Annotated in this window: 42 protein-coding genes and 3 tRNA genes (1 of these 45 running past the window's edge); 28 read left to right on the top strand and 17 right to left on the bottom strand. The window is 65.2% G+C overall.

The window, feature by feature from the left end; genetic code table 11:
* The 3 genes in view from CXY76_RS03285 to CXY76_RS03275 are tightly spaced (at most 14 nt apart) and all read left to right on the top strand, a layout consistent with a single transcriptional unit that may run on beyond the window.
* On the top strand, positions 1 to 334 hold the 3' portion of the coding sequence (locus tag CXY76_RS03285) for a polyprenyl synthetase family protein (protein ID WP_104162836.1). The gene continues 737 nt to the left of window position 1, outside the view; only the last 334 of its 1,071 coding nucleotides appear in the window; the start codon falls outside the window, past its left edge; its stop codon occupies positions 332 to 334.
* A 10-nt stretch (positions 335 to 344) separates the two neighbouring features.
* Positions 345 to 1,742 carry an FAD-dependent oxidoreductase gene (locus CXY76_RS03280; RefSeq protein ID WP_104162835.1) on the top strand — a complete coding sequence of 466 codons (1,398 nt, stop codon included), beginning with the start codon at positions 345 to 347 and terminating at the stop codon, positions 1,740 to 1,742.
* 14 nt (positions 1,743 to 1,756) lie between these two features.
* Complete coding sequence (locus CXY76_RS03275; protein ID WP_104162834.1) at positions 1,757 to 2,800, top strand: alpha/beta hydrolase; 1,044 nt, start codon at positions 1,757 to 1,759, stop codon at positions 2,798 to 2,800.
* 84 nt (positions 2,801 to 2,884) lie between these two features.
* Here the strand turns inward: CXY76_RS03275 and CXY76_RS03270 are convergent, their stop codons facing one another.
* From CXY76_RS03270 to CXY76_RS03260, 3 genes are all read right to left on the bottom strand, one after another.
* Positions 2,885 to 3,373 carry a YajQ family cyclic di-GMP-binding protein gene (locus tag CXY76_RS03270; protein ID WP_104162833.1) on the bottom strand — a complete coding sequence of 163 codons (489 nt, stop codon included), beginning with the start codon at positions 3,371 to 3,373 and terminating at the stop codon, positions 2,885 to 2,887.
* 297 nt (positions 3,374 to 3,670) lie between these two features.
* Positions 3,671 to 4,009 carry a helix-turn-helix domain-containing protein gene (locus CXY76_RS03265; RefSeq protein WP_158253830.1) on the bottom strand — a complete coding sequence of 113 codons (339 nt, stop codon included), beginning with the start codon at positions 4,007 to 4,009 and terminating at the stop codon, positions 3,671 to 3,673.
* A 52-nt stretch (positions 4,010 to 4,061) separates the two neighbouring features.
* The gene (locus CXY76_RS03260) at positions 4,062 to 4,367 is read right to left on the bottom strand and encodes a hypothetical protein (RefSeq protein WP_104162831.1); all 306 of its coding nucleotides are present in this window, start codon (positions 4,365 to 4,367) and stop codon (positions 4,062 to 4,064) included.
* A 78-nt stretch (positions 4,368 to 4,445) separates the two neighbouring features.
* Between CXY76_RS03260 and CXY76_RS03255 the strand changes: the two genes are divergently transcribed.
* Positions 4,446 to 4,790, top strand: coding sequence for a hypothetical protein (locus CXY76_RS03255; protein WP_104162830.1), 345 nt, complete (start codon positions 4,446 to 4,448; stop codon positions 4,788 to 4,790).
* Positions 4,791 to 5,504: 714 nt separating this feature from the next.
* Here the strand turns inward: CXY76_RS03255 and CXY76_RS19170 are convergent.
* Both CXY76_RS19170 and CXY76_RS19165 read right to left on the bottom strand, forming a co-directional pair.
* A complete protein-coding gene (locus tag CXY76_RS19170; RefSeq protein WP_146073358.1) occupies positions 5,505 to 6,191 on the bottom strand; it encodes a hypothetical protein in 687 nt (228 codons plus the stop codon).
* A 328-nt stretch (positions 6,192 to 6,519) separates the two neighbouring features.
* Positions 6,520 to 7,074, bottom strand: a complete 555-nt coding sequence (locus CXY76_RS19165; RefSeq protein ID WP_146073357.1) for a hypothetical protein — start codon at positions 7,072 to 7,074, stop codon at positions 6,520 to 6,522.
* Between the two features lie 289 nt (positions 7,075 to 7,363).
* On the opposite strand from CXY76_RS19165, the gene CXY76_RS03250 reads away from it, so the two are divergent.
* The 7 genes from CXY76_RS03250 (at position 7,364) to CXY76_RS03220 (ending at position 22,493) form a co-directional block, all read left to right on the top strand.
* Positions 7,364 to 12,388 carry an NACHT domain-containing NTPase gene (locus CXY76_RS03250; protein WP_104162829.1) on the top strand — a complete coding sequence of 1,675 codons (5,025 nt, stop codon included), beginning with the start codon at positions 7,364 to 7,366 and terminating at the stop codon, positions 12,386 to 12,388.
* A gap of 233 nt (positions 12,389 to 12,621) precedes the next feature.
* The gene (locus CXY76_RS03245) at positions 12,622 to 14,448 is read left to right on the top strand and encodes a hypothetical protein (RefSeq protein WP_104162828.1); all 1,827 of its coding nucleotides are present in this window, start codon (positions 12,622 to 12,624) and stop codon (positions 14,446 to 14,448) included.
* Positions 14,449 to 15,238: 790 nt separating this feature from the next.
* A complete protein-coding gene (locus tag CXY76_RS03240) occupies positions 15,239 to 17,704 on the top strand; it encodes an ATP-binding protein (protein ID WP_146073356.1) in 2,466 nt (821 codons plus the stop codon).
* Complete coding sequence (locus tag CXY76_RS03235) at positions 17,701 to 19,170, top strand: DNA polymerase (RefSeq protein ID WP_104162826.1); 1,470 nt, start codon at positions 17,701 to 17,703, stop codon at positions 19,168 to 19,170. Before CXY76_RS03240 ends, CXY76_RS03235 begins: the two co-directional genes overlap by 4 nt.
* A gap of 220 nt (positions 19,171 to 19,390) precedes the next feature.
* Positions 19,391 to 20,269: a hypothetical protein gene (locus tag CXY76_RS03230; RefSeq protein WP_104162825.1), complete on the top strand. Its 879-nt coding sequence runs from the start codon at positions 19,391 to 19,393 to the stop codon at positions 20,267 to 20,269.
* Positions 20,270 to 20,332: 63 nt separating this feature from the next.
* A complete protein-coding gene (locus tag CXY76_RS03225) occupies positions 20,333 to 20,857 on the top strand; it encodes a hypothetical protein (protein ID WP_104162824.1) in 525 nt (174 codons plus the stop codon).
* Between the two features lie 148 nt (positions 20,858 to 21,005).
* Entirely contained in the window at positions 21,006 to 22,493 is a 1,488-nt protein-coding gene (locus CXY76_RS03220) for a hypothetical protein (protein WP_146073355.1), read from the top strand.
* A 357-nt stretch (positions 22,494 to 22,850) separates the two neighbouring features.
* On the opposite strand, the gene CXY76_RS03210 is transcribed toward CXY76_RS03220, so the two are convergent.
* From CXY76_RS03210 to CXY76_RS03195, 4 genes are all read right to left on the bottom strand, one after another.
* Positions 22,851 to 23,945, bottom strand: coding sequence for a DUF4062 domain-containing protein (locus tag CXY76_RS03210; RefSeq protein ID WP_104162822.1), 1,095 nt, complete (start codon positions 23,943 to 23,945; stop codon positions 22,851 to 22,853).
* Positions 23,946 to 24,239: 294 nt separating this feature from the next.
* A complete protein-coding gene (locus tag CXY76_RS03205; protein ID WP_146073354.1) occupies positions 24,240 to 25,595 on the bottom strand; it encodes a hypothetical protein in 1,356 nt (451 codons plus the stop codon).
* A complete protein-coding gene (locus tag CXY76_RS03200) occupies positions 25,592 to 25,816 on the bottom strand; it encodes a hypothetical protein (protein ID WP_146073353.1) in 225 nt (74 codons plus the stop codon). Before CXY76_RS03200 ends, CXY76_RS03205 begins: the two co-directional genes overlap by 4 nt.
* Before the next feature lie 2,150 nt (positions 25,817 to 27,966).
* Entirely contained in the window at positions 27,967 to 29,361 is a 1,395-nt protein-coding gene (locus CXY76_RS03195) for a hypothetical protein (RefSeq protein WP_146073352.1), read from the bottom strand.
* Between the two features lie 271 nt (positions 29,362 to 29,632).
* Between CXY76_RS03195 and CXY76_RS03190 the strand changes: the two genes are divergently transcribed.
* Complete coding sequence (locus CXY76_RS03190; RefSeq protein WP_104162818.1) at positions 29,633 to 31,579, top strand: hypothetical protein; 1,947 nt, start codon at positions 29,633 to 29,635, stop codon at positions 31,577 to 31,579.
* Positions 31,580 to 32,084: 505 nt separating this feature from the next.
* On the opposite strand, the gene CXY76_RS03185 is transcribed toward CXY76_RS03190, so the two are convergent.
* The 3 genes from CXY76_RS03185 to CXY76_RS03175 form a co-directional block, all read right to left on the bottom strand.
* A complete protein-coding gene (locus tag CXY76_RS03185; protein WP_158253829.1) occupies positions 32,085 to 33,269 on the bottom strand; it encodes a Fic family protein in 1,185 nt (394 codons plus the stop codon).
* A gap of 171 nt (positions 33,270 to 33,440) precedes the next feature.
* Positions 33,441 to 34,166 carry a hypothetical protein gene (locus CXY76_RS03180; RefSeq protein WP_104162816.1) on the bottom strand — a complete coding sequence of 242 codons (726 nt, stop codon included), beginning with the start codon at positions 34,164 to 34,166 and terminating at the stop codon, positions 33,441 to 33,443.
* 22 nt (positions 34,167 to 34,188) lie between these two features.
* On the bottom strand, positions 34,189 to 35,058 hold the full coding sequence (locus tag CXY76_RS03175; protein ID WP_104162815.1) for an AbiV family abortive infection protein: 870 nt from the start codon (positions 35,056 to 35,058) through the stop codon (positions 34,189 to 34,191).
* 93 nt (positions 35,059 to 35,151) lie between these two features.
* On the opposite strand from CXY76_RS03175, the gene CXY76_RS03170 reads away from it, so the two are divergent.
* From CXY76_RS03170 to CXY76_RS03160, 3 genes are all read left to right on the top strand, one after another.
* Positions 35,152 to 35,556, top strand: a complete 405-nt coding sequence (locus tag CXY76_RS03170; protein ID WP_104162814.1) for a hypothetical protein — start codon at positions 35,152 to 35,154, stop codon at positions 35,554 to 35,556.
* A gap of 57 nt (positions 35,557 to 35,613) precedes the next feature.
* Positions 35,614 to 35,952 carry a helix-turn-helix transcriptional regulator gene (locus tag CXY76_RS03165; protein ID WP_158253828.1) on the top strand — a complete coding sequence of 113 codons (339 nt, stop codon included), beginning with the start codon at positions 35,614 to 35,616 and terminating at the stop codon, positions 35,950 to 35,952.
* Between the two features lie 129 nt (positions 35,953 to 36,081).
* The gene (locus tag CXY76_RS03160) at positions 36,082 to 36,288 is read left to right on the top strand and encodes an AlpA family transcriptional regulator (protein WP_104162812.1); all 207 of its coding nucleotides are present in this window, start codon (positions 36,082 to 36,084) and stop codon (positions 36,286 to 36,288) included.
* Here CXY76_RS03160 and CXY76_RS03155 read toward each other — a convergent pair.
* Positions 36,285 to 37,547 (bottom strand): site-specific integrase, encoded by a 1,263-nt coding sequence (locus tag CXY76_RS03155; RefSeq protein WP_104162811.1) that lies wholly within the window; start codon positions 37,545 to 37,547, stop codon positions 36,285 to 36,287. The genes CXY76_RS03160 and CXY76_RS03155 overlap by 4 nt on opposite strands.
* Before the next feature lie 244 nt (positions 37,548 to 37,791).
* A complete protein-coding gene (locus tag CXY76_RS03150; protein ID WP_104162810.1) occupies positions 37,792 to 38,808 on the bottom strand; it encodes a LacI family DNA-binding transcriptional regulator in 1,017 nt (338 codons plus the stop codon).
* A gap of 156 nt (positions 38,809 to 38,964) precedes the next feature.
* Here CXY76_RS03150 and CXY76_RS03145 point away from each other — a divergent pair.
* The 3 genes from CXY76_RS03145 (at position 38,965) to CXY76_RS03135 (ending at position 41,582) form a co-directional block, all read left to right on the top strand.
* Positions 38,965 to 39,046: transfer RNA gene (locus tag CXY76_RS03145), tRNA-Tyr, on the top strand.
* A 110-nt stretch (positions 39,047 to 39,156) separates the two neighbouring features.
* Entirely contained in the window at positions 39,157 to 39,990 is an 834-nt protein-coding gene (locus CXY76_RS03140; RefSeq protein ID WP_104162809.1) for an inositol monophosphatase family protein, read from the top strand.
* Positions 39,991 to 40,235: 245 nt separating this feature from the next.
* The gene (locus CXY76_RS03135; protein WP_146073351.1) at positions 40,236 to 41,582 is read left to right on the top strand and encodes a M23 family metallopeptidase; all 1,347 of its coding nucleotides are present in this window, start codon (positions 40,236 to 40,238) and stop codon (positions 41,580 to 41,582) included.
* A gap of 92 nt (positions 41,583 to 41,674) precedes the next feature.
* On the opposite strand, the gene CXY76_RS03130 is transcribed toward CXY76_RS03135, so the two are convergent.
* Both CXY76_RS03130 and CXY76_RS03125 read right to left on the bottom strand, forming a co-directional pair.
* Positions 41,675 to 42,436 carry a GTP pyrophosphokinase family protein gene (locus CXY76_RS03130; protein WP_233199532.1) on the bottom strand — a complete coding sequence of 254 codons (762 nt, stop codon included), beginning with the start codon at positions 42,434 to 42,436 and terminating at the stop codon, positions 41,675 to 41,677.
* A 129-nt stretch (positions 42,437 to 42,565) separates the two neighbouring features.
* Positions 42,566 to 44,236: a glycoside hydrolase family 13 protein gene (locus CXY76_RS03125; protein ID WP_104162807.1), complete on the bottom strand. Its 1,671-nt coding sequence runs from the start codon at positions 44,234 to 44,236 to the stop codon at positions 42,566 to 42,568.
* A 173-nt stretch (positions 44,237 to 44,409) separates the two neighbouring features.
* On the opposite strand from CXY76_RS03125, the gene CXY76_RS03120 reads away from it, so the two are divergent.
* The 6 genes from CXY76_RS03120 (at position 44,410) to CXY76_RS03095 (ending at position 50,474) form a co-directional block, all read left to right on the top strand.
* A complete protein-coding gene (locus CXY76_RS03120) occupies positions 44,410 to 45,642 on the top strand; it encodes a maltose ABC transporter substrate-binding protein (RefSeq protein ID WP_104162806.1) in 1,233 nt (410 codons plus the stop codon).
* Between the two features lie 123 nt (positions 45,643 to 45,765).
* Positions 45,766 to 47,391, top strand: coding sequence for an ABC transporter permease subunit (locus CXY76_RS03115; RefSeq protein WP_199190184.1), 1,626 nt, complete (start codon positions 45,766 to 45,768; stop codon positions 47,389 to 47,391).
* A 1-nt stretch (position 47,392) separates the two neighbouring features.
* Positions 47,393 to 48,310 carry a sugar ABC transporter permease gene (locus tag CXY76_RS03110; RefSeq protein ID WP_104162804.1) on the top strand — a complete coding sequence of 306 codons (918 nt, stop codon included), beginning with the start codon at positions 47,393 to 47,395 and terminating at the stop codon, positions 48,308 to 48,310.
* Between the two features lie 8 nt (positions 48,311 to 48,318).
* Positions 48,319 to 50,244, top strand: coding sequence for a glycoside hydrolase family 13 protein (locus tag CXY76_RS03105; protein ID WP_104162803.1), 1,926 nt, complete (start codon positions 48,319 to 48,321; stop codon positions 50,242 to 50,244).
* Positions 50,245 to 50,297: 53 nt separating this feature from the next.
* Positions 50,298 to 50,369 (top strand) — tRNA-Thr (locus CXY76_RS03100).
* Between the two features lie 31 nt (positions 50,370 to 50,400).
* Positions 50,401 to 50,474 (top strand) — tRNA-Met (locus CXY76_RS03095).
* Between the two features lie 174 nt (positions 50,475 to 50,648).
* Here the strand turns inward: CXY76_RS03095 and CXY76_RS03090 are convergent.
* Positions 50,649 to 51,650: a LacI family DNA-binding transcriptional regulator gene (locus CXY76_RS03090; protein ID WP_104162802.1), complete on the bottom strand. Its 1,002-nt coding sequence runs from the start codon at positions 51,648 to 51,650 to the stop codon at positions 50,649 to 50,651.
* A gap of 246 nt (positions 51,651 to 51,896) precedes the next feature.
* Here CXY76_RS03090 and CXY76_RS03085 point away from each other — a divergent pair, with 246 nt between their 5' ends.
* The 4 genes from CXY76_RS03085 (at position 51,897) to CXY76_RS03070 (ending at position 57,460) form a co-directional block, all read left to right on the top strand.
* A complete protein-coding gene (locus CXY76_RS03085) occupies positions 51,897 to 53,156 on the top strand; it encodes an extracellular solute-binding protein (protein ID WP_233199537.1) in 1,260 nt (419 codons plus the stop codon).
* 9 nt (positions 53,157 to 53,165) lie between these two features.
* Positions 53,166 to 54,179 (top strand): carbohydrate ABC transporter permease, encoded by a 1,014-nt coding sequence (locus CXY76_RS03080; protein WP_104162800.1) that lies wholly within the window; start codon positions 53,166 to 53,168, stop codon positions 54,177 to 54,179.
* Complete coding sequence (locus tag CXY76_RS03075; protein ID WP_104162799.1) at positions 54,176 to 55,060, top strand: carbohydrate ABC transporter permease; 885 nt, start codon at positions 54,176 to 54,178, stop codon at positions 55,058 to 55,060. Before CXY76_RS03080 ends, CXY76_RS03075 begins: the two co-directional genes overlap by 4 nt.
* A gap of 120 nt (positions 55,061 to 55,180) precedes the next feature.
* Positions 55,181 to 57,460 carry a beta-glucosidase gene (locus tag CXY76_RS03070; RefSeq protein ID WP_104162855.1) on the top strand — a complete coding sequence of 760 codons (2,280 nt, stop codon included), beginning with the start codon at positions 55,181 to 55,183 and terminating at the stop codon, positions 57,458 to 57,460.
* Positions 57,461 to 57,671 lie beyond the last annotated feature (211 nt).

The following is a 57,671-nucleotide window of genomic DNA, read 5'->3' as shown; positions in this document are numbered from 1 at the left end:
CGAGGCGACCGGCAAGGTGCCCGGCACCGACCTGCGTGCCGGCGTCGCCACCCTGCCGCTGCTGCGCCTACGCGAGCGTGCGGCAACGGATGTGCGCGCCGCTGACCTGGCCGCCCGCCTCGAGGCCGATGTGATGAGCAGCGCCGGTGTGGCCACCGAGGCCGCCGACTCCGCCATCACGGCTCTGCGCGAACACGACGTGACCACCCAGACGCTCGCGGAGGCCCACGGTTGGGCCCGTGAAGCCGTTGCCGCCCTCGCCCCCCTGCCGAACGGCTCGGTCAAGAAGGCGCTCACCCGCTTCGCCGAGACCATCGTCGAGCGATCCAGCTAGAAAGGCTTCCATGACCAAGTTGCGATTGGCCATCGTCGGTGCGGGCCCCGCCGGCATCTACGCCGCAGACATCCTCTTGAAGGCCGAGCGGAACTTCGACGTTTCGATCGACCTGTTCGACCACCTGCCGGCCCCCTACGGGCTGGTGCGTTACGGCGTGGCGCCCGACCACCCCCGCATCAAGGGCATCATCAACGCGCTCCGCGACGTGCTGGACCGGGGCGACATCCGCCTGTTCGGCAACGTGCGCTACGGCACCGACATCACCCTCGATGACCTCAAGAAGCACTACAACGCGGTCATCTTCGCAACCGGCGCCGTGCACGACGCCAACCTGCCCATCCCCGGCATCGAACTCGAGGGCTCCTACGGCGCCGCCAGGTTCGTCAGCTGGTTCGACGGCCACCCCGACGTGCCGCGCACCTGGCCGCTCGAGGCCAAGTCCGTCGCCGTGATCGGCAACGGCAACGTGGCGCTGGATGTCTCCCGCATGCTCGCCAAGCACGCCGACGACCTGCTGCCCACCGAGATCCCCGCCAACGTCTATGACGGCCTCAAGGCCTCGCCGGTGACGGACGTGCACGTGTTCGGTCGCCGCGGCCCCACCTCGGTGAAGTTCACCCCGCTGGAACTGCGTGAACTCGGCGAGCTGCCGGACGTGGACATCATCGTCTACGACGAGGACTTCGACTACGACGACGCCGCCCGCGCGGCGGTGGCCAGCAACAAGCAGGTCTTCGTGATCGACAAGGTGCTCAACCAGTGGCGGAAGCGCGAGACGGGCACGGCATCGCGTCGGCTGCACCTGCACTTCTTCGCCCGGCCGGTGGAGGTCACCGACGACGGCAACGGCCACGTCGGCGGCTTCAGGTACGAACGCACCGCACCGGATGGCCACGGCGGCGTGCACGGCACCGGCGAGATCCGGGAGCTGCCGATCCAGGCCATCTACCGGGCGGTCGGCTACTACGGCTCCTCGCTGCCCGGCATCCCGTTCGACAAGAAGCGCGGCGTGATCCCCAACCGCGAGGGCCAGGTGCTCTGGAAGGGTGAGCCCGGCTTCGAGTCCAGCACCGGGTCCCAGCAGATGTACGGCGTCTACGCCACCGGTTGGATCAAGCGCGGACCGGTGGGCCTGATCGGGCACACCAAGTCCGACGCGATGGAGACCGTGCGGCACCTGATCAACGATGTCGGCAACTGGTGGCGGCCCGAAGCGCCCGAGGAGCAGAGCATCGTGGAGCTGCTCGAGTCCCGCGGTGTGGAGTACACCAACCTCGACGGCTGGCACCGCCTCGACCTGCATGAGCTGGCGATCGGTTCCGAGCAGGGCCGCGTGCGCGTCAAGGTCGTGCCGCGCCACGAAATGGTCGAGGTCTCCCGAGCGAACGTCCCCGCCGAACTGTAGTCAAGCCGCGAACTGTGAGTAGAGCCCCGAAAACCCAACGTTTTGGGGGCTTAGCTCACAGTTCGCGTGGTGTCGACTGGCAGGACGACATCCTGGGGAGCGACTACCAGGCAGCCACCCTGCCGCTCGGCAGTGACGGCGAGGGGGAGGTCGTCGCCACCCTGGTGCGGTACCACCCGCCCCTGACCGACCTGGTGTCTCCGGTCGCCCCGGCGCGCGGCACCGATGTGCTCTACCTGCACGGTTGGTCGGACTACTTCTTCCAGACCGGTCTCGCCGAGCATTGGCATGGTCTCGGCGCCCGGTTCTACGCCCTCGATCTGCGAAAGTACGGGCGCAGCCTGCGGGAGTATCAGACGCCCGGCTTCGTGGCCGACCTGGCCACCTACGATGCCGACATCGAAGCCGCTCTCGCCGCGATAGGCCACGGCGAAAACGCCGAACGGCCCTCGGGGCGCAAGCTGGTGCTGATGGGGCACTCGACCGGCGGCCTCACCCTGAGCCTGTGGGTGTCCAGGCACCCGGGCCGTGCCCATGCGCTCGTGCTGAACAGCCCGTGGCTGGAGTTTCAGGCCGGCGGTGTGGGCCGGGCCTTCATCACGCCCCTCGTGCAGCTGGGCGCCCGCGTGCAGCCGCTGGGCACCCTGCCCCAGGTGGACCTGGGCTTCTACAGCCGCTCGGTCTCGGCCGAGTTCGACGGCGAGTGGTCGTACGAACCGCGCTGGCGCCCGCCGCGCGGTTTTCCGCCGCCCCGGGCCTGGCTGAACGCCGTGCTCGAGGGCCACGCCGCCGTGGCGGCCGGGCTGGGCATCGAGGTGCCCGTCCTCACGATGCTCTCGGCGCGATCGACGATCCTGCCGCGCTGGAGCGACCAGATGCGGCACAGCGACAGTGTCCTGGTGGTGAACGACATCGCCAGGGCGGCCGTGCGGCTGGGCACGACGGTGACCGTGGCGCGCATCGAGGGAGCCCTGCACGACGTGGTCCTCTCCGCCGAGGAACCGCGCGAAGCGGCCTACGCCGCACTCACCCGTTGGCTGCGCGCCTACGCGCCCTAACCATCCGCGAACCGTGAGAAAAGCCCCACATCTCGCAAGATTCTGGGGCTTGTCTCACAGTTCGCGGGAGGGACGGCAGGGGGACTAGCGGAAGTTGACGAACTGGAGGGCCACGTCGAGGTCCTTGCCCTTGAGCAGGGCCATGGTGGACTGCAGGTCGTCGCGGCTCTTCGAGCTCACGCGCAGTTCGTCGCCCTGGATCTGGCTCTTGACGCCCTTGGGGCCCTCGTCGCGGATGATCTTGTTGATCTTCTTCGCGTTCTCCTGGTCGATGCCGGCCTTCATGCTGGCCTCGATCCGGTACTCCTTGCCGGAGGCGAACGGCTCGCCGGCGTCGAGGCTGCGCAGGGAGATGCCGCGCTTGATCAGCTTCGACTCGAACACCTCGAGGATCGCCTTGACGCGTTCCTCGGTGTTCGCCTTCATGAGCACCTTCTCGCCGCTCATCTCGATGGATGCGCCGACGTTCTTGAAGTCGTAGCGCTGCGCCACCTCTTTGTGAGCCTGGTTGAGCGCGTTGTCGACCTCCATGGGGTCGACCTTGCTGACGATGTCGAACGTAGAATCTGCCATGGCTTAGTCCGTATCCCTTGGTTTTATGCGGCCTGTGGGGGTGTTGCGGCGAGTGTGCCACAACTTGAGCACCAACTAGAGCCCGAATTACCCCCGAATGGGGGACAGTTGTGGGGTGTGCTGCAGAACCAGTCTACGGCGGGCGCTGGGTAGCCGCAGATGGCGCGGCCCCACCGGCTATGGCCGTATGTCTGAGAGCTTCCCGTACGCCTGATTCATTTCGAGGTCACGTGTTACGCGGGGGCATCAGGTTCACAGCCAGCTTGGAGGATTCATCGGTTCTCGGGTTTGTTAGCCTCACTGTCGGCTGTGGCTGACCCGCATCCTCACCTCCCGCTCATGTTTCTGCTGCGCAGCCAGCTGCTCGAGCGGGCCGGGCATTCTTTCATCCTCGGTGATGTCGCCCAACCAGTCCTCGAGCTCGAGGACTCGCGCGACTTTGATCAAAGTGCGAAGGGACGATCCGGTGCCACACTCGAGGCCATGCACGGCACCCCGGCTCACCGATGCTCGGCGGGCCAGCTCTTCCTGCTCGATGCCGAGATCGATGCGCACGGAGCGAATCTGCGCGCCGATCCGCACCAGCCATTCGTCTGTGGTCCGATTGTGGCCTGGGAAACTCTGAAAAGTGTGCATTAGATCCCCTTTCGTGGCCTTATGTACAGAAAAGAATACCCAGGACCGCTTTTTAGTATCGGCTAGGGGCGTAGCCCTCCCACCAGCCATCGACAGTGGCCGGGTTCGGCTCTGTAATTCCAGTGCCGTACATCAAATCGGCCTCAGCCAAGTCCTGCCGGCGTTCTTCCAGCCATTTGTCTTCGGCCAGCTCCGCGAAGTCCAAGAGAGCGTCGGCGATGGCATCCGCTTCATCGAGGATGGCGGGCTTGGAGGCGGCCAGCCTACGGTGGTGTGAGCGGCGAGCGGTGGAGCGATCCTTGGCTGGCAGTTCGCATGAGAACGGCGTGTTGATTTCGCTGAATTCGGGTTTGGTCATATAAGCAGTCTACCTGAGAATCTCAGCCAACTCACAGGATGCAATCGCTTCGCCGCGATTGCCGCGCATAGGCCTCACATGACCGAAAACTACGAGGCCCACGAACCCACCGAAGCCGAGCTCGCCGCAGCCAGTGCCGCGCTGCACGCCGAGATGATCGCCGCGATGACGGCCACCGGCTTCTTCGCGCAAACTCCCGATGGACGCACGGTCTACGCCGACAGCGAGGACAACTTGCTCACCGCTGTCTACGGCGCAGATTTCTACGGTTCGCTCACCGAGCAGGGGCGCCGCGAGCAGCGGGACTTCCTCGCCGTCATCGCCCACAACGAGGGCGCCTGCCACCTCGACACGACCACGACCACGCGCTTCCTCGACTCGCTCGAAGCCGCCGACCTGATCCGCCACGGAATGATCTTCTGATGTTGCGCGGGATCCTTAGCGGCGTTGCCTTCGCCATGATCGACGCCACACTCGAGCGCATCATTTGCGGCCCGCGGCGCGGCGAGGTCGAATCAATTTAGCTCCGTTCGGCGAATCGCGATCAGCGGGAAACCGCCGACGACTGGAATGAGCGCGTGCACGAAGGTGCCCTACCCGCGCACGAGCGAGACAGCGGCGATGCCATCCATTCTCGTCCGAGGCTGGCGCGGGCGGCTTAGGGTCTCGACTGGGATCGCTGCCGGTGCGCTGAAACGTTCGTGGTCGGATCTGAGGTGGGGCTGGCCCGAGAGACGGCCCGGGTGGGCTAGCTCCCGGCGTTCGCGAGGGCCAGTGGCAGATTGGCGGCGAACCAGGCCGCCACCTCCTCGGCCGAAGCTGTGTCAGGCAGTCCACCGCCAGTGATCGCAACCTCTTGGTCGAACCAGACCCCATGGAACCCGTATCCATTCCCCCAGATTATTGCGCTTCCACCGAGTAACGGTTGCGGTTCGCTGAAAGAAGATCCGGGAGCCGGACTGTTCAGTGCCTCGATGGCAGTTCGACCATCAAGCGGGCGCGCCTGCCAACTGAGGCCCCCGGCCATGCAAGACAAAAACTTGTGGCCCTCGTACTCGGTCACTGCAAGCGTCGCCCACCCTGTGACCTCACTGTCGTACGCGCTCGGGGCTCCGAACGGGCATTTTCCCGGCGAAGCTACCGCTTCCATGAGCGGCGCGAGAGCCGCGGCGAGAGAACCAGGCTCAGGAACGCTGGCGGCATCGACAGGGACCACGGCAGGTGAGCATCCGGTGGTCTCCAGCGTCGACCATAGGATGAGGCCACCGAGCTGGACTTTGCAGTTCTCGGCGGCTGCGTCCGAGCCGGAGGTTCCCAGGAGGACGTAACCCGCCGGTGTTGCCAAGCTCGAAGCGAGAGCCTCGCCCCCGTCCCCAGCGCGGCGGTGAAGATGTCGGATGTTGCGATGGGGCGTTCCTCCGTGGCGTCCGGGTCCAGCGGCTTGGGCACGTCGATGTTGTTGAAGTTTGATCGGGTGCAAGCGACTGTGCCCGGAGAGAACGCCTCGTTCAGTACTTTCACGGCGCCTCCGTTGTTGGTATCGAGGTCGCAGACGGCAGGGTCTGTCCAGTATGGGTAGAGAGCCGGCAGGTAATTCGCTGGCGCGGTCCGCCCGCCGGACTTGTTCGCGATGGTCAGAGCGCCAGTGAGGTTCAACTCGACGTCGACCTCGCCGGGTTTCGCGTTGACGAGACTGGTCGTGGCTGTCGGAGCGGCCACGTTGTAGGTCAGCTGGTACTGATAGCCTTCCCGGTTCGTGTAATCGAAGATCCTCCGGACACCGACGGAGATGGTGGAAGCCCCGCTCCAAACCGTGGGGTCCAAGGGGATTACCTCAGGTGGGGCGCTTGCGGTTGCAGTGGGTTCAGCCGCTTCCGAAGACGGCTCAGCTGCCGGCGCGCTCGAACTTGCCGCGCATCCGGTCAGAAGGAGCAACGACACGGCAACGGACAGGGCGGCGGGACGTCTCATGGTTGCTCACAATGCCTGGGCGCAGGCGCCGGGCTTACCGCGAGACTATTGCTTCGAGGCCGGGTGCGAAACTATGAAGCGGCCCACGTGGCCACAGCACCGCCCCCAGTTCGGGGAAATACCGAGCTGGGGGCGTGCGGCTGGACCGAATCTGTTCGCTCTGTCGCGGGCGCCTCTCGCCTCAGTTCGAGCCTCCGCGGTGAGGGTCGGTGTCAATGGCGATCCGCACCGCTTCCATCCCGATTTGAGAGGGCTGCCAGTCGCCGTAGGCATACTCGGTTTTCCGTCTTGACGTATATTGAACGCCCGGGCGAGCTCGACGGATCGTTTCCTGCTCGCGAATGCCCTCGAGACTCATCTCAAAGTCCCAAGCACGACGGTGATAGCGGTCAAGAGGGAACGGAAGTTCGGGTGCGCTTGCATGGTCCGGCGGAGTGAAGAAGGATTCGAAGCCTCCGCCGCCGTGAGATGCAGTAAAGCGGACATCGATGCCGTCTCCGCGGTCGATTTGCCAGAATGCAGCTATCACCTGCGTGGATATGTTTCCCGTGTTGACGACTTCCATGCTGAACCCAGCGATGTGTTGCCCGGGCGCGGTGCTGCGTTGCCCGAGCCATTGTTCGCCGGTTACCTCAATCACCGGGCGATCCCAGCGCCACGCTCTCCATGCGGTCCAACCAGCTGTTGCCAAGGAAACGAGCAGTGCGCAGGAGGCTAAAACATCGGAATAACTCACTTGATGAGTCTTTCAGTTCGCTGTCCGGATGGCGACGGGATGACCGCAATGTCAGACGACCCGGCTGCGCTGGGCGGAGAGCGCTGCCGGTCTGCGTCGCGGCCGGCGACCGCACTATCAGTCACCATCCGAGGGTTGGATGATGGGAGCTGAGCCCACGCCGCACCGAGCCGTCGCTAGGTCACCAGATGACGATACCCTGGCCGTGAACTGTATGTTGTTGCGTCTAGTTGGCCGATAGCCCGCGACACGTACTCGAGCCTCATCGCCACCCGGATGGAACTAGACCGTGCCCGCTGATCCCGAAGCCACAAGCTGGCTTCTCAGCGCACCCGACGGCCAGCTCCCGCCGCCACCGGTGGAAACCAGCCAGCAGGTTCTGCCGATCGGGGTTTTGAGTCCGGAGGACACCGAGCGGCTATTCCTCCGAGTACTGCTCGCAATCGAAGACGTCGAACAGGCCTCGCTCTATGGAACGCCCGGCCAGAAGCAAGATGGGATCGACGTCTACGCTCGGCTTCGACTCACTCTCGAGAGCAATGAGGCTCCGCTCGATTACGTGACGCTGCAGTCCAAGCGTCTCGATAAGCTCACGCCCGCCCTACTTCGGAAGGCAGTGTCGACATTCCTCAAGGGAAAGTGGGTGGATCGAAGTGCGCGCTTCTACTTTGCGACGACGCACTCGCTCCGACCGGTCGCCCTTGCTGATGAGTTGACCGAGCAAACGGATCGCCTGGCCAAGGCCGGTGTCGTGCTGGTGCCTTTTGGGGCCGAAGAGTTGTCGCTCGAACTCAAAGAACTGCCTCGCCTTGTCGACGACTTCTTCGGCCGCGAATGGGTGGAGATCCACTGCGGCCCGGGCGCGCGCAAGTCGCTAGACGACAGGCTCGACCGGGTCAGCTACGACCGTTTCCGCGTGGCGCTTAGGGAATTCTACGGCGACGAACTTCGGCTGCACGCGGGAGGAGCCAGCGCGTCGAGTCTGGAGATTCTAGACGTCGCACCGCGGGAGAGAGCAGTTAACAACGACACCTCCCTGCCGGACTCGTCCCCGATACACGTCTCTGCATTGACCGATGAGGATTCTATTGATCGGCGCTTTCGACCCCACACCGCAGTTCGACGAACTCGGGTACTCCGAGACTTCGGAGATGACGTCGGCACCGAGGTGCGCGTCCCACTAGACCACTGGGTTGCCGATCGCCGGCGGACGCTGCTCGTCGGTGCGGCCGGCACCGGCAAGAGCACCTTTCTTCGGTTCCTCGCCGCCGATCTCCTGTCTGAGGAGCCTCGAGCCGCGGACCTAATGGTGAAGGCCGGCGAGCAGCTCCCGCTCTGGTTGCCCTTTTCATTTCTGTGCAAGCACCTAAGCGAGAGTACTTCGAACTCGATTCTCTCGGCTGTGCAGGCATGGTTCGCTAGTCACGATCTAGATGAGCTCGCCAAGATGGCACCCGTGGTTCTGCGCGATCACCGACTCTTTCTCATTATCGATGGAGTTGACGAGTGGACTACTGCCGATCAGGCGCGCAGCGCCCTGCAGCTGCTCGAGAGCTTCCTGAATGCGTCCGGGGCGCGAGCGCTGCTGTCGACTCGCCCTTATGCCAAGGGTGAAATCCCGCGGAAGCTTGGGTGGTCGGAGGGTCACCTTGCCCCTTTGAGCCGAACGCAGATCTCGCGGATTGTTCGGCGTCTCGTCCAGGGGCCGGACGCGAAGGATGTGCTCGGGGATATCGAGGCGTCACATGAGGCGGCGAGTCTCGCGCGCGTGCCGCTATTCCTCGCGTTGCTGATCGAGCTACATCTCGCGGGCCAGTTCCAAAGCACAAAGCTGGCCATCATCGACGAGTTCGTTTCTCGCTTTCTCGCCGAGATGCCACGTCTTCGCTCAACTCCGTCGGCCGCTCCGCTGGCCGACGATCAGATTGGTGTTGTCGTTGGGGAGCTAGCTTGGGAACTTCGACGCGTCAGCGCATCGGGTTTCGCCTCGGTTCACGATGTAAGGAAGCTGCTCATCGACATCCTTGTGCGGCAGTTCTCGCTCGACCAGGGGACAGCGCTCCAGTGGGCTGCAAATGTATTCGATTCTGCGCAGCGTCGCTTCGCAGTGCTCGTTTCACATGGAGCTGATCGGTACGGTTTCGTTCACCGGCTTATCCTCGAGCACCTCGCTGGGCAGCATCTCGCTGCGCAGCGTCTCGAGGTTCAGGAAGAGCGATTCGCTGAGCTGATCGACGATCCGTCCTGGCGGGACGTGCTCGTGGCGATGATCTCTGAGTCCGTGCAACGAGACGCACTCGAGGTAGCCCTCCTGAAGCGGCTCGGGGACTCAAGCGGACCCGTCGACCAGCGGTGGGAGTTTGCAGCGGAGCTGCTCTCGGCCCGCGTCGAGCTATCAACGGCAACGACGGACGTCATCGTTGCAGGCATTGCAGATCGAATCGAGAGCAGCCCGTGGCGTGCACACCGCGCGCGGTTGGCTCGGTCGCTGGGCGAGGCCTATGGTGGGCCGGCCTTCGACGAGGAAATGGCCGAGCGCGCATCGAATTGGCTCCGTGGCGCGATCTCGGATCCGCGCACCGGTCTTTGGGCCTCCCGCCACGTCGATTCGTCAAAGGAAGCGGCTGTTCGTCGGACCCTCCTGTGGGGACTTCGCCTCCCCAGCTGGGGTGTGCGAATCACGGCTGCGGATGCTTTTCGAGTTCGCTACTCATCGCGGCCTTTCGATGAGACCGTGGTCGAGTCCATCCGCGGTGAGGGAGACACCGAGGTGCAGGCCGTCCTTCTTCTCGCGGCCGGGTGGGCGTGGAAGCACGACGCCCTGGCCGCACTCGTCGAATGGGCAAGCCAACAGCCATCGATGGCCCTGAGGTGTGTGGCTCTCAATCTGAGACACAGGTGGGGTGAACTCAATAAGCAAAGCGACCTGCGGGAGAGCGACCTCAACATGGTCCGTCGTCGCCTCGAGGGCGGTGAATATGACACGACCTGGCTCTCGCTCACGAACGACCTGCTCCCTGTCGTTTTTCCATTCGAAGAGACTGAGTGGCGAGACTCTGCCCTGAATGTCCTAACGGGCGAGCGATACGGAAATGCCGCGCGAGACGTCGCCTACCGTCTTGCCTGCGGTCCCTTTGCCGCTGACGATCGCTTCAGGCAATGGGCGGTCGAAGAAGAACTTAGAGGCGAACACCCGTTCCTGTCTTTCGACGCTCGGCTGGTACCGACAATATGGGCAAGCGATCCCGAATACGAGGCGGCGGTCATCGGCGGGATCACTCGCTACAGCGGGCATTCGTTCGGGGGCGCAGGCGTCGAGCACATCCAAGGGCTCCCGCCGACGGCGGCTCTCCGGGACGCGCTTCTGGCGAATCTTGATACGGATCGACCCACTCCGCTCGCGTACGAGCTGTGGAACCAGTTCGCCACGGATGAGGTTGTCCAAGACGCGATGCGAACTCGGCTCCAAAGCGGTCCTGAAGTAGCTGGAAAGTACTCCTACGCTGCAACGATGGTCCTCGGAAGAAGCGAGGGCTTCGCCCGTCTAGTCGAACTCGCGCGATCGGCTGTTTCAGATAAGCCATCTGAGTCGAACGATGCGCTGCGAAACGCTCTCGCGACTGAATGGCATGACCTAAAGGCGGTAGCTGGCGACACCTCTGAGGCAGGGGAGAATCGGGCGGAATCTCGCGCCATCGTCGACAGCTACAACGAGGACGAGCTGGCCACTCTGTGCCTGGTACCAAAGCCGACTCACATTGATTGGGGCATCGACGACTATTTCCAGGCGTTCGCCGGAACTGAAGGAGCACGCGCCAGGGCCCGTGAGTGGCTGGCAGACCCACACCTCACGATCGCGCAAGTGCCCGAGATCCTCCCTGGCGCAATTCTTTCCGGCTTCGGGTGGACGACCGACCCGGGTACCGAGGACATCCTGGACTCCGGGTTCGGTCTTCTTCGCTTCCTCGACGTCGACATCCGCGAAATGTTCATACGCGGGCTCGGCAACTCTCGCGCAGAGACAAAACAGCTACTCCGCCTGGCTGGCCACTGGCAGCACGACTCGGATGATGCGTGTCTGCGAGCGTGGGCGACCGTTTTCGGTTCCCGACTCCGAGAGGATCTCCCATCGGACATAGCGGATACGATACGAGGCGCCATTCACGAACTTCTCGTACGGCGAGGGACACGAAATGAAGAGACGCGTCAGGCCGGATGGGTCGCTGCTCTGGCGGCGGCGGATCTCAGCTTGCTCGTAGGCGCCGACGGACAGTCTTCCCCTCCGTCAATCAGTCTCCGTGAAAAGTTCGTACGGCACAACGAAGCCCTGATCGCACTGATCGGGTCGAACTGGGGCGAGCTGCGCAACATGTTTGGTTCGGACCTCGAGGGGCTCATCGACGCTCCCGAGCCGTCTCGGCACCGACCAGCGCAGATGTGGACGGCGCTCGCGGGAGCACCCGACAAGTCACCAGCGCTGGAGGAGGATTTGCGCCACGCTGTCAGGACGATCACCCAGTTGAGGTCAGAGCCCCGCGTCGTTCAGTGGGCGGCGGCGGGCGAGTACAGCGAGGAGCACTTGCGATTGCTCTTGCTCCACGACAAAGGACATGGGCACGGCAACAGATTCTCGGACGACGCGGCGTCGTTAATACGTCGTGCCGGTGCGTGGACCATCGATCCAGAGCGCCTCAGCGCATTGCTCATCGGTGACGAGGTGCCAGATGCCAGGGCTCGTGCCTACTCGTCCTGTATGTCAAATGACAGCCGCGCCCTTCACGCCGAATTGCTTCCCGACCATCCGGTCTCGAAAGCACTGCTCTCCGAACTGTACGAGTGGTTCGCGTCTGACGACCGCATCGCCCTGGAATGGAACTGGGAGAGCGTGGCCGGCGTATCCATTGGCGCGATTGATGCCGAAAGGCTGCCCGACTTGCTCCTTCGCATCTACCAGCGCCTTCGAATGGGGGCCACGGTGGAGATGGATGTGCTCGCTGCGAAGTCGCGTGCGCGCCTGAGTTCAGACCCGGCTGCCGTTGAGTCGGTAGAAGCGGCCGTCCGGGCGACCTCAAGCCTGCCCCAGGCCGACGGACTGTTTACACCAGTCGGCGACAATGCGCCGAGCGGGAGCCAGCGCGTTTCGCTCGCGTTCCTGCTCGCGGGGGCGGGGCGCCTCGATCCGGCGCTGCTTGACTGGCTCGCAGCGCACCTACCGACCCGCGAGTCGCCGATGATCGACCCGCTGACGGACTTCGAAGGTTCGATCCGGATCCAGCTGGCCGAACTCAGCGACCTCGTGAAGCCGACCCGGTAGACAGATGTTCATGGAAGCTACAGCTGAACCCGTTCTCACTTCACCCCCCCCCTGTATTGGTGTCGCCGCTTTTGCATATTAACCAGTACAAACAGGCGTCCCGTGTGGTTGATACGAAAGACTTGGTGGCGTAACGAGGGGATTGATGATGGCGATGATCAACCGCCCCTCCGGTTGGCACTCGGAGGCGAGAATCCTTGAACCATGATCGAGATGAGATCGAAGCGACTCCTGTGACGGACGCAGCCCATCTCTGGACGACACTCCTTGAGCGCCGAATGCTCCGCCCGCAGGATTACGATCAAGATATCGACCTGGCACTGCGGACGTGGCTTCAGATTGACAGTACGACTTCGGTTGCCGCCGCTCTCGTTGGCCAGAACCGCTCAGCCCAAGAGCTGATCGAGAAGATCATGGAGTCAGTCGGACCGTTCGTGGCCATGCTTCGAGGCTTGCTCGGACTCTACGAGGAGATAGGCGCGCGAAGCGCCACCAACGACAACCTCCGCATCGAGTTCGAGTTCAACGAAGGAGAAGTTTCGATGCTCCTGCGGGAGTTCCGCGAAATAGTCCGTCGATGGGAAACCATCGAATCCATGACCCCGACGCTCCAGTTCTCCAACGACACCGCCTGGAAGGACTTGTTCCCTACCTTCGCGAGCCGGGACGATGCCCTGCGCATCTTCGGATCGAACGACTATGTTCATGTTCCGGACGCAGTCCCGGATTTTCCCGCGACTGGCAACGAGGACGCCGATGCGGCACTCTCCTCTTATCGGGGGGTCCTGGTCCGCTACCTCGCGGTCCTCAAATCACTCGCCCCCAACCGCGAGGCACTGGGGACATGGATCGAGACACTTCGAGGGTTACCTGAAAGCGACAACTTTCGGACGCTCGCCTACTCGGCGACGGACTTCTGGCTCTTCATCCAGACCACCCGCGGGATCCTGTTCGCTGAAGCAGTGCGAGACGGGACTGCGTCGGCGGATGACGCGCAGCTGCAGAGCATCCAAGGATGGGTAGATGGCTTCCGCATGGCGCAAGACCCGGCTGTCATCCGCAGAGCCGTCGACGAATTCGCGGACATCCTCTCCCTGCCGGTCTGGGGGTTCCGTCACGAGCTCTATTCCGCATGGCTGGTCACCCAGATCGAAGAAGCAGTAGGGCCGATGCGTTTCGATACGGTCGAGGGCGCTCTACGCTTCTCGTTTAGACCGACCCGAATCGCCGAGGTGGACTCCCCATCAGGGGTGATCGAGCTCTGGTGCGAGGTCCAATCCCCGATCACGAACCCCATCGGACATGGCCGCGTGGATAACATTCAGCCGGACTACCGATTTATACAGACCCCCACTGACGCGCCAGCTACCGACAAAGCAGTCCACACCATCGGTGCCATAGAAGCCAAACAGTACTTGAGGTCCGCGAAGAAGAACCCCGGCGAGGCTCTCGCCGACTACGCAAAGGGACTTCCAAACGCGTTGGTCATACTCGCGGCATATGGGCCAGTCAGCCCTGGTGCCCAGCTCCTCGTTCATCCTGACCACCGAAATCGCGCCGACGCCATCGCTCACGTTCGTCCCGGCTCCCCGTCCGCACAGTCTAATTTCCGCGACGCGGTAACGGCGATCATCCATCGGAACATCCTTGCGGTTGCCCCATTCACACTCGAACTGCGGTGGTCACCGCAGGTAGATGACTTGGACCTGCACATCACAACTTCGGACTCACATCTCTACTTTCGAATCCCACGTCTCCCCTTCGGTGAACTGCGCGAAGACGCGATTGACGGCGGCCCTGAGTTCATCGACATCCGCGACTTGACAACCGACCTAGAACTGCGGGTGCACCTCTACTCAGGCGCCTCCCTCGACGCCGCCGAACCAATCCTCATTATCTGCGGGGGCGATGCTGTCGCGGCCGTACTGAGTCGAGTACCCGGGGGCGAAGGCCCGTGGTGGAACGTCGCGACGATCCGAAAAAACGGCGAAATCGTCGTCTCGTCGCAAACGCGTGTTGAAGTCGGGAGCCCACCATCGATGCGCGGTAATGATAGGTAGTGGAGAGAGGGCTGAACCTGGGGTTAGCCGCCCCCCCGGGGTGCGGCACGTGCTCATCCAACGGGCATCGACGGAACCGCGCTAATAGGCGTACCTGCCTCCATTGGGAACTTCACGACGGGCGGCCTTATCTCGGGGAACCAGATGGGCAGCGGGGAAGCGAGTTCGCTGCGTGCAGTGTTCGTCGACGCATGGTGGATTCGATGCGACGAAGGGGTTCAGGCGGCCTGAGAGTCGAGCGTCCGGGGCCGGTCGAATTGCTGCCGTCATCGAAGCTTCGTCCAAGCGAAGCCCTGCGAGACCTTCCGTTGCTGACGACCGCTAATGCCTAGCCCTTGAAGCTCGGACTCATCCTGCTGTTGTACCTGACCCCAGCCCCTGGCTCTCGGACAAGTGGATCGACTGCAGGTTCCGGCCGCAGTCGCGCCTGGAGTCTTGAGGGTCGTCGTCAGCGCCGATCCCTGGCGGGAGGCTGCTTCCTCTCATCATGGATGACAGATTTCTGAGGCGAACGATCCGCACGGGCCTGGGCGGTGTTCCCCTTGTTCTCGCCATTCATGGCGAAATGGGGCCCTCGCCGGTTCCGAGTGGAGACGGCAAAAAGCCGCCCTCGAGCCGTCTACGTCCAAAACTCTAGGGGTACCTATTTCTTTGAGAATAAGAGAATAAGAGAACAAGGCCGACCTGGGGGAGCCCGTTCATCCATCGGAAGCTCCTAGTTGGAACGTCCACCGCTCCTGAGTTCCGACAGGGTCATTCGGACTCCGTCGGAACGGGGTACAGCATGGCAATGGCAGAGTACGAATCCTGCATCACACCGCTTTTGGCTTTGGCCGAAAACAGCGACACCGTTACCGGTGTCACCTTCGCGACGAGCACGGCTGCACTTGTCGGACATGTCAGTCGGACGCTCATCGTCGTAGGCCAAGAAGACTTCATCGCTGTGGAGGCCGTGGCCCCGGCCGGCGTCGTCATCGTCGGTGTCTCGAGCGAGAACGCGTGGCACGACGCTGACGGAAATCCTGCTGAGGCACTCAACAGGATCATCGACCGCGCTAGTGCAGACTCCAGTGTTGTGATCTGGATGGCGGGCGCAGCAACCAATGCGGCGTTGCATGACGAGGCCAAATTGCTCGGCCTGCATTTTGCCTATCTCGGGGCAAGCTCGGTCAAGTACGTGCGCGAGGGACACGCAGCGACGATCCTGGGCGCTCGTCCCGACGATGCTGAGGAGCGCCGTTCGTATCTGGCCAGAATCATTGACGCTGCGGGTGGTTTGGGAAAACGCCCGCCTGTCGGCCGCCCTAAGAAATCAAAGGTTCCCGCTGCTCGGGCGTCGACTCGCGGTGGTTCGGCGATTGCGCCGAACGTTGACATGGACAACGGCACCATTTGGGTGGCAGGCAGTGAAGGTCAGCGTGTCGTCATTGCTGAGTTTGCGGCCACAATCACGGCGACTTACAGAGTATTCGACGACTTGAAAGACCCGGGAGCCAACGACGCCACGTTTATGCACGATCTTGAGATCGTAACCGTGCGGGACGGTCGCCGTGTGGAGCACAGTCTCTCCGCAATCTCGGACGCCAACCTGCAGCACCCTCGCGGTTGGCTAAACAAGCTTCCAGGGGGAACCCAAGTCGTCTACTCAGTCATGAACAGAACCGGAGAAGCCATCGCATCGGCGATCCGAGCCCACGAACCAGCTGGCACAATCCCACAGATCGACGTACTGACCCGCACAGGTTGGCACGAGACCAGCGACGGCATGATCGGGTTCCTCTCCGTATCCGGCCTTCTGACGGCCGACGGGATGTGCGATCACGCCCGCTCCCAACTTCCCAAAAGCCTAAGCATGATCGCGCTGCTCGATACGGCACTGCTCGAACGTAAGAAGGAGATCCAGGCGGCGCGGAATACCAGGGCGATGTACAAAGAACTGACGGATGCGAATGTCTTCATCGCCCTGTGGGGCGTGGCCTGCCACGCCGTCGCGGGTCTCGGGCTCGGGGCGGTCGGAGTTCTCGTGGGCAAGCCCGGATCTGGCAAGTCAACCGTCGCTTACGGCATAAGCGCTCACGCTGCCAAAGAGTTCAACCCCGACGGCCGCGGCATGTTCACCGTCGACGCCACCACGGCAAACGTGAACCGGGCGGGAAGTGCCCTGCACGAGCTCTTCTTCATCATCGATGATGCACGCAAGCGTGAGACAGCCAGAAAGGCTGAAGCCATGGCGGAAGGCATCGAGCTCATCGTTAGAAGAGGGTACGCCGGCGGCTTCGCTGGCCACGCGGGAAGTGTGCAGAACCCCGCAACGGGCGTCTGGGAGTCGGGAGTGCCAGACCTCGGCTCACCGGCAATGCTGCTGATCGGTGAGCAGCTGCCAGATAGTGAAGGGGACGGACTCGACAGCACGAAGGAGCGCATGTACCCCGCTCAGATTGAGCTCGGGCAGAATATCTTCCGGTCAGGCAACGCCCGCCGCTACATCGAACTTTCCACGTCTGAGCTGCCGCAGGTGCATCTTGCAGCGTTCATCTCGTGGCTCGCTGCTCAAATGAGCGGCGATACTGATGGCCGCGCTGGATGGACGGCACGTTGGGAAGCCGTACGCCGATCTGCGGAGGATGCGCGCGCTGATATTCCGGTGTCCACCCGCGTACGGAAGGTCAGCGTCGTCCCGCAGATCGGGATGAACGTGTGGCTGGCGTACCTGCTGGCCATCGGCGCCATAGACGAACAGGAGTATGAGGATGATCTTGCCGAGATTGAAGTGCTTACGCGAAAAACCGCCCTCACACACGGAACAGAAAATGTGACCACCTCCGGTTTCGAGTGGGAGAGCATCATGAACTCCCTCCGGGCCTCGTATGCGTCTGGGTTGGCGGTCATCATCCGTGCGAAAAGGGGTGGCAATGCTGGCGACCATGTGGACCCGGACTTCCAACTCACTCAAAAGCTCTTGGGATTCGAAAAGGTCGGGAGGGGCGACACGCCGACCTATCTGGCAATGCAGCCGCGAGACGTTCTGGCCATCCTGAGGACGGAGTCGAAGTACCGCGGCCTGACTGAGAAGGATCTCATCGCGAAGTTCGCTCCCGTGGCCCTCACCGACCCGGGCAAGAAGCACAAGATCGCAGTGTTCGGGGGTGTCAGGACCCAGACCCTCTCAATTCCGATGGCGCTCTTCGAGAACGAGCGGGCTGACGCCATCAGCCAGTCCGCGACCGATCAGACGAACCCGGCGAGTGCAGCATGAGCACGTTCGCCCAGTACCTCGAATGCACCCGCGGACCGCTCGCTGTGCAGCTCGCTACGAGCCGCATCGCAGTTCGGATCACGGACAGCTGCGGCTCGACCTTCATCGCTGAAGGCGTCGACGCCGCCCGTCAAGTCTTCGTTGACGCGGCAACAGCCCGCCGCCGCCTGTGGCACAACGATCTCGCTCTGCTCCAAACCACCCACCGTGGGCAGCTCACGACGCTTGGCTGGCCGCGAATCTATGACGGACGGACCGTAGATCGGGCGCTAGCGCCGAGTTACCGTAAGCCAGCCCCGAGTGGGGGCCAGCCTCTCGCCTCGCTCCTGACGGCGCACGGCAGCGCGCTGGCTCGTCATCGGTCGCACGCGATTCTCATCGAGGGCGAAGCCCATATCTGGCACACCAGAATGGCGCGGGGCTACATCGTCGATCAGAACTATCTCGCGCGCCAGCGGCAATCCCGGCACCGAGAGCTGGCCGAGCTGTCCCGCATCGTCGGAACAGACATCCGCCAGGGAGAGTTGCTGCAAGCGGAATTCCTCGACTCGATCGGCGTGTCGTACGCGAAGGCAGGTTGGGGGTGGACCGCTCCAAGCAAGTGTGACGCCACCGCCGTTACCCAGGAGAACTCGGCTTTGTGGGCAGCGTATGTGTCCGGGTACGCCACGCTCAAGCGGGTGCAGATCCTCGATGGGCTTCATCGTCGCCTGGACAATGACGGCCGCCTGCGTCCGAATTGCCAAGCGAACTCTGCACGCACCGGCCGTGTCTCTATCAGCGACCCGGGCCTAATGGGCTTGATGACTGAGTTGCGGGGCGTGATCCTTACCGAAAATCCGCGCGGCTCCATCGTCGGCGTTGACCACACCAACGCGGAGATGAAAGTCCTCGCGTGGTACATCAACTCTCCGTCGTTCACGCTCCTTGTGAACTCATCCGACATCTACCAAAAGTTGGCCGACTGGGCAGGCATTCATCGCAAGATCGCTAAAAGAGCTCTGATCGCGTTCACGTATAACCAACGGTTCCCGTCGTTGGCAAAGCAAGTCGGCGCCGAGTTAGCTCACCAACTGATCGAGGGCATCACCACGCTTTTGCCCGAGATCGGACCCTGGCGGGAAGAACAGGCGGCCAGATCAAGGCGAGGTGAGCCATTGGAGACGCTGTACGGTCGCCCACTGCCGCGACTCACCGGCGCAGAGGATGACGCGCACGGGAAGGCGGGAAATCTCCTCGTACAGGGCGGAGCGCGCGACGCGTGGGGTGTCGCCCTGCGAGCCGCGACCGCTGTTGAACTCGACCTGTTCTTACCTCTGCACGACGAACTATTCGTGGAATCTGCACCTGGTCACGAGCGCCTCACCTCGGCTGCGCTCATGTCGGCTATGACCGTGGACCTCGGACGTGGACTTGTCCTGACCGGTACGCCATCAATTTCCCGCGGCCGTTGGGCAAGGCCCTAAGCAACCGCAAACGCACTGTGAGGTCCCGCCGGCATGCCGGCGGGGCCTCTTTCGTACCCCCAGTGAGGGGGACGTATTCATCGATTTTGGGCTCCCAGAGGCCAAAAAACCGTGAAAACGGCCATTTCAGGGCCTCGAGGGGCCAGCCGCCTGCCATCAGCCAGCACAGAACCCAGTGTTCCCGTCCAACCGGACGGAACGAGCACCGGGAGACGGCGACATGGCTGCAACGTTCCACACCAACAAAGGCGAGACCCTCGAGTTCTCCTTTACCCATACGGGCCTGATGAATGGCGTCACCGAAGTTGAGGCACAGCCGGGCGCCTGGAATGGCGCGGCTGGCCGATGGTTCCTCGACAACCTCGCCGCGCACGTCCACGTCATCCACGGCCGCAGCGCTGAGGAGATGCTGACCGATGCTTGGCTCCTGCTCACCGGCCGCACTCTCCAGACGGACGTCGCCGGGAACATGAAACGGCCGAGGATTGACATGCACGGCGCCAACGACGCCATCGGCGTCCTCTTCTACTGCCTGACCGCAGGCGCTCGGAGCGAGATGATCGCGGAACGCTCGCTCACCGGACTCGACGCCTCCCGCAACGGGAAGCTGGTCGATTCATGGGTCGATGGGGAAGCGTACGAGGCGCTGCTGGAACGGCCCGACGTGCGCTACCCCGTACCCGGAAGCTCCATCCACCTGGTCGCGCTCGAGGCTGAACTCGCCCCCACCCCGCGACGAGCCGCTAAAGGCTTTAAGTTTGTCGAAAACCTGCTGATTCAAGCAGGCAAGTCCCTGGCCGGCGCAGACGCCGCGATTGCTTCCGTGTCGGACGCCCTCGCGAAGTGCAAGGGGGTCTCCGATACGAGTGGAACCGACGCCCTGGATGCAGCACTCCGCAATGCAGTCTCCTACATCTCGAAGAACGCAGCGCTCGCCGAGTTTCACCAGCTGACCCTCGGCCAGTGGCGGGCGCTCGTCACGCTGCTGCTCGGCAACACCACGGGCCTGCCGAGCGCTGTTGCCGTGATCGCCTCCGGTGGTGATTTCTCAGCCCACAAGCACCTTCGCATGGCCTGCAAGAAGCTCACCAACCCCTAGTTGGAACGGGGGCCGCACCTGCAGGTGAGAGAAGAAACTGCAGGACTTTTCAAGGAGCGCAAAATGACCACACAACCCGACGAGTGCGACGGCCACTACATCGAGGAATTCGACCTATCCGCGGGGCGCACGCTCGAGGACGAAGACCACACTGACACCGGGCGCCTGACCGCCGAGTTTGACGGTCAGGACCAAAACCCGCCGATGTGGGTCTTGGGGAACCACCAGTTCAGGAACGACGTGGAGACGGATAGCCGGCAGCCCTCCTGGTCAGCAGTAAGGGTCAGCTTCGGCCTCGTGATGCTCCTCGGTCCCGGTAACAGGAGGACACTTCAAGCCTACGGTCCGCTGGCCATCGTCAGTCGGGGCCGGTCGGTGGCGCTTCCGCGCGAGTGTGCAGTGAATTTCTCAGGTGTCGACGCCGATGCTGCGTGGGCGACGCCAGCCATGTACTCCATGGTCATTGACGCCGTTGTCATCAAGGCGGTCCGGGCGCATGGATACGTCGCGACAAACGCAGGACAGAAAGACACTGTGGAACGGGGCATACACAGCCGGACGTACCTCGTCCGGTGTGCGTGCCGCTGATGGAGTGAACTGGGATGCTTTGACACCGCCAGCGTCGCGGGGCTGACAGCAGTCTGTGACTACAGCTGGCGCGTAGCGGCTCCGCACGCAGGATGCCTCGCCGTCGCTCCGCGACCAGGACGTCGGTGATCCCCGGTAGCCTGTGGCCGTGGCCCACACTCATGACGCCCTCGCCGCGTTTCAGAACGGTGAGGTGCGCCTGATCTACGCCCGGCACCGCGGCACTGGCGACCTTTACCTGCTGCCGGATGATGAGGCTATTGAGCTTCGGGTGTGGACGAAGGAGAACCTACGCTGCCCGATCCCAGACTGCCCGAGCCCCGAGATGACGACGGTGCACCGCGCGCGACTCCGCGACGGATTCCGGCATCTGACGCCGGGCTCCGGAGGGCACGCCCCCGAGTCGCTGTTCCACATGCAGAGCGCGGAGATGATCGCGCGTTGGCTGCGGGGACGGTATCCGCGTAGCACCGTCGTCAAGGAGGAAGCGTCAAATGCGAGGCGGGAGCGAGTTGCAGACGTGATGCTGACCGCGGCCGACGTGGCCAGGACACGGATGGCGTTCGAGATCCAGTACTCACCGATCACCGACGTCCGGTGGTCAGAGCGGCACCGCTCCTACGCCAAGCAAGAGATCACGGACGTGTGGCTGTTCGGGCACTTCGGCACGCAGCTGCGCACGACCCGCGACCAAGTGAAGCTGAACCCGGCGCATGAGGCGGCGGCCAAGAGCGGGCTGGCGCTGTGGGTGAACCCGATCACCGAGCAAATTGCGACCGTCGTCACGCAGGCCGACGTCGGTGACGGTCTGATGAGAGCGGTGCCCTGCCGCAGCGGCCGCGGTGAGTTGCTAGCGGTCCCACTGTCCTCGTTCGGGTTCCGGGGGACCCGGTTCACGTGCCCCGAGTTCGAAGAGCTCTTGGAGGCGGAGGTGCTGGCCGTGGCGGAGGCGGCGTCAGAGGAGAGGCGCCGAGTAGCTGCGCAGCGCTCCGCCGCCGAGGCGCAAAAACGGGCGGAAAGGGTGGCTCGCGCCGAGAGCGAAGCACGGCTGAAGCTGATCATGGAGTGGGCCGCGGGCGAAGGGGAGGCCCTGTCGCAGCGTCCGTCCATGCACGATTTGGTGGCCGGGTGGGCTACGTCTGCTGAACGCGGTGAGCTGCTGCAGAGCTTCGGCGGGAGGTGGCCAGGGTTCTTGGCTCTGGACCTTGAAAGGGGAGAACTGCCGCTACCCGTCGAGGTGTGGCAGGGCACAGTGTTTCGCAGACTTATCATGTGGGCGCCGCACGGCCAGAAAGTGTCGCTCGGCCAGAGCCTCGGCATCCTTGGGCTCGCTGACCCGGTTGTCCCTGAGCACCTCGCGGTGGTCGGCAGGTGGCTGGAGAACCTCTCGTTCATGGGCATCGTCGAGAGGCGTGCTCGCTTCGACGATGACGGGCTCCCCGTCTTCTCGGTGATTGACCAAGCTGAGCACGGACGGGCGGAAGCCGTTGTGGCCGGGATCGGTCCGCGCCCTTGCGAGCGCTGCACCATGCCGCTGTGGCGCCGCGGGGATCTGTGGCGAGGCACCCATGACAGCTGCGCCGTCCGCGTGAGCACGCCCCTGCTGCCCATCGCCCAGCCCCGTGGCCCGCGCTGACGACTGTTCGGAGGCTGGACAGGCGCCGATGCCTTCCCATGTTGCTGGGCTAACTCTTGTTTGGCTATGGGCTCTCGCAGGTGCCTGCGAGCACCGCAACCACCGTGACCCTCATCGAGCCGCTCAAGATCACGACGCACGGACACCCTCAGCACCCGCTCTAAGTCAAGGGCGACTCTCCGCTCGTCGACTGGCCGCCGCCCAGGCCTGACCGCCGCAGCGGAGGCGACTCGCCTACGGCGTGAGCGATAGGCGCAATTGATCTCCTCCAAGCGAAGGGCGGCAAGGCACGTGAACAGCGGAGGCAACTACTTCGCTGACCTGCCCATCGTCTCGGCTGGGGATCCTGCGCTGCCGTTACCCAACCGTGCGTTCGTCCTCCTTAGCATTGTCACCGGACTTGGTATCTTCCTTAATATCCACTCGGCGGGCTGCGCGCAGTTTCACCAAGTATTCGTCACCCGCAGGCGTGAGCTTCCAGTAAATGGATCTGTCCGAGGGCGTCCGCTTTTTGTCGCCCACCGCGATTGCGCCCAAAGCACGTAGCTGCACGATAATTGCACCCCACGAACTGTCGGTAATGGTCGCCGTGTCGGTGCTCCGTAGCTTCGGCCAATCATCGAGCCGCTGGGTGTCATTGAACATATGTGAGTTCCAACGCTCCCTGAGGCTCGGCTCGGGCGCTTCTTCGATCATGAACGGTCCAAGAACTTGGAACACCTCGTCCCACTCGTAGGACATCTCGGCGGACAAGTCGATGTGCCGTCCACGACTGGTGTCCCATCCATCTAGCTGAAACTCAAACGTGACCTGGTCGCTACCATGCTCGTATTTGAGATTGAGTTCAGTCGGTTTTGCCCGAGCAGCAACTTCCTCCTCGGCTTTTTCTCGCTTGGCGTCCGCGAGTGCGGCCGTGAGCTCAGCTATCTGGGTACGGACCTCGGAGGTCATTGCCTGGTCGCCTCGGACCCATCCGGGCTGAGGGTTGCGTTTGATCGCTCGGTTCAGGCCTCGTGACACTACCGAGCCAAGTTCGGCAGGCGAGGCGTACTTTTTGACCATCCGCGTCATGACCTTCGAGCGAAACGCTTCGAGCTTTTCCCGCGCCTCTGCGCCGAGCTCGGACTTTCCGAGAGGGATCTCATTGGGATTGCCGTGTACGAATCCGAGAACCGGGATGTTCGTCGAGACCGCGTAGTCGTATTCCTTCTCTGTATAGCTGATGCCCTCGCCAGACATGGAACCGTACCGGCCACCGACGATGACTACGTAGTAATCGCATTCATCGATGACTTCCCTGATGAGCGTCCATTGGTCCTCGTCGGCAGCGGGAAACATCTCCATGCCCGCCGGAAGGCAGTCCATCTCAAGCAGCGCCTGCATCACTTCTCGACGCTCTTCCACAAGATCAACATAGGTCGAACTGACAAAGACTTGATACTTGCGATCCACAGGATCGACTGTATCGGCTTAGGCGGGGGGCTGATGCAACGGAACTTCTAGGTCGCTAGAACAGCGCCAGCCTTCGAATGAATGTCCGCGGTAGGGCTGCCAATAGCGGGCAGCACCCTGTGCGATCACGCACCTCTTTACGTGGAAGATATCGGCGTGCCGTTGGCATGGGTTTGCGCATGTTGCTGAGCATGGGCGGCTCCCGTTAACCGCCCGCAACCCGGTCCGTCACCGGCGACGTCGTAGCAGAAGAGCACCCGAGACTCGCTCTCGCCGAGGGCCCACCCGCTGCGCTCATCCCAGTAGCCTGCGGGGTACCCGTGTTTGCCCGGCCGCCCCTTTGCCCGCTCCAAGTGTCATCCGCGGTCCCGCCTGAGTGGCACTGAGCTCGGGTACTGGGATACCGGTGAAGCCCAGTGCGGTGACAGCTAGCGGCCAGAGCGCTGGACTAGTTCCAGTGCGCAACCAATGCGGGACGCTGCGGACAAAGCTGAGGTTGTCGATCACGGCGAGGGCCCGGCCGCTGTCGGTCGGGAGGAATTCAAGGTCAAAAGTGTCAAGCAGAGACGCTTGCTGCCAGAGTGCGGAGGCAGGTCCGGTCGGGCGCTGGCATTCGAGGGTGAGGAAGGACATGTCGACCTTTCCTGCGGCAGGGAACCAATCGCGCCAATCAGCCACGAACATACGGGAAGCGGTTCGGTCGAAGTTGACGCCGGGGTAGTCCCGGGCGGCTCTGGCGACCGCGCGGAGCACCTGAGCGCGGACCTCGCGGGTGTTGACGAGTTTGTCGGGACGGGTTGCGACTACGAAGACGACGGCGAGGCCGGTGTCGCGCATTCGCCGGTTGGCGAGCAGCTCGGCCCAGCGGCGCACTTTGGCGTCAAAGCTTTTCCCGGTGGAGGCGGTAATCTCCACCGCGATGCGGGCGCCATCAGTGCGAATGAGGGTCGCGTCCGCTGCCTTTTGGACGCCGACCGTCGGGCGGGGGAGACCCGCGCCGCTATGTGCGAGAAGATCCAACGTGCTCAGCTTCTCACCGACGACAGCGCCAATCTCGCACCACTCGGCGACTCGCAGCGCGAGTTCGGCAGCGAGAATGTTGTGCCGGTCGTATTGCGAACCCGACTCCCACGGGTGGCCGGCGGTGACCGAGACCCATTCCGGGTAGGTCAGTTTGCCACTGATCTCCCGGTCGAAGTTGGGCGTCCGGGACGGCCGGTAAATCGACCCGGCGCTTTTCCCGTCGGCGAGGCCGGTGTTGAACGAGCCGATGTCGGCGACGCCGGCGCCGAAGAGTTCCCCCATCACAGTCGACCTGTGTCCGCCGAGCTCCGCGTCGCCTGAGATGGCGGCCATCTGCTCCCCGGTGACAGTCCGCCAGGAGTCGATCACGGACATCGCGTTCAGCCGGGCGTCGCGCCGGCGGGTTTGACGAATAGAGGCCTGCACCCGCCCGGGACCCACGTCTAACCAGGTGGGGATCCGGCCGAAGCCCGCGGCGCTCTGCCGGCGGGCAAGGTCAGCGCTGAGCCAAGCCGCGGTCGCGCCCTGCTCCCAGACCCCAGCCCAGTAGACATCGGCGCGTTGTGATGCCCGGGAGCCAGGAACAGTGCAGCCGCTGGGCAGCTCGACGAAGCTGACCGCGCTCACCTCGGGTCGCCCCAAAAGCTCTGTACCAGGTTGCCATCCATGCGCGTAACCAGGACTAGTACATCGGCCGCGGAATCGGTATAGATTTCGGCCCGCAGCGCGACGTTGACGAGGTGCAAATCGATGGCGGTTTCGCGCGCCAGGGGCCACGCTTCTTGGACCACTAACTGCGGCTTCATCGGTGCGCCGCCGAAATCGCCCGTGCTCATAACGCGTGTCATGAAAGATCCTCCATTTCGGCGCCCGGAACCGAGCGACTCTCTGCCCCCGTAGATGCGGCGATAAACGCGGCCAACGGAAGAGCAGAACAATCGTCTGCTCGCACGTACTTCCCGGGTTCCAGGGTGCTCACGGCCGGTGGCTACTCAGCATCCTCATCTCCGCATTCGCTCCATGGTTTCGAGTCCCCCTGGGGCCGGGGCGCCGTACGCTCGAGTTGTCGGGTTCCTTTCCCCTGAGCGCGCTCGTCGGTCCCGAACCGCTTCGCGTTTCGTGCCTGTCCGAGCCGAGGCCACCGCTGGCGCAGTGTCCTCGCGCAGTGGCCGCCGGTTGGGCATCCTCTGCGAACACTCTGCCGAGTGCCAAGTGCAGCGCTCCGCGCGGTCGCCCGCCCGCTGCCCTGTGGACCGCGTCCGGGTCGCCTACAGTAGCCTGCGCACCGCCGCGGCCAGCTGTCGATCCGCTGCTCTGCGCTTTCCCCGACCACCACCCGTCGTGACCTGTTCCTTGACCGTGAGTGTGGGGCCGCGCGGAGCGCCGTTCTGATGCTGACGTCCTGCCCTCCCGTCACCGTTGAAACCACCCCGGGTTCTGTCTCAACCACGGTCTCCCCGGGCAGCGTCTCCACCGTCCACGGCGCACCCCAGGTGACCGCACTCTGAGGCCCCCCCCGGTGTCCCTCAGCCAGCTTGCCGGAGCTCACTGTCCCCGTCCCAAATCGTGACGTGGATGCGGACCGTGGCGCCCCGCGACCGGGACGTAACGTACCGATCTTTTCGGACCGCCAGCATGCCGCCGGCACGCAGAGAACCGCTGGCAGGGACGGTCGCGCAGCGACTGTGAGACGCGCAGCGGCGAAAGAGGCGCGCCAGCGCCGATCGGAGACAGCAGCTCGCGGACGTGTGGTCGGTCACCCGCAGCGGGGACCCAGACTCCACCACAGTGCACCATGCCAGGCCACCCACCGAGACGCGTGAGACGGGAACCGTCAAGAGGTTGACGCCCCCGGCGGCGACCGGCAGCAGACGCACCGCCATAAGCAGACACACGTGCCGGGACGGGCAGGCGGGCCAGTGCCGACCGCAGCGCACGCACCGGCAGACGCTGACTTGCTCGACGGATCGGTGTTCTGCAGCCTGCGGGACGGTCGCGGCGGGACGATACGTCAGGGAGGCGCAACAGCTCCTACCTGCTCTCCGGCTCCCCTTTCGCCCGCTTGCTCCGGCCCGCACCTCGGCTTTTCTGGTTGGGCTCTTGTCTCTTTTCGGCAGCCCCTCGCGTACCTGCCAACGGCCCACCTTGGATCGAGGGTTGCGCCTATCGGCGGTCAGTTCCGAGCTTGGTGTCTCGGGGTTGCTCACGCTGTGGAGGGGCGGGACGGCCGGCGCTTTCGACGGGCGCGCTGTCCGGGAACGCTGGCGGCGCGTGCGCGAGGCGTGCTCCTCGACCATCTAGGTGTGAGGACTGCCGGACGCTACGCATAAGTTGCTAATGTCGCGTCGTGAGCCTCGAAGTGCGGGACTTCGGGAAGCATGTCGAGGGTGAGGGACTGCGGCGCCGACCGGGCAAAAGGCGGTCACGGTCGAAGTCGCGGCACCAGATGTACGACGAGCGGCTTTAGATGAACAAATGATCGGCACCAGAAGTACGAGGCGTTCCGGATGTGTCCCGGTCCCGAGCCAATGGACCCTAAACATCTGGTTCCGCTCAATCTGCTTGATCTCGTACGTCTGGGCACCGGTGTACGCATCTCGAACCTCGCCGACGTCTGGGCGAAGTCGCGGCACCAGATGTACGAAAGGCAGCATCAGAAGGAGAAATCAAGGCAAGTTATTTATGGAGTTCGTACATCTGGTTCCGTTCACGGAATCTGGGTGATCTCGTACATTTCCGTCTAAGGCGCCTCGGTGCAATCGGGCGAGTCCCGCAGATGCTTCCGGGCGACCGGGTTCACGTGCTTGGAAATGTCCGTCGGGGCACGTCGCGGACGTCGTAACTCTGGTCTACACAGCCTGCACCTCGGATATCCACGTCCGGAGGGTCATGGCGCGCCGTCGTACATTTGGTTCCGGTCTCTGCGAGCCATTTCGTACATTTGGTTCCGGGGCGCCTTCTGACTACATGATCCCCACTGGGACGACCTTTCGTGCCCTCAGTCCACTCCTGTGGTCTGCGTGACGGTGTCTGAACCGGAACTCACGATGAGCGTCGTTGTGCTGGTAACGAGATGCCCAACCGGAGTGAACTGACGGTGCAGACCCTTTTCCTCGAAGACATGCGCTGCCCCTGGCAGAGCCTCGAGCGGTAGCGGGTGAAGCGCGTTGGGGTTATGGAACACGGTGAGGCCGTCGATCCAGTCTTCCTCGTAGTCTTCCGTCACCAAGTGCGAGAACGCTTCCTCCTCAGCGGCGTTCGCCTTCGAGAAACGCCGACCCACATGCTGCGCTGTGACAGTCGGATCTCCCATGCCCGCTGCGATTCCCATGCGGTTGAACTTGGTGAGCGTCCCGGCCGCGTTGAACGCGACGGCGCTGATGTGCTCTGAGTCGGCCAGCTTGAAGAATCCCGATGGCAGTTCCTTGTCGCCCCACTTGATGGTCGTCACCGGCAACTCGACCTTCAGCACTGAGCCGTCGATTTCCACTTCATCGATCCTCACGCCGTAGAGGTACTCGAACAACGCTGACTGGCTCCAGGTCATTGATAGTTCGTGGTGAAAGTCTTGGATGGCGATGACGAAGGGAATGTCCTCCACGCCCTCACGCTCCCAGTAACGCTTGTTGAGCTTGGCGCACAGGGGCCCAGAGAAGCGGGTGGGTAGGTAATTATGGATGTAGTCGAAGGTCGCCTCGTCGGTCTCGGGAAGCGGAACCACCTTGTCAGACGGCGGGGGATTGGCAGTCGTGGCTTCCACGTAGAAATCGCCTTCGAGCCCACGAGCCAAGAAGTCCGGGGCGGGCTTCGGCTGCTCGACCCTGAGCTTCGCCTCCCGAAGCATGGCCCAGAGGTAAAGCTCCCAGATCCGAGCATCGAACGCAGATGTCTGAAACTGCTCTACGAACGAGCCGTCCTGGTTCTCGTACCAGCGCATAGCCGTTTCGATGAGGCGTCGTGCGGCCACAGCGCTCGGGTCGTCGCGGAGGTACCTAAACCGAGTGTGAAGCTTGCTCTCCTTCGCCACCTTCGCGAAGAAGTCCTCTGAAGGCTTCTCATCGCCCTGTGTCCGCAACTTGTCGTAGTGGTTGTGAACGCGAGTCATTTTCGCCGCAGTGTCGTAGATGACATCACGGATGTTCGCGTAGCTGCTAAGCATGTCCACGCCTCGATACCTGCCCGCGAGGTCGGGAGCTAGCACTGCGCCATTGAGGTCCTGATCGGTGAGGTCAACGAATACAGTCCCGAACACTCGACCCGGCTTGATTTCCAACCACTCCACCTCCTTGACGAGGGGGAGCAGCACTGCACCTCGCGCCCAGACCACATGGGCGTTGAACCGCCGTTCGGGAATCGCATGTACTTCCACGGGTTCGACCTGCTTGTTCGCCAAGGTTCGTCCTTTCAAACGGATGGTTCAGGGTATCCGCCAGTCGGAGGGCTCGCGACTAAAAGGATCGTTTCCCGCCCGCCAGAGAGTGCATGCGTCGTCGACGCGGAGTAGAGACCTGGCCGGGCTCAGTGCGCTACCCCAGTGCGGGGGCAACGCGGCGCAGTGCCCAAAGAACCGTGTGGTCGCGTAATGACCGCTCAGTAGTCTGAGATCAACGCCCAAGGCTGGGTCGGACGGGGGACTGGTGTCAGCGAAACCGAGGGTTCACGAGGTGGCGACGGAGTTCGGTGTTAGCTCGAAGATCGCGATGCGCATGCTCCGAGATGACGGCGAGTTCCTCAACGGCCCCAGTAGCTCGATGGAACCGCCCGTCGCGCGTCGGCTCCGCGCACGACTTGCGGCGGCGGCCGCCGAAGAGCTGGCGCGGCCCGCTGCAGCCCCACACCCCACGCCGGCGCCTCCGGGCACACGCTTCTCGGCCTCCGAACCGTTCGTCGCCTTCACCAGGTCACCGCCGAGTGCCGCTGAAACCGCAGCGACGGCCCGTGCCCTGCAGACGACCTATGACGAGGCGGTCGCCGCTGACGCCCGGGCACTGCGCGCGAGGCGGCAGGCTACCTATAACGAAGCGGTCGCTGCAGACGACGCCCGGCAGGCAGCGAACAAGGCAGCCCAAGCGGTGAAGGACGCGCGCCGGCGGGCAGCGGACGCCGATTGGGCGGCGGGTGCCGGGCAACGGGCGTCTGAGAAGGAGGCCCGCGCCGAACGGAAGCGTGTGGGGACAGCTGCAGCGGCGAAAGCCGCCGCTGAGGCGAGGATGAGCAACCCGAGCCGCGTGCGGGCGGCCCCGAAAAGCACCCTTACGGAGGGCGAGCGCCGACGGGCCCACCGGCAGTCAGTCGTCAGCCGCAGCGACACCCGGTGGGCCGAGTACGGCATCGGGAAGCCCGAGCGCCTGAAATGGGAGGCGGTGGGCCTCCGGTATAACCAGGCGCACATCCCGGCGATGTGCCGGGTGTTCGGGACGGACGGTTACAGGATCACGCCCGACCATCTGAGCGTGGTCCTCCCCAACGGGCGAACGGTGATGCAGGAGTTCGATGCCGGATCGAACATCGTCCAGGTGATGGACCAGCTCGCCCCAATTCTGAAAGGCGACTTCACCCGCTGGTACGACACCAGCGTCACAGGAGCGATCCCCGCCCTGCGCGACTTCGCCCCGGAGAAGCTCATCACCGACGTTCCGCTTCCGGATGACCTCAGTGCCACGGGCGTGCCGAAGCTCGCGGACTACCTCATGCTGCTTACCCAACCGTCGCAGGATGAGCGAACCATCGACATGTTCAACCGGGAGCGGGGTGTGGTGCAGCGCAGCGCCAGAGCCGGACACAGGGGAGTGGAACGGTACGGGCACCGGATCCGGCTGTACGCGGCAGCCCACGGCGTTTTTGAAGACGCGGAGCTGACGCGGAAGCTCTTAGGTAACCTGCCGCTGCACGTGATCGAGCGCCGGCCGCCAGCCCGAGGCCTCCTGGATGACGCACTGCGTGAGCGGCAGTTCTACTACCTGTCGGCAGCGGCGACCCTGGCAGTGACTGACGGCGCCGACGGCCGAATTCCGATCCCGGAGGAGTACGACCTGCCATCGACGACCGGTTTCGCCGTGCTCCGCGACGACGAACATGATGGGACAACGGCAGGCCGCATCCTGATCTGGAGCCACGGTGCCGGCGAGCTGACGGCATCCATAATGTCAATCACGGACCTCCGCGGCGGCCGCGTCCAGCAGCCTCGTCCAGCGTCCGCCCGGGTCGGATCCGTCCTCGGCGATGTCGCTGACCCGGCACTTGCCCTGGTCGTCGCAATCGCCAGCGCGACGCGGCGGCCAGCATCCGGCACGAGCGAGCGCGCGCCGGCCCCCCGCCGTCGTCGTGCAGGAACGCCCGTACGACCCCTGCAGCGTCTCGCGGATGAGCCGGCCGAGGGCGCGGATCACGTTTCTCTGATCTACGCGCCTGGAGAAGCGCGCCCCAACGGGTCGCTTAGGGGGAGCGGGCGCAAAGCGGACCACCGGTGGATCGTCCGCGAACACTGGCGCCAACAGCCATACCCGTCGACAGGTGAAAGCCGCCCCGTCTTGATCAAAGCTCACGAGTCTGGCGCGCCGGACGGGGACCTATGGCTGACAGACAGGGTTAGGGTGCCGCGGAGTCCCTAGCGATGGCCGCACTTTGAGGTTCGTCGTCGATAGCCGTAGCCAAGCGGGAGAAGCCGTCATCGTGCCGAAGCTCACTGCGTCAGGGGCGGCCTGGCCTCTGCGCGAGAGGTTTGTCATGACCTGCGTGTGCGCGGCGTGCTCTGGATCAGGGGGCACTTTGAAGGTGGCCGCCGACATCTTGGTCATCGGCGGTCGGCCGGATCGAGCGCAAGGTCGAAGAAGTGGAGACGAAGATCGAGGAGCTCGGCGGCATCCGCGGCACCGCCGCCCGCAGAGCCGGAAGTCGCATGGTGGTCCGAGTACACCAACGACTGAGTAAAAAAATTCCGCACCGCGTCCAACGCAAGCGATGGGGGCGTTTCTAGTTGTGAGCGACGGTGAGTCCGGTGACTTTGGTGAGTTTGAGCCTCTGTATAAATGCGTTCGCCGGAGTCTAAAGCGAATATAGAGCGAATCTAAAAAGGCTCGGGCCTCATGAACCGTTCCTCTGGCCGGTTGTTGCTGGTCAGTGCCCATACCCACGCCGCGCAGTGGCCGCCGCGAAATCGTCCAGCGCGCTCACGATGGCCGGAGCCACCCACATCCCGCGACGGCCGGTGGCCGGCCTCGGCTCCAGCACGCCGAGCTCCACCAGGCGCCGCAGATGACCGTGGGCGTTAGTCTCGTCAACCCCCAGGTGCCCAGCTACGAGTTCCGCGGTCACTACCGGTCGCCCACTCACCAACTCAAGCACCTTGTGGATCCCCGAGTCACTGCGCCCGGTTGCTACCTCGCTCCAACCGGCGGTGACCACATCCACCGCGGCACGCAAGCGATCAGCTTCATGCAACGCCTGGATGACAGCTCCTACGAACACCTTGACGATCGACTCGATCTCACCGTGCCGGTAGGACGTGAGCGCCGCGATGTACTCGTCGGGGCTCGCGAGGAGACCGGCGGAGATCGGCACAACGCCGATGTACTTTGTGAGCTCTTGCCGGAGTAATGATGCGCCGATCCATGCGCGGCCCACCCGGCCATTCCCATCTGTGAATGGGTGTATGGATTCGAACTGGGCGTGGGCGACGGCAACCTGCACGAGCCGCGATAGGTTGCTCCGTCGACTGAACATCGCGACGTCTTCGACGCATGCGGCCGCCCAGAGGTGCCCCGGTGGCAGATAGACCGCTGCTATTGGACTCTCTCCGCCGATCCAGACCAACTCTTGGCGGAAATCGCCGGGTGTATGACGTGGCTCAGAGGCCATGAGCACCCTGTGGACTTCACGTACGCTGTCGGAGTCCATAGTCTGAGCCATGTCCAGAGCGCGCTCGACAGCCACGACGTTGGCAGCGACAAGCGTGGCGCTGCGGCTCTCGGTCGCACAGAGTTCAGCTCGCAGGAAGTCTTCGGTGGACGCAATGATTCCTTCCAACCGAGACGAGGCAGCGGCCTCAGCGCGGATCAGCAACGGTCGTAGCCACGGCCGTTGAAAGCCGAACCCGAAATCGAACTGCGCTGCGAGCATGACCGCGTCCTCTACCAGCGCAGTCGTCGCAGACGCGATCCGCGGATCTAGTTCGTTGATCCACGCCGGCGTCGAGAGGACGATCCGATGCGTTGTGCCACCGGCGTCAGTCCACAGTGCATCTGCCTCGCCGGCGGCGGGCCAAGCGGATTGCGGTCTGGGTTCAGTCATCTCATAATTCACCGGCCTCATTTTATGAGCGGTGGGTGCGGGTCACAATCTCAGGACCTGTGTACGATGCGCTCATGGATGACGACGGCGGGTGGGCAGCGCTTTAATCGCGAGGTCTGAGGTCTGCGGCACGGTCCGCCGGCCCTACTGGGTGTGCGCTCAGTGCGGCGCGGTTCGGCTGGCCTAGTCTCGGTTCGCTCGATCGATCGCGGCGATTCTTTGTTCCTGGGTCAGAACACCTGCGAATGGCGAGTTCTGCCGAAGGTTACGGCCGAGCTCGCTGTCTTCGAGCATGCCGCTGATGAGCCCTTCGACAGGGCCGGCCAGCAGCTCTTCCCAACGGCTCACCCAGGACTGCCCGATTGGCGAGGTCAGCCTCTCACGCAAGCGGTCGAGGTTCGATGGAACCACCGCGAGGACGGCGACGGGATCGGCGCGGAGTTTGCGAGCGACGGCGACGTGCAGCTCCATCGTCACCCGCTCCTCGCGCCGGGAGCTCGGCAAGGGCTCCTCAACCACTCTGCCGTCGCTTGCCGCGGCTGCCAGCACCAGCTCGATATCGCCGTCGTGCAGAGTCCTAGCCGCCGTTCGCCCCTGGAACTCCGCAGAGGGCGCAGCCACGAGCCATGCAGCCGCGTCCCAGGGATCGTCGCAAATCGGCCTGATCAGCCGTAGGACTTCCGGTAGACGTGGCAGGGTTTGGCCGGCCGGTCCGAACTGAGCAGCGGGGTAGAGCATCTCACCTCCGTCTGCCGTCGCCACGCCGAGGATCTTCCCTGCCGCTGTCCAATGCTCGATGGTCTGGAGCGTGACACCGAGCCACTCTGCGAGACCGGACGGGTCGTAGAACGGTCCGACCAGCTCGTCCCATGGGTGGCCGGCTGCGGCCTTTGGCGACTTGTGGTCCATCGTTGGAGCGTAGCGCTGCCTTCTAGTCGGTGGGAGGTGTCGGGCCGACCCCCGGCTCATCTTCCGGCGTGGTGCCGTGAACTTCCTTGGCGAGCCGGTGAAGCTCCCTGGTCTCAGCCTCGAATCCAGGCTTCCCCATGTTCTCGAAAGGGCTGGTGCCTGCATGCCGGAGGTGGAGCCTATACATATCGTTCCGAAGAGCGATCCCATTCGTTCCTACGCGGGCAGAGTCGAGGATCTCGTTCAACATCTGAGCGTCCAACGTGTCGCCGAACAATGCTCGCATGTCTTCAATCTCTTCCTCAGAGGCGGGGGCGACAGGCCCCATGGAGTCTTGCAGAGACGCTTCGATGTGTTCGCCGAGGCGCAGCTGCCAGCCGATCTGGTGAACGCGCTCGATGACTGCGGCGAGGGGAGCAGCATCTGTATCGCACTCAGGAGATACAGATGCACCCTCCGGTGAGACATCGACGTAGAAACCCTTCTGCTTTAGGACATTGTGGCTGTGCGCCCATGAGTCAATGCTTCCGAGTAGGACCGCATTCTCCTCAGGATCTGAGGGCTCGCTGCCGAACCAATACTCTTCATCCACGAGGAAGTCGTGAACCAGCCTGAGCTTCTTAAAGTGTTCCCTCCAGAGCTTCTGTAGCCAATCGTTGACGAAGGGCGCCCCTTCCTCCTCGTGGGCGATTCCGACCTGCCGTTGATGAATGGCGATGGCCTTGCCGGACTCTTCCAGGCCCAGAATGGCCAGAGATTTGGCGAGCCCGGTGCTGCCGCTCTCCAACACGCTACCTGCAGCCGACAGCAGCCGATCGGCATTCGCGAGCAGGGCGTCCTTAAGCTCGACGACCTGCTTGGGTGTGAGCTCGGGAAGCTGGGGGGTGGCCATGGGATCATTCTGTCGGGCGCGTTGCCGGCGCCGGTGCGACGCGCGGCTGAACGTGTGCCAAATCTGATGTCCGGAATCTATGTACCATCAGCCATGACCATGGCCGAGCAATACCGCCTAAGCGCGCGCACCGCAGCCGAAGCGATCCACCGCGAGCTGGAAGCGGGGGACCGGGACTTCGCTTTTCGCTTCGTGTTCCAAGCGATCTCCGACATGCGGAAGGCATGCGACGCCGTCACCGACTTCCTGGTTCAGCCATCGACGACAGGCTCAGTGACTTGGGACACCTTCTTGGCGACGGCTGTGCGCTGGGAGCGCGAGAGGCAAGGCATCCCGGCGCCCGAGTGGACTGACGTGCTGCCGCTGGACGACGACTGGGTCGTGTGGCCGAGTGGCGAGCCTGGCGCCGAGTGGGCTGCCCGGATACGGGCGCGAACCCCGGCGACTTTCGCCGCCCGCCGCATCTTCGTCACCGCGCACGACTTCGATTCGGCCTAGGTCGTCTGGAATACTCTGGGGCTAGGTTTACGCAGGATGCAGAGTATGGAGGCTGAGATGACGACGAGGACCGAAGCCACCCAACGCGCTGTCGAGGATGCTGCCGCGGTCCTCGGCCAGCAGATCCACCGTGCGCGCCACGACCACAACTTGACCGCCGGCGAGCTCGCGGCCCGGGCCGGCGTCACAGAGAGCACCGTCCTCGCGGTCGAGGCTGGCTCCACGGGAACGCCCATCGGCGCAGCGTTCACCCTCGCCGTCGTAGCCGGTGTCCGACTCTTCCAACTCGGCGACTACGACCTGATCACTCAGGAGCGCATCCGTGGACAGCAGGAGCTGGCTCTGCTCCCGCACCGAGTCGCGCGTCGCCGGATCGACGTCAGCACTGACTTCTAGCCCCTAAGCCATAACGAGGACCGAGGAGATTATGACTTAGCGCCCGAAGTCATAACAGCCCGGCTCCCGGAACCAGCATAGGACCCTCCGAAGCGCGACCCGCGCGGCTTCGGAAACGGAACCAGTCCCATGCTCACCACCCCGCCGATCCTCCTGACCATTCCGCAGGCCGCCGAGGCCCTCGCGGTTAGTCGGCACACAATTTACCGGCTCGTCAACGACGGGCTTCTGCCCGCCGTACAGATGGGCGCCGGTACCCGGTCCATGATGCGGGTGCGGCACGCCGACTGCCTGAAGCTCGTCAACAAGCTGGCCACTGCGCCGGCGCTGCGCTAGGCGAACTCGCCGGGCTCCACCTCGTCGAAGAAGGCCGTCAGATCGTGGCTGCGGGCACTGAGGTCATCGCCGTAGACCCGGGCAGTGAACGCCAGGTCCCGGTGGCCGGCCATTACAGAAACGCTGAGAGGGTCAGCACCCCTGCGCAACAAGTAGGAAATCGCGGTGTGTCTAGCCGCATAGAGTGCCCTGTGCTCGACCCCGGCCTTCTTACACAGGGCCTTCCACAATGTCGTGTCGGTGGCGGCGAGCAACGGGTCGCCGCTGGGAAGCGTGAAGCAGAGATCGTCCGGCGGCACGCTGTACTTCGCCGCGCGGGCAATGTGACCGCGAGCCTTCGCGAACGCGAGCCGCGCCGCCCCAGCCTCCCGCCAGGCGACCTGCGCCGGCGTCAGTGGGAACGCAGCACGCTCCAGCTCCTGCTGGCGCTTCGCCGCGCGCATCGCCGCCAGCGCCCTCTGGCCGAGCTTGAGAGTGCGGTGGCCGGCATCGGTCTTCGGCAGGTTCTTCCAGACAGGCCCAACTTCTGCGCCGGCGTCGTCACCCTCGATGCGCAACCGCTGCAGCTGACCCTCGATCTTGACCGTCCCCGCCGCCAGGTCCACCCGGGACCAGCGAAGCCCAGTCACCTCGCCGGGGCGCATCGCCAGCTCCAGTGCTAAACGGTGCCGAGCCTCCCACCGGGTGCCGGTCATCGCTGTCAGTAGTTTCGCCCGGTCCACATCGTCGAAACCCTCGACGCCCTCACGCTCTTCGACGAAGGCCGTCGGCAGCGCGAGCCCGCGTGCCACGTCCACCGTCACCCACCCGTGCTGCTTCGCATACTTGAATGCGCCGTACACCACCGCGCGCGTGCGCTTGATCGTCGAGAGCGCGTACCCGGAGTCCGCCATGCCTCTGTATAAGGCGCTGATCTCCTCCGAGGTCACTTGATCGATCTGCTTGCCGGTCAACTCCTCGCCGACATACTTCTTCAGCGCGTACTCGTAGTCGGCGCGAGTCGATGCTCCCACGCCGTACTCCACCATGAACGCAAGAGCCGCATCGGCAAGCGTGTGCCGAGGGCCGGCCACCACCTTCGGGACGGGCTTCTGCAGGACCTCCATGGCCAGCCGAGCCGCCAGCTCACTCGGATACCACTTCGTGTAGCAGCGAACACCGTCGATGCTCTTGACCCCGCGCCACGCGATCGGATTGCCCGCTGCGTCCTTCTTCGTGCGGAAGCCGCCTGCGCCGTTGGGCCGTTTGTCTCTAGCCATATGCCACGGTACCAGCAGAGTGCCACAACGCGACGGAAATCGTGCCCCAATGATTTGCCACAATATGATGTGGCACAGGACGACACTGGCAGACAATATGTGTTGTCAGGCCAGCCAACTTCCGCATGATTACAGGAATGTGCGACACCCGTAGACACCGACAGACACGGCCATGTGTACCGTAGAATCTGCCATGAGAGCCATGTTACCGAGAAGGGCCGGATGCCGCCCATCGGCGGGCGGATCAGTCGCCGGGGCGCGCCGTGCTCGAGCGCACGATCAGCTCGAACGGCATCGGGGTGTTCAACGCCGCCTGGTCGTGCTGGCCGGGGTGCAGCTGGTCCATCAGGATCTCCACGGCCTTGGCGCCCTGGCCCTGCGGAAACTGCGCGATGGTGCTCAGGCCGAAGAAGTCGGCCAGTTCATGGTCGTCGATGCCGATCACCGAGACGTCTCGCGGCACGACCAGGCCCAGGTCCCGTGCGGCCAGGATGCTGCCGATCGCCATCTCGTCCGAGGCGGCGAAGATCGCCGTCGGCCGGTCGTGCGGGCTGCCCAGCAGCTGCTTGGCCGCCTGGTAACCGCCACGGATTGTGAAGTCGGCCGGTTGGAACAGCTCGGGGGACACGCCGATGCCGGCGGCCTCCAGGGCGGCCTCGTAGCCGAAGCGCCGGTTGGTGGGCAGGTGGAAGTCGAGGTCGTAGTCCTTGGTACCGCCGATGTGGGCGATGCGGGTGTGGCCGAGGGCCAGCAGGTGCTCGGTCGCGAGCCGGGCCACGGCCGCGTCGTCGATGGTGAGGGTGCGCACGCCCGTGATCGGGCCGCCGACACCCACCAGCGGCTTGCCCAGCGCGTGCAGCCTGGCCACCTCGCTCTCGGTCAGTTCCAGTGAGATCGCGATCACGGCATCCACCCGCTGGCGCAGCAGGAAGTGCTCGAAGACGCTGCGGCGCTCGTCGCCGCCACCGGTGAGGTTGTAGAGGGTGAGGTCGTAGCCGTTGTGCAGCAGTTCCTTCTGGGCGCCCTCGACGACGCTGGAGAAGAACCACCGGTTGAGGAACGGCACGACCACGCCGATGTTCTTCATACGACCCGACGCCAGGCTGGACGCGTTCGAGGACACCACGTAGCCCAGCTCCAGCGCCGCGGCCTTGACCTTGAGCCTGGTCGTGGGCGACACGTGGCCGTTGCCGCTCAGGGCGCGCGAAACCGTGGCGGTGGAGACGCCCGCGCGACGGGCGACCTCGTCGATTCCGACCATTCGGGTTCCTTACCGGCGTGCAAGAGGGGGTGTGAAGTGATCATATCCACCGGTTTGGCGGCCGGCTGCCCACCCTGATTTCGCACTTGGGCCCTTCGGCTTGTATTCTGTCTGAGCGTCTCCGGTCACGTGGCTACATATGGCCGGGTATGCACTGGCGAGTTACCCAAGCGGCCAAAGGGATCTGACTGTAAATCAGACGGCGTAGCCTTCGTGAGTTCGAATCTCGCACTCGCCACAGCAAGAATGGGGCAAGACCAGCAGTACCAGCACCATCACAACGCGCCGGACCTCCGGCGCGTTTGTGCGTTAACCCACCCGTTATCGCTCTGGCGTACCGTGGGTCAGATGACAGCTTCCGCCACGACCGAACTGCTCGCCCTCGCCCAGGAGACCGCCATGGTCGCCGGAGAGCTCGCCCGTCGCCGGCGAGCGGAAGGCGTGCAGATCGCCGCGTCGAAGTCCTCCCCGGAGGACGTGGTCACGCTCGCTGACCGGGAGACCGAGGCGCTCATCCGCGGCCTGCTCGCGGATGCGCGACCCGACGACGGCTTCTACGGCGAGGAGTCCACCGCCACCGCGGGCACCTCCGGACTGACCTGGGTCGTCGACCCCATCGACGGCACCGTCAACTACCTCTACGGCATCCCCTGCTACGCCGTGAGCATCGCCGTGGTCGAGGGCGACCCCGACCCGGCCACCTGGAGCGCCCTGGCCGGCGCGGTGCGCAACCCGGCCATCGACGAACTGTTCTCCGCGCAGGCCGGCGGCGGCGCGCACCTGAACGGACGCGCGTTGCAGGTGAAAAGCGGGGTGCCGTTGTCGTTGGCCCTGTTCGGCACCGGATTCTCCTACGACTCGGTGCGCCGGACCCGCCAGGCGAAGGTGTTGCACGGCCTGATCAGCCGGGTCCGCGACGTGCGGCGGATGGGCGCGGCCTCACTCGACCTGTGCTCGGTGGCCGCCGGCCGGCTGGACCTCTACTACGAGCGTGGACTGCACCCCTGGGATCACGCCGCCGGGGCCCTGATCGCCTCGGAGGCCGGCGCCCGGGTGGGTGCGTTCGGTGCGGATCGTGCAGGCCTCAGCCTTCTCATCGCGGCCGCACCCGATCTCTACGACGCCGCCGAGCCGTTGCTCGCGAATCTTTTCGAGCAATTTATGGCCGACGACGACATTTGAGAATCATGGCACCGGTAACGGCTCCGTACCCGCTGGATGGCGGGGCAGACGCCCGATCCGCTATCACGCCGGACCCGTCTTGCGCATCCTCCACAGGGAGGGATGCACCCCGTTTTCGGGTGTGATTTGGGTTCATCAAATGGCCATCTCGTTCCCCGCAAGCTAGCCTTTATCTATTCGTTACTTTGGCTCACGTCAAAACGCGAGCCTCTTGCCCTGTTCAACGCGCCGAAAGTACCCGTCCTTTGTCACGTCACACCCCGTTGTCGGATGCCCCCGCAGCCGACTCCAGTGACCTCTCACAGAGCGACCTCGGCCACACCGATTCGACCGCGCCCGCGCCCGCGGCCGCCGAACCGCAACGCGCGCTCACGCGTCGCGAACAGCGCGAGCTCGAGCGCCGCGCGGAGCTCGCCGCCGAACCGGCGCCGCTAGTCGAGCCCGCAGCCACCGAAACCGCCGACTTTGTTGCCGTCTCCGACGTGGAGCCCGAGCCGGTGGCCGAGCTGTCGCCCGAGGCGCACCTCCTGGTCGGTGCCGGACTGGCCGAACCTCAGCTCGAGTCCGTCGTTCTCAAGGAACGCGACCTGGCCCTGCCCGCCGAGCCGGCCTACGAGCAGATCCCGAGCGACGTTTCGCCGAACACCACGACCACGACGATCATCCTGCCGTCACGCGCGGCCCTGCGCGCCCAGCTGCGCGCCGTGCAGGCGAGCGACGACCAGACGCCGGCCGACGAGCCTGCTGCGGCGTCAGAGGCCCGCACGGAGCCGAGCGAGCCGGAGCGCACACTGCCCGCCTTCGTGCCCCGCACCCGAGCCCTGCCGGCCTCCGCCAAGCCCGGTGTGGCATCGGCACGCTCCGGACACCACCGCATGCGGATGCTGGCCACCAAGGGCGGCTCGATTATCGCGATGTCCTTCGTCGCGCTGATGGCCGTCGCCACCTCGATCCCCGCCGACGCCCTGTTGTCCTCCAGCGACGTGCAGGCCGCGGCCCTCGAAGCCCAGAAGCCCACGAGCGGCGCCGAACCCGCCCAGGTCATCAACCTGGCCAACGGCACCGACACCATCACCGTCGAACAGGACAGCTACCAGTCGCAGTCCATCGCCGAGGTCGCGGCGGCGAGCGGCATCCGCATGGAAGACACGTTCAGCAACAACCCCAACGGAACCATCCAGTGGCCGTTCGCGGTGGGTGTGCACGTGGGCGACCAGTTCGGCTACCGCAACTGCGCCGGTTGCTCGGTCAACCACGGCGGCCAGGACTTCAACCCCGGCCTCGGCGCCCCCATCCAGTCGATCGCCGACGGCGTGGTCAGCTTCACCGAGGACGGCGAAGGCAGCCTTGGCGTGCACATGATCATCGATCACATGATCGACGGCAAGCTGGTCTCCAGCGTCTACGCGCACATGATCCACGGCTCGATGCTGCTGAAGACCGGTGACGTCGTCAAGGTCGGCCAGGTCCTCGGCAAGGTCGGTTCCACGGGCATGTCGACGGGCCCGCACCTGCACTTCGAGATCCGCCTCGGCGGCATCACCGGAACCAAGACCGACCCGCTCGCCTGGCTCTACGCCAACACCAACTAGCGCCCTCGCGCCCCAAACATCCCGCGAAAGCGGTCATGTGGCTGCTTCGCGGGCGTTGAAGCGACCACAAGCCCGCTTTCGCGAAGTTCGGGTCAGACGTCCTTGGCGAGGAACGCCTCGAGCAGCGACCGGGGGAGCGGGAACGGTGCGAGGCCGTCCGCCCCGTGCTGGGAGGGCCGTGCCTCCCGGGGCACGACGGGCTCTGATGCCTCGCCCAGTGACACGACCTGGTCGTGCAGGCGCTCCATGTCGATGTCGAGCCGGTTGGCGACGTCGGCGGCCTGCTTGAGCTCGCCCACGAGTGCGGGCGGCACCGCGCCGTCGTACTTGTAGAAGATCTTGTGCTCGAGGCTGGCCCAGAAATCCATGGCCACGGTGCGGATCTGCACCTCGACCGTGACGGGCTGCACCCGGTCGGACATGAACACCGGGATCGCCGCGATCAGGTGCAGGCTCTTGTAGCCGTTGGGCTTCGGGTTCTTGATGTAGTCCTTGACCTGCAGCACGGTGATGTCACGTTGGCCGGTGAGCATCTCGAGCACCCTGTAGGTGTCGGAGATGAAGCTGCAGGTGATGCGGATGCCCGCGATGTCCTGGATGTTCTCGCGGATGCCCTCGAGGTCGAGCGGGTAACCCTTGCGGTTGGCCTTCTTGAGGATCCCCTCCGGCGACTTGAGCCGGTGGCTGACGTGCTCGATCGGGCTGTAGTCGTGGATCGCGCTGAACTCTTCCTTGAGGATGTTGACCTTGGTCATCATCTCGTCGGTCGCGAACTTGTACGACATCATGAACCGGGTGAGTTCGGTCCGGATCTCCCGGAGGTCGCTGGGCCATTCGACAACCTGGTCAGTCACGAGTGCTCCCCTATCAACGGCGGCCCAGCGAACGCCGGTGACCACCTTGAGTCTGCCATCCCCCGCATCGGACTCGCTGGGAGCGAGCTGCGAGCGGGGGAGTGGCGACTGGAGGTGCCGGGCGGGTTGTCAGCCCTGCAGCCAGGCCGTGGTGTCACCCGGCAGCGTGCGCCCGGTGAGGGTCGCGCTGGAGAGCAGCACATCGCCGGCGGGCAGCTCGACGGGCTCGTCGCCGGTGTTGGCGACGACGACGACATTCCCGTTGCGGAATACGAGCACGTCGTCGCTGGGCGACGGCAGCCACTCCACCGAGCCGAAGCCGAGCTCGTGCGCGCGGCGCAGGGCCAGGGCGTCGGTGTAGAGCTCGAGGGTCGAGCCCTCCACGCCGGCCTGCGCGTCGCGGGCCAGGGTGGCCCACTCGGCGGGCTGGGGCAGCCAGCTCCGTGCGCTCGGCCCGAAGCCGTACGACGGAGCGGCGCCTTCCCACGGGATGGGCACCCGGCAGCCGTCACGGCCGTAGCGCTCACCGTTGGTGCGGAACCAGGTGGGGTCCTCCCGCGCCGAATCGGGCAGGTGGATGACCTCGGGCAGCCCCAGTTCCTCGCCCTGGTAGATGTAGCTTGATCCCGGCAGCGCGAGCATCAGGGCGGATGCGGCGCGGGCGCGACGCAGGCCGACCTCGGTGTCCGGCAGGCCGACGGTGTTCGGGCCGATGCCGTGGCCCTGGGCGTTGTCGGCCGTGAGCGCGAGCCTGGACGCGTGCCGGACGACATCGTGGTTGGAGAGCACCCAGGTGCTCGGCGCCCCCACGGAGCTGAACGCGGCGAGCGAGTCGTCGATCACGCGGCGGAGCGCCGGGGCCTGCCACGGGGTTTCCAGGTAGGCGAAGTTGAACGCCTGGTGCATCTCATCCGCCCGCACCCACTGCGCCACCCGCTCGAGCGGGTCGACCCAGGCCTCGGCGGCCAGGATCCGGTCGCCGTCGTACTCGTCGATCACCAGGCGCCAGTCGCGGTAGATGTCGTGCACGCCGGCCTGGGCCCAGTACGGCGCTCCCGCAACGGGGTCCGCCACGACGCCGGGCTCCAGCGCGGTTGTCGCGCCGCCCATGCTGCCGCCATCCGCGGGCGGGGTGTAGTCGGGCAGGCCCTTGGCCTTGATCATGCCGTGGGCGACATCCACCCTGAAGCCGTCGACGCCGCGGTCCAGCCAGAAGCGGAGCACATCACGGAACTCGGAGCGCACCCACTCGTTGTCCCAGTCGAAGTCGGGCTGGGTGGTGTCGAACAGGTGCAGGTACCACTGGCCGGGGGTGCCGTCGGGGTCGGTCGTGCGGGTCCAGGCGTTGCCGCCGAACACGGACTCCCAGTTGTTCGGGGGAAGTTCGCCGTTCTCGCCGAGGCCGTCACGGAAGATGTAGTGGGCGCGCTCTTCGCTGCCGGGGCCGGCGGCCAGTGCGGCCTGGAACCACGGGTGGTCGCTGGACGAGTGGTTCGGCACGATGTCGACGATCACCCGGATGCCGAGGTCGTGCGCGGCGGCCTGCATCTTGTCGTAGTCGGCCAGGGTGCCGAACAGGGGATCGACATCGCAGTAGTCCGAGACGTCATAGCCGGCGTCGCGCTGCGGCGACGTGTAGAAGGGCGACAGCCAGATGGCGTCCACCCCCAGTTCGGCGAGCTGCGGCAGCCTGGATCGGATGCCGGCGAGGTCGCCCATGCCGTCGCCGTTCGCGTCAGCGAACGACCGTGGGTAGATCTGATAAATAACGGCGTTACGCCACCACTCTGTGCCTGTCATGACGGACACACTACGGCATTTTCCGATGCGTGCAAGCGCTTCCACAATCGCGGCCAGCGGATATGGCAGAAGAACTGTCGATAACCACAGACTGGGTTGCCAATCGAGGAAATGGCAGGTATACATGTAACCGCTTGCACAAATTGTCAATGTTGATTATGAAAGGCACACCAATGAGGGTGAAGAAGAATGGCCTGCGCGCCGCTGGCGCGATAGCCGTCGTAGCGTCCCTGGCCCTGGCCGGCTGCTCGGCCGATTCGAACTCGGGCGGCACCACGTCGGAGGCCGACTCCAGCGCCCTGACAGTGTGGGTGGACGCCGACCGCGCCGCCGTGCTGAAGGACGCTGCCGCGGCCTTCACCAAGGAGTCCGGCGTCAAGGTCAAGCTGGTGCAGAAGGACTTCGCGAAGATCCAGGAAGAGTTCATCGCCCAGGTCCCCACCGGCAAGGGCCCCGACATTACCATCGCCGCGCACGACTGGCTCGGCAACTTCGTGAGCAACGGCGTGGTGCAGCCCGTCGAACTCGGCGACACCGCGGCCGACTACCAGCAGGTCGCCGTCACCGCCATGAGCTACGAGGGCAAGACCTACGGCGTGCCGTACTCGATCGAGAACATCGCCATGCTGCGCAACACCGCGCTGGCCCCCACCGCACCGACCACCTTCGACGAGATGACCGCAGCAGGCGTCGCCGCGGGAACCGAATTCCCCTACCTCGTGCAGATCGGCCCGGAGGCCGACCCGTACCACCTGTACCCGTTCCAGACCTCCTTCGGGGCCCCGGTCTTCGGCACCAACGCCGACGGCAGCTACAACCCCGAAGACCTCACCGTCGGCAACGCCGGCGGAGAGGCATTCGCCACCTGGCTCGCCGCCGAGGGCGCGGCAGGCCGCATGAGCGTGAACCTCACCGGCGACATCGCCAAGGAGAAGTTCTACGCCGGCGCTTCGCCGTTCCTCCTGACCGGACCGTGGAACGTGCCGGACGCCCTGGCTGCCGGCATCGACGTGTCCGTCGACGCCGTGCCGTCGGCCGGTGGCCAGGCTGCCCAGCCCTTCGTGGGCGTGCAGGGCTTCATGGTGAGCGCCAAGACCAAGAACGCCATCGCGGCGAACGAGTTCCTGGTGAACTACATCGGCAGCGAAGACGTGCAGACCGCGATCTACGAGGTCGGCGGACGCCCGCCGGCACTGACCGCCGCGTTCGAGGCCGCCAGCTCCGACCCGATCACGGCCGGATTCGGCGCCGTCGGCGCCACCGCGGTGCCGATGCCCAACATCCCGCAGATGGGTAAGGTCTGGCAGTTCTGGGGCGTCACCGAGGCTGCGATCATCAGCAACCAGGGTGACCCCGTGCAGCTGTGGCAGAAGATGACCGCGGACATCGCGGCCGCCATTCAGTAACCCGCACGTGACGCTGCGCCCGGCCTCCAGGGGCCGGGCGCAGCGCACTCCCGCACCACAGCGTCACCCGCACGGACACCCGCCGCCAGGCGTGCACCGCCTGAGGCAAGCAGAGAGCAGAGAATGATGACCATCCCCGGAACCGAGCGCGATCGGGCCCAGATCGTCGCCGCCAAGAAATCCCGGCAGGCGGGCCGCATCGCGGAAGCCGCATCCGCGGGCATCAAAGTGCTGCTGGTCAAGGTGCTGTTGCTCGGTATCGTCGACGCGATCAGCGTCTACGCCCTCTTCGTGCTCTTCATCAAGCAGGACTGGCTGGTCTTCAGCCTCGTGCTGCTGGTCACCATCGTCGTCAACGGGATCTACTTTCGCGCCAAGGGCCTGCCGGCCAAATACCTCACCCCGGGCCTGATCTTCCTGATCATCTTCCAGATCTTCGTCATCGGCTACTCCGGCTACATCGCCTTCACGAACTACGGCACCGGCCACAACAGCACCAAAGAAGACGCGGTCAACTCGCTGATCCTCTCCTCGCAGGAGCGGGTGCCCGACTCGCCCAGCTACGCCGTCACCGTGCTCGAACAGGCCGGCGCCTACAGCTTCCTGGTCACCGACCCCGACGGCGAGATCAGCGTCGGCAACCCGGACGCGCCGCTCGAGCCCGTCACGGACGCCGAGACGGATGCCTCCGGCCAGGCCATCGCCCTGCCCGGCTACACCACGCTCAACTTCGCCGACATCGTGGCCAACCAGGAGGCCATCGCGGCTCTCGCGGTCCCCGTCTCCGACGACCCCAACGACGGCAGCCTCCGCACCCCGGACGGCTCAGCCGCCTACCTCTACCTCTCCGACCTCGTCTACGACGAGGCCGCCGGCACCATGACCGACGCGAGCACCGGGGTCGTCTACACCGAAGACCCCTCGCAGGGCTCGTTCGTCGCCGAGGACGGCGCCGACCTGCAGCCCGGCTGGAAGGTGGAAGTGGGTCTGGCCAACTTCGCCAAGGCCTTCGGCACCGACTCCATCCGCGGCCCGCTGATCAGCGTGACCCTGTGGACCTTCGCCTTCGCGTTCCTGTCGGTGGCCACCACCTTCGCCCTGGGCCTGTTCCTGGCGATCGTGTTCAACGACATGCGGATGCGCGGCCGCAACGTCTATCGCGTCGTGATGATCCTGCCCTACGCCTTCCCCGCCTTCCTCTCCGCGCTGGTCTGGGCAGGCATGCTCAACCCGCAGTTCGGCTTCATCAACCAGGTCCTGTTCGGCGGGGCGGAGATCCCCTGGCTCACCAACGAGTGGCTGGCGAAGTTCAGCATCATCTTCGTGAACCTCTGGCTGGGCTTCCCCTACATGTTCCTGGTCTGCACCGGAGCCCTGCAGTCCATCCCCGGCGAACTGCAGGAAGCGGCCACCGTGGACGGCGCCAGGCCCTGGCAGGTGTTCAGGCTGATCAAGCTGCCGCTGCTGCTCGTCTCGGTCTCACCGCTCCTGATCGCCTCGTTCGCGTTCAACTTCAACAACTTCAACCTCATCTACATGCTCACCAACGGTGGGCCGCGGGACGTCACGGCGGGGGTGAACGTCGGCGCCACCGACATCCTCATCTCGATGGTCTACAAGGTGGCCTTCGTCGGCGCCAACCGCGACTACGGACTCGCCAGCGCCTTCTCGATCCTGATCTTCGTGCTCGTCGCCCTCGTGTCGATCATCAGCTTCAAACAGACCAAGGCGCTAGAGGAGTTGAACTGAGATGACCATCGCCCCGAACATCGCAGCCCCGGACACCCGGGAATACATCCCCGTCGCGCAGCCCTTCAAGTTCGGTCGGTGGTTCAGAGCCACCGGTTGGCGGCACCTGGTCGGCGCCGTCATGGTGGTCTTCTCCGCCTTCCCGCTGCTCTACGTGCTCTCGGCGTCGCTGCACCCCGGCGGCACCCTGATCACCGCCAACGGCCTGTTCAGCGAGGTGGACCTGGGCAGCTACATCACCCTGTTCAACCTGCCGCAGCAGCCGTACGCGGCCTGGTACGGCAACACCCTGCTGATCGGCGGCATCACCTCCGCCGGCACCGTGTTCCTCGGGGCGCTGGCCGCGTACTCGTTCTCGCGGATGCGCTTCACCGGCCGCCGCGCCGGCCTGCTGATGCTGGTGCTGGTGCAGATGTTCCCGCAGCTGCTCGCCGTCGTGGCGATCTTCCTGCTGCTCAACGGCATCTCCGACATCTTCCCGGCCATCGGCCTGGACACCCAGATCGGCCTGATCATGGTGTACCTCGGCGGCGCCCTGGGTGTGAACACCTACCTGATGTACGGGTTCTTCAACACGATCCCGGCCTCCATCGACGAGGCGGCGAAACTTGACGGCGCCGGTCACGCCCGGATCTTCTTCACGATCATCCTGCGCCTGGTCGCCCCCATCCTCGCGGTGGTCGGGCTGCTGTCGTTCGTGGGCACCACCAACGAGTTCGTGATCGCCAGCATCGTGCTCATCACGCCGGAGAAGCAGACCCTCGCGGTGGGCCTGTACCAGTTCGTCTCGCAGGAGTTCTCGAGCAATTACTCGGTCTTCGCGGCCGGCGCGGTGCTCGCGGCCCTGCCCGTGATGGCGCTGTTCCTTTGGTTGCAGAAGTACATCGTCGGTGGCCTGACGGCCGGATCGGTCAAGTAACCAACCCGATGCTTCCGCACCACCCGCTCCCGCACCATCTGCTCCCGCACCACGACGGCTCCCCGCTCTACGTCTCGACGCAGGCGCCGGCCCTCGGCGACACCGTCACCGTGCGGCTGCGCATCCCGCACGCCTTCGGCGAGGTGGCGACGGTGCGCACCCGGGCCAACCCCGACCGGGAACCGCGCTTCGGCGACGCCCGGCGGCTCGGGCGCGCCGACGCGCCTGACGACGGCTACGGCTGGTGGGCCGCCGAGCTGACGGTGGAGAACCCCGTGCACGGCTACAGGTTCCTGATCGGCATGGCCGACGGCGGCCACTGGTGGCTGAACGCGAGCGGGCTGCACGACATCGAGACCCTCGACTCCGAAGACTTCAAGCTCGTCGCCCACCCGGCCCCGCCGGACTGGGCGACGACCAGCGTCATGTACCAGGTCTTCCCCGACAGGTTCGCCCGCTCCAGCGCCGCCGCCGGCCGTGACGCGCCGGACTGGGTGATCCCCGCCGAATGGGGCGACGACGTCGAGCAGCTCCCACCGGGCCGTTCGCAGCAGTTCTACGGGGGCGACCTCGACGGAATCTCGGAGCACCTCGACCACCTCGACCGCCTCGGCGTGAACCTGATCTACCTCACCCCGGTGTTCCCCGGCCGCTCCAACCACCGCTACGACGCGGCAAGCTTCACCGAGGTCGACCCGCTTCTCGGCGGCGACGCGGCGCTGATCCGGCTCGTTACGGCCGCGCACGCCCGCGGGTTCCGGGTGATCGGCGACCTCACCGCCAACCACTCCGGCCACGGCCACGAGTGGTTCCAGGCCGCGCACCACAGCCCGGCGGCTCCCGAGAGCGCCTTCTACTACTGGCTCGACCCCGAGCAGCACGCCTACCAGTCCTGGCTGGGGGTGCCGGAGCTGCCTAAATTCAACTGGAACTCCGCCGAGCTCCGACGCCGGTTCATCGACGGGCCCGACTCGGTGGTGGCCAAATGGCTCAAGCCGCCATTCAGCCTGGACGGCTGGCGCATCGATGTGGCGAACATGACCGGCCGCCTCGGCGACGAAGACCTCAACGCCGAGGTGCGCCAGGCCATCCGCCGCACCATGATCGACGTGAACCCCGACACGATCCTGCTGGGAGAATTCACCAACGACGCCTCCGGCGACTTCCAGGGCGACGCCTGGCACGGCGCCATGACCTACGCCAACTTCACCCGGCCGTTGTGGTCGTGGCTCTGCCGGCCCGACCCGGTGCCGTCGTTCTTCGGATTGCCGCTGGGCAGCATCCCGGCGCACACCGGGGAGCAGTTCCACCGGGCGCACAGCCGGTTTGCGGCGGGATTCCCGTGGCGCACCCGGCTGGCCACCATGAACGCCCTCGACACCCACGACACGGCCAGGTTCCGCACCCACGCCGACGCCGAGGTGGTGCCTGTGGCCGTGGGACTCTCGGTGACCCTGCCGGGCATCCCGGTGGTCTTCGCCGGCGACGAGTTCGGCCTGGCCGGCGTCGACGGCGAACACTCCCGCACCCCGATGCCGTGGCCGAGCGCTGCCGAACCCGACGTCGCCGCGACCATCGACCTGTACTCGACCCTGATCGGCCTGCGCCGCGCCCACGAGGCGCTCAGCACGGGCGGACTGCGCTGGCTGCACGTGGGTGAGGATGCGCTCGTGTACGTGCGGGAGACCGAGCAGGAGTCGGTGCTGCTGCTGGCGACCCGCGCCGCCGCCGAGGTGACCCTGCCGGGCTGGGCGCTACCGGTCGGCGGCCTCGTCGGCGAGCTGCGGCCCGAGGCCGGAACGGCCGGCTGCACGATGTCCGACACGGGTCTGCGGTTGGTCGCCACCGGCGCATCCTTCACGGCCTGGGTGCTGCCCGGCGTCATAATTGCCCCGGATGGCCCGCCTGTGTCACCGACGGGTCTCGCGAGGTGATAATGTTTACCGGTTGCCAAAAGCACGGTTCAGCTTCAGATGTTTGAGGTTTTGCCCCCTTAGCTCATTGGTAGAGCACTTCCTTGGTAAGGAAGAGGTAGTGGGTCCGATTCCCACAGGGGGCTCAGGCTTGAGAGCTAGGCTCTGAAGGTCTAAGGCGGGGTAGCTCAGTTGGTTAGAGCACACGGCTCATAATCGTGGTGTCGCGGGTTCAATTCCCGCTCCCGCTACACACGGCCCGGACTTCTACTGAAGCTTCGGGCCTTTTTCTTTGCCCCGCGCCGCCACATCCGCCGCCGCAGATTGCATAACTCCTGCAATTGGCTTCGGCCGCGGGCAGCGGATGCCGGAATCACGCGGACGTTCGCCGCGCCGGCAGGAATCTGCAGGAGTTATGCATCCCGTCAGATGTGCGGCGGCGCGGTCGTCGCCCGGCGCACGAGCCCGGTCGGCAGCCGGATGTGGTTCTGCGGCAGCGTCTCGCCGTTCAGCAGCGACACGAGCATCCCGGCCGCGGTGGCGCCGAGTTTTTTCATGGGCTGGCGGATTGTGGTGAGCGCCGGGTTCATCTGGGACGCCTCGGGGATGTCGTCGAAGCCGATCACCGAGAGGTCGCCGGGCACCTCGAGGCCGAGCTCCGCGGCGACCTGGATGATCGCGATCGCCGACAGGTCATTCGCGGCGAACACCGCCGTCGGGCGATCCGTCATCGACAGCAGCGACGCGGCGGGCGCCTTGGCCGTCTCGCGCTTGTACAGGCCGACCCGCACCAGGGCGGGGTTGAACTGGATGCCGGCATCCGCCAGGGCCTGGCGGTAGCCGGCCTCTCTGAGGGTGGCGCTGCGCAGGTCCGGCCGGCCCGCCAGGAAACCGATCCGGCGATGGCCGAGCTCGATCAGGTAGCGGGTGGCCTGCAGGGCGCCGCCGAAACTGTCCGACTCCACGGTGGGAAGGTCGGCCCGGCCGGTGTGCGGGTCGATGGCCACGACGGGGATTTCCGTCGACGTGGTGTCGACCGTCGGCGTGACCATGATCGCCCCGTCGATCAGCGTGCCGCTGAGCCGGCTCAGGGAACGCCTCTCCCACCCGTTGGTCTCCCGCTGCCGGGAGCCGCTGTAGGCGAGCAGGTCGTAGCGCGAATCTGCCAGCGCGACGCCGACGCCTTTGAGGATCTCGGCGCTGAACGGCTCAAAATCCGCCACCAGGATGCCGATGACGCTGGTGCGGCGCGACCGCATGCTGCTGGCCACGAGGCTCGACTCGTAACCCAGCTGCTGCACCACGTCGAGCACCCTGGCCGTGGTCGCGGCCGAAATGCCGTACCGGCCGTTCACGGCCTTGGAGACCGTCGCCACCGAAACACCGGCGGCGGCGGCGACATCGTGGATCGTGGCACGGGGGGTCATGGGTTCAGCATAGGCGACATGGAAACTGATTTCGAAAACGTTTGACACTTCTTTTTCCCGCTGTGACACTGATGCAATCCGGACGCCGCCTCAGCAGCCCTGTCGGAGCCCGGACCGAACAGCAGCCCGTCACGGCGCGGCTCTACACCAAGACCATCGACGACCGATGGTGTCCCTCAATGAAGAGAAAAGGTTGAACCAATGAAGGTGAACCACACCACGGCGAAGAGAATCTTCGCGGGAACGATGGTCCTGGGCCTCAGCGCCCTGGGCCTCACCGCCTGCAGCGCCGATTCGAGTGAAGGGTCCTCTGGCGGCGACGTCACGATGAGCCTCTGGCAGAACTCCACCACCGGGCCCGGCCAGGAATTCTGGGACAAGACCGTCGCGGACTTCGAGGCGGACAACCCCGGCGTCACCATCGACGTGCAGGCAATCCAGAACGAAGACCTGGACGGCAAGCTCCAGACCGCACTGAACTCCGGCGACGCACCCGACATCTTCCTGCAGCGCGGCGGCGGCAAGATGGCCGCCATGGTCGCGGCCGGCCAGCTGATGGACATCACCGACGGCATCTCAGACCAGGTGCGTGAAGAGATCCCCGAGGGCTCCTTTATCGCCAACAGCCTCGAAGACAAGGTCTACGCGATGCCGGTGGCCGTGCTCCCCGGCGGCATCTTCTACAGCCAGGACCTCTTCGACGCCGCGGGTATCACCGAGACGCCCGCCACCATCGGCGACCTCGAGACTGCCGTCGAGAAGCTCAAGACCACCGGAGTGGCCCCGATCGCGCTCGGCGCCAAGGACGCCTGGCCCGCCGCGCACTGGTTCTACTTCTTCGCACTGCGCGAATGCAGCCCCGATGTCCTGGCCGAGGCCGCGGACACCAAGGACTTCTCGGATGACTGCTGGATCAAGGCCGGTGAAGACCTCGAGAGCTTCGCCGCCACCGAGCCCTACAACCAGGGCTTCCTGACCACCGCCGCCCAGCAGGGCGCCGGCAGCTCCGCCGGCCTCGTGGCCAACCACCAGGCCGCCATGGAACTGATGGGCGCGTGGAACCCCGGCGTCATCGCCTCCCTGACCCCGGATGAGAAGCCGCTGGCCGACCTGTCCTGGTTCGCGTTCCCCGAGATCGAGGGTGGCGAGGGCGAGCCCGGCTCGATCCTCGGCGGCGTTGACGGTTACTCCTGCTCGGTCGACGCTCCGGCGGCATGCCTGGACTTCCTCAACTACATCGGCAGCTCAGACGTGCAGAAGGACTACTACGCGGCCTTCAACGCCCCGCCGGTGAACACCGTGGCGCAGGAAGCGGTCACCGAGCCCTACCTGCAGGAGATCATCGCGGCCTACAACGCGGCCCCGTACGTCTCGCAGTGGTTGGACACCGTCTACGGCCAGAACGTCGGAAACGCGCTGAACGTCGGCGTGGTCGACCTGCTTGCCGGCAAGGGCAGCCCGGAGCAGCTGATCCAGGCCGTCAACGACGCGGCCAAGAAGGCCTAGGCACCACTCATGTCAGTTCGCGAGAGCACTCCGACGCGATTAGAGGTGGATCTCGCGAACGGCGGGGCCAGGGGCACCACGCCCGTGGCCCCGCCCGTGCGGCGCCGCCGCCGCACGCCCCTGGCGGCCAAGGTCGAGATCGCGGTCCTTGTCGGTCCGGCCCTGATCGTCTTCCTCGGCTTCGTGATCTTCCCCGTCGTGATGGCGGCCTACTACGGCTTCTTCAGCTGGCAGGGCTACGGTCCGCCCACCGACTTCGTCGGGTTCCGCAACTACATCACGATCATCCAGGACCCCACCTTCCAGGAAGCCCTCAGCCACAACGGCATCATCGTCGTTCTCTCGCTGGTGCTCCAGGGGCCCGTCGCGATCCTCCTCGCGCTGCTCCTGAACCGGAAACTCCGCGGGCAGTCCCTCATCCGGGTGCTCATCTTCGTGCCCTACGTCATCTCCGAGGTTGTCGTCGGTACCGGCTGGAGCCTGATGCTGCAGTCCAACGGCGCGGTCAACGGGCTCCTGGAGAAGGTCGGACTGGGCGCTTTCACCCAGGAATGGTTGTCCAACCCGGACATCGCCATCTGGACCCTGATGGTGATCATCACCTGGAAGTACGTCGGCTTCGCCGTCATCCTCTTCCTCGCCGGTCTGCAGGGCATCCCGGAGGAGTTGCCGGAGGCCGCCGCCATCGACGGTGCGTCCTTCTGGCAGATCCAGCGGCACATCACGCTGCCGCTGTTGGCGCCCACGTTGCGCATCTGGGCGTTCCTGTCGATCATCGGCGCCCTGCAGCTCTTCGACCTCGTCTACATCATCTGGGGCCAGTACATCTCGTCCATCGCGGGCACCTCGACCATGGCGACCTACCTCGTTGCCAACGGCCGTGATTCCGGCAACTACGGCTACGGAAACGCCGTGGCCGTCGTGCTCTTCCTGATCTCGCTTGTGGTCGCGCTGGTGTACCAGCGCTACGTGCTGCGCCGGGACACCGAGGGTGCAATCACTGACAAGGGGACGAGCAAATGACGCTCATCACGACGCCCGCTGTGGCCCTGCCGCCGGCCAACCCGCCGGCACCGATCAAGGCGACCCGGCGCTGGGGAACCCCCGTCGCCTACGTTGTCGCCGTTCTGGTGATCGCCCTGATGCTGGCCCCGGTGCTGTTCATCATCATCGGCGGATTCCGCACCAACGCCCAGATCACCACCGACCCGGCCGGCTGGCCGAGCGTGTGGAACATCGGCAACTACCTCGACGTGCTGACCGGCGGCACCTTCTGGCGGCTGGTGGGCAACTCGCTGATCGCCGGGCTCGCCACGACCTTCGGCGTGGTGCTGCTCGGGCTGATGGCCAGCTACGTGCTGGCCCGGTACTCGTTCCGCGGCCGCGGCATCCTCTACGCCATGTTCGCCGCCGGACTGATGTTCCCCATGACCGTTGCCATCACCCCGCTGTACCTGGTGGTGAAGAACCTGGGGCTGATGAACTCGCTCGGCGGTGTCATCCTGCCGCAGATCGCGTTTGCGCTGCCGACGACCATCATCATCCTGGTGCCGTTCCTGCGGGCCATCCCGGATGAGATCCAGGAGGCGGCCTTCATCGACGGCTGCAGCCGGCTGGGCTTCTTCTGGCGGATGATCGTGCCGCTGGCGATGCCCGGGGTGATCACCGTGGGCATCCTGGCGTTCATCGCCAGCTGGAACAGCTACCTGCTGCCGCTGTTCATCCTCAACAACGACTCAGTGTTCACGCTGCCGTTGGGCGTGGCGTCGTTTGCCTCGCAGTACTCGGTGGACACCGCGAAGGTTCTGGCCTTCACGTCGCTGTCCATGATTCCCGCGCTGGTGTTCTTCGCGCTGTTCGAACGCCGCATCGTCGGCGGGCTGACCGGCGCGGTCAAGGGTTGATCGGCTGCTCGCGAAGTGCGCAGCCTGATTCGTCGACGTAGAAGAAGTAGAGAGAGATCGAAAGTGACCTACCCAGAATTGCCTGAGACCTCCGAACGGGTGCGCGACCTGCACGCCCGGATGACCCTCGAAGAGAAGCTCGCCCAGCTCGTGGGCTATTGGGTCGACCAGGGCGGCGAGGTTGTCGCCCCCCTGGCCGGTGAGATGGCCACCTCGACTAAGTACGACGAGGCGACGCTGCACGGGCTCGGCCACCTCACCCGGGTGTACGGCACCCGGCCGGTCGATCCCGTGGAACGGGCCGAGTGGCTCTGGGCGGAGCAGCGTCGTCTCACCGGAGAGACCAGGCTCGGCATCCCGGCCATCGTGCACGAGGAGTGCCTGACCGGGCTGGCGGCGTGGAAGGCCGCGACCTTCCCCACCCCGCTCGCCTGGGGGGCCGCCTTCGATCCCGCCCTGGTGGAGGAGATGGGCAGGTTGATCGGCGGCTCGATGAAGCAGCTCGGCATCCACCAGGGTCTCGCCCCGGTGCTCGACGTGATCCGGGATCCGCGCTGGGGCCGGGTCGACGAGTGCATCGCGGAAGATCCCTATGTGGTGGGGACCATCGGCACCGCCTACGTCACCGGCCTGCAGTCGGCCGGGGTGCACGCGACCCTCAAGCACTTCGTGGGTTATTCGGCCACGCAGGCCGGCCGGAACCACGCTCCGGTGCACGCCGGGATGCGGGAGATCAACGACGTGTTCCTGCCCCCGTTCGAGATGGCGGTGCTCGACGGCGGGGTGCGGTCGGTGATGAACTCGTACGCCGAGATCGACGGCGCACCCGTCGGCGCCACCCCGGAGTACCTCACCGAGATCCTCCGCGACCGGTGGGGCTTTGACGGTGTTGTCGTCTCCGACTACTTCTCGGTGGCGTTCCTGCAGCTGATGCACGCCGTCGCCGCTGACCGTGGCGAGGCCGCCGAACTCGCCCTGGTCGCCGGGATCGATGTGGAGCTGCCCACCGGCGACGCCTTCCTCGCCCCCCTGGCCGAGCGGGTGCGGGCCGGGCTGACCGATGAGGCGCTCATCGACCGGGCCGTGCTGCGGGTGCTCTCCCAAAAGGAGGACCTGGGCCTGCTCGACGAGACCTTCACCATGGCGCCCACCGAGATCGACCTCGACTCGCCCGAGCACCGGAGGGTGGCGCGTGTTCTGGCCGAGGAATCGCTGATCCTGCTGACCAACGACGGGGTCCTTCCGCTCCTGGGCGCCGCCGCGCGGGGCCCAGCCACCATCGCGGTGCTGGGCCCGAACGCCGACTCGACCGAGGCCCTGATGGGCTGCTACTCGTTCGTGAACCACGTGCTCGCCCACCACCCGGACGTGCCGGCGGACCTGGCCATGCCCACCGTGCTGGAGGCACTCCAGCAGGAGTTCCCCTCGGCGGAGATCGTGTTCGCCCCTGGCTGCGAGGTGGAGGGGTCTGATGACTCCGCGATCGCCGCCGCCGTCGAGACGGCCCGCGCCGCCGACGTGGCCGTGGTCGTCGTGGGCGACCGGGCCGGCCTGTTCGGCCGCGGCACCGTGGGCGAGGGCAACGACGTGGAGAGCCTCGAGCTCCCCGGCGTGCAACGTCAGCTCGTGGAGGCCCTGGTGGCGACGGGTACCCCCGTGGTCATGGTGCTGATGACGGGCCGGCCGTACGCCGTGGCGTGGGCCATCGACGGCCCGCACGCGCCCGCGGCGGTGCTGCAGGCGTTCTTCCCCGGCGAAGAGGGCGGCGTTGCGATCGCCTCGGTGCTGTCCGGGGCGGTCTCGCCCACCGGGCACCTGCCCGTGTCACTGCCCAGGTCCGCCGGTGCGCAGCCCTACAGTTATCTGCACCCGATCCTGGGGGGTCCGTCTGACGTGACCAGCGTGGACAGCACCCCGGTGCTGCCGTTCGGGCACGGGCTGAGCTACACCACCTTCGAGCGCACCGCTCTGGTGGCCGACGCCGAGGTCGCGGCCGGCGGCACGTTCTCGGCGAGTGTGCGCATCCGCAACACCGGCGACCGGGCCGGCACCGACCTCGTGCAGCTCTATGCGCGGGATGTGCACGCCAGCATCACCCGGCCGGTCGCGCAGCTGCTCGGCTACCACCGGGTCACGCTTGAGCCCGGCGAGGAGGCCGTGGTGCGCTTCGCGGTTCCGACGGCCCGGCTGGCATTCACCGGCCTCCGCCACGAGCGCATCGTCGAGCCGGGACTGGTGGACCTGTGGGTCGGCGGCTCCTGCGCCGACAAGCAGACCGTGGCGGGGATCACCATCACCGGCGCCGTGCACCGCGTGACGGTGGCGGATGGGCGCCTGGTGCAGAGCCAGGACGAGCGGGTGCTGGAGGTTGCCCGAGGGACCGCGGCGGTGCCGGTCTAGCGGCGGGGAGCTCGATCGGCGGCGCCGGTGGTGCAGCGTCGAGGTCGGCGGGTTTGAGGTATGCGGGGAGGGCGCCGCTGTGCGGGTGGCGCGCCACCCGCACAGCGGCGCGTCGCCCGCGCACCTGCTCGCTGCCCGGTATCCGCTCGCCGCCTTCGCCGCCTTCGCCGCGCTCGCCGCGCTCGCCGCGCTCGCCGCGCTCGCCGCGCTC

The sequence above is a fragment of the Cryobacterium sp. N22 genome (genome assembly GCF_002929555.1).
Taxonomy (GTDB): Bacteria; Actinomycetota; Actinomycetes; order Actinomycetales; family Microbacteriaceae; genus Cryobacterium.
The sequence above is the reverse complement of the archived record's forward strand: the minus strand, read 5'-3'. Positions and strand labels throughout refer to the sequence as shown.

What these genes read in the sequence shown, in the direction of transcription:
- CXY76_RS03090 (WP_104162802.1), bottom strand. Translation starts at nt 51,650, where the DNA reads ATGACCCCCCGTGCCACGATCCACGATGTCGCCGCCGCCGCCGGTGTT.
- CXY76_RS03200 (WP_146073353.1), bottom strand. Translation starts at nt 25,816, where the DNA reads ATGACACGCGTTATGAGCACGGGCGATTTCGGCGGCGCACCGATGAAG.
- CXY76_RS03240 (WP_146073356.1), top strand. Translation starts at nt 15,239, where the DNA reads ATGGCAGAGTACGAATCCTGCATCACACCGCTTTTGGCTTTGGCCGAA.
- CXY76_RS03235 (WP_104162826.1), top strand. Translation starts at nt 17,701, where the DNA reads ATGAGCACGTTCGCCCAGTACCTCGAATGCACCCGCGGACCGCTCGCT.
- CXY76_RS03165 (WP_158253828.1), top strand. Translation starts at nt 35,614, where the DNA reads ATGACGACGAGGACCGAAGCCACCCAACGCGCTGTCGAGGATGCTGCC.
- CXY76_RS03075 (WP_104162799.1), top strand. Translation starts at nt 54,176, where the DNA reads ATGACGCTCATCACGACGCCCGCTGTGGCCCTGCCGCCGGCCAACCCG.
- CXY76_RS03180 (WP_104162816.1), bottom strand. Translation starts at nt 34,166, where the DNA reads ATGGACCACAAGTCGCCAAAGGCCGCAGCCGGCCACCCATGGGACGAG.
- CXY76_RS03270 (WP_104162833.1), bottom strand. Translation starts at nt 3,373, where the DNA reads ATGGCAGATTCTACGTTCGACATCGTCAGCAAGGTCGACCCCATGGAG.
- CXY76_RS03115 (WP_199190184.1), top strand. Translation starts at nt 45,766, where the DNA reads ATGATGACCATCCCCGGAACCGAGCGCGATCGGGCCCAGATCGTCGCC.
- CXY76_RS03150 (WP_104162810.1), bottom strand. Translation starts at nt 38,808, where the DNA reads ATGGTCGGAATCGACGAGGTCGCCCGTCGCGCGGGCGTCTCCACCGCC.
- CXY76_RS03225 (WP_104162824.1), top strand. Translation starts at nt 20,333, where the DNA reads ATGACCACACAACCCGACGAGTGCGACGGCCACTACATCGAGGAATTC.
- CXY76_RS03070 (WP_104162855.1), top strand. Translation starts at nt 55,181, where the DNA reads ATGACCCTCGAAGAGAAGCTCGCCCAGCTCGTGGGCTATTGGGTCGAC.
- CXY76_RS03265 (WP_158253830.1), bottom strand. Translation starts at nt 4,009, where the DNA reads ATGCACACTTTTCAGAGTTTCCCAGGCCACAATCGGACCACAGACGAA.
- CXY76_RS03105 (WP_104162803.1), top strand. Translation starts at nt 48,319, where the DNA reads ATGCTTCCGCACCACCCGCTCCCGCACCATCTGCTCCCGCACCACGAC.
- CXY76_RS03175 (WP_104162815.1), bottom strand. Translation starts at nt 35,058, where the DNA reads ATGGCCACCCCCCAGCTTCCCGAGCTCACACCCAAGCAGGTCGTCGAG.
- CXY76_RS03080 (WP_104162800.1), top strand. Translation starts at nt 53,166, where the DNA reads ATGTCAGTTCGCGAGAGCACTCCGACGCGATTAGAGGTGGATCTCGCG.
- CXY76_RS03085 (WP_233199537.1), top strand. Translation starts at nt 51,897, where the DNA reads ATGGTCCTGGGCCTCAGCGCCCTGGGCCTCACCGCCTGCAGCGCCGAT.
- CXY76_RS03120 (WP_104162806.1), top strand. Translation starts at nt 44,410, where the DNA reads ATGAGGGTGAAGAAGAATGGCCTGCGCGCCGCTGGCGCGATAGCCGTC.
- CXY76_RS03170 (WP_104162814.1), top strand. Translation starts at nt 35,152, where the DNA reads ATGACCATGGCCGAGCAATACCGCCTAAGCGCGCGCACCGCAGCCGAA.
- CXY76_RS03140 (WP_104162809.1), top strand. Translation starts at nt 39,157, where the DNA reads ATGACAGCTTCCGCCACGACCGAACTGCTCGCCCTCGCCCAGGAGACC.
- CXY76_RS03160 (WP_104162812.1), top strand. Translation starts at nt 36,082, where the DNA reads ATGCTCACCACCCCGCCGATCCTCCTGACCATTCCGCAGGCCGCCGAG.
- CXY76_RS03255 (WP_104162830.1), top strand. Translation starts at nt 4,446, where the DNA reads ATGACCGAAAACTACGAGGCCCACGAACCCACCGAAGCCGAGCTCGCC.
- CXY76_RS03230 (WP_104162825.1), top strand. Translation starts at nt 19,391, where the DNA reads ATGGCTGCAACGTTCCACACCAACAAAGGCGAGACCCTCGAGTTCTCC.
- CXY76_RS03110 (WP_104162804.1), top strand. Translation starts at nt 47,393, where the DNA reads ATGACCATCGCCCCGAACATCGCAGCCCCGGACACCCGGGAATACATC.
- CXY76_RS03280 (WP_104162835.1), top strand. Translation starts at nt 345, where the DNA reads ATGACCAAGTTGCGATTGGCCATCGTCGGTGCGGGCCCCGCCGGCATC.
- CXY76_RS03125 (WP_104162807.1), bottom strand. Translation starts at nt 44,236, where the DNA reads ATGACAGGCACAGAGTGGTGGCGTAACGCCGTTATTTATCAGATCTAC.
- CXY76_RS03260 (WP_104162831.1), bottom strand. Translation starts at nt 4,367, where the DNA reads ATGACCAAACCCGAATTCAGCGAAATCAACACGCCGTTCTCATGCGAA.
- CXY76_RS03155 (WP_104162811.1), bottom strand. Translation starts at nt 37,547, where the DNA reads ATGGCTAGAGACAAACGGCCCAACGGCGCAGGCGGCTTCCGCACGAAG.